Annotated in this window: 56 protein-coding genes (2 of these 56 only partly in view); 35 read left to right on the top strand and 21 right to left on the bottom strand. The window is 69.6% G+C overall.

Annotated elements, in window-relative coordinates:
• Together corA and ACTJKK_RS10970 are read left to right on the top strand one after the other, a co-directional pair.
• Positions 1–858, top strand: partial view of a magnesium/cobalt transporter CorA gene (gene corA, locus ACTJKK_RS10975; protein ID WP_247633280.1) — the 3' portion only. The gene continues 144 nt to the left of window position 1, outside the view; the window shows 858 of its 1,002 coding nt (coding positions 145–1,002); the start codon falls outside the window, past its left edge; the stop codon is at positions 856–858.
• A 138-nt stretch (positions 859–996) separates the two neighbouring features.
• Positions 997–1,725, top strand: a complete 729-nt coding sequence (locus ACTJKK_RS10970) for an SGNH/GDSL hydrolase family protein (RefSeq protein ID WP_440748003.1) — start codon at positions 997–999, stop codon at positions 1,723–1,725.
• A gap of 97 nt (positions 1,726–1,822) precedes the next feature.
• On the opposite strand, the gene ACTJKK_RS10965 is transcribed toward ACTJKK_RS10970, so the two are convergent.
• Positions 1,823–2,353 carry a cytochrome C5 gene (locus tag ACTJKK_RS10965; protein ID WP_336641294.1) on the bottom strand — a complete coding sequence of 177 codons (531 nt, stop codon included), beginning with the start codon at positions 2,351–2,353 and terminating at the stop codon, positions 1,823–1,825.
• A 51-nt stretch (positions 2,354–2,404) separates the two neighbouring features.
• Here ACTJKK_RS10965 and ACTJKK_RS10960 point away from each other — a divergent pair, with 51 nt between their 5' ends.
• The 3 genes from ACTJKK_RS10960 (at position 2,405) to ACTJKK_RS10950 (ending at position 6,557) form a co-directional block, all read left to right on the top strand.
• Positions 2,405–4,558, top strand: coding sequence for an alpha-galactosidase (locus ACTJKK_RS10960; RefSeq protein WP_440748002.1), 2,154 nt, complete (start codon positions 2,405–2,407; stop codon positions 4,556–4,558).
• 93 nt (positions 4,559–4,651) lie between these two features.
• The gene (locus ACTJKK_RS10955) at positions 4,652–5,659 is read left to right on the top strand and encodes an NADP-dependent oxidoreductase (RefSeq protein ID WP_440748001.1); all 1,008 of its coding nucleotides are present in this window, start codon (positions 4,652–4,654) and stop codon (positions 5,657–5,659) included.
• A gap of 43 nt (positions 5,660–5,702) precedes the next feature.
• Complete coding sequence (locus ACTJKK_RS10950; RefSeq protein ID WP_440748000.1) at positions 5,703–6,557, top strand: alpha/beta fold hydrolase; 855 nt, start codon at positions 5,703–5,705, stop codon at positions 6,555–6,557.
• Between the two features lie 62 nt (positions 6,558–6,619).
• On the opposite strand, the gene ACTJKK_RS10945 is transcribed toward ACTJKK_RS10950, so the two are convergent.
• Complete coding sequence (locus ACTJKK_RS10945) at positions 6,620–7,330, bottom strand: SDR family oxidoreductase (protein WP_247623886.1); 711 nt, start codon at positions 7,328–7,330, stop codon at positions 6,620–6,622.
• 109 nt (positions 7,331–7,439) lie between these two features.
• On the opposite strand from ACTJKK_RS10945, the gene ACTJKK_RS10940 reads away from it, so the two are divergent.
• A complete protein-coding gene (locus ACTJKK_RS10940) occupies positions 7,440–8,039 on the top strand; it encodes a TetR/AcrR family transcriptional regulator (RefSeq protein ID WP_440747999.1) in 600 nt (199 codons plus the stop codon).
• Between the two features lie 48 nt (positions 8,040–8,087).
• On the opposite strand, the gene ACTJKK_RS10935 is transcribed toward ACTJKK_RS10940, so the two are convergent.
• Positions 8,088–10,061 carry a DUF7507 domain-containing protein gene (locus ACTJKK_RS10935; RefSeq protein ID WP_440747998.1) on the bottom strand — a complete coding sequence of 658 codons (1,974 nt, stop codon included), beginning with the start codon at positions 10,059–10,061 and terminating at the stop codon, positions 8,088–8,090.
• Between the two features lie 188 nt (positions 10,062–10,249).
• Between ACTJKK_RS10935 and ACTJKK_RS10930 the strand changes: the two genes are divergently transcribed.
• The 5 genes from ACTJKK_RS10930 to ACTJKK_RS10910 all read left to right on the top strand — a co-directional run bounded on the left by ACTJKK_RS10930 (position 10,250) and on the right by ACTJKK_RS10910 (position 13,569).
• A complete protein-coding gene (locus ACTJKK_RS10930; protein ID WP_440747997.1) occupies positions 10,250–10,627 on the top strand; it encodes a PadR family transcriptional regulator in 378 nt (125 codons plus the stop codon).
• 1 nt (position 10,628) lies between these two features.
• Entirely contained in the window at positions 10,629–11,000 is a 372-nt protein-coding gene (locus tag ACTJKK_RS10925) for a DUF1048 domain-containing protein (protein WP_247623894.1), read from the top strand.
• Entirely contained in the window at positions 10,997–11,818 is an 822-nt protein-coding gene (locus tag ACTJKK_RS10920) for an ABC transporter ATP-binding protein (RefSeq protein WP_440747996.1), read from the top strand. The genes ACTJKK_RS10925 and ACTJKK_RS10920 overlap by 4 nt, the downstream gene beginning before the upstream one ends.
• On the top strand, positions 11,815–12,582 hold the full coding sequence (locus tag ACTJKK_RS10915; protein ID WP_440747995.1) for an ABC transporter permease: 768 nt from the start codon (positions 11,815–11,817) through the stop codon (positions 12,580–12,582). Before ACTJKK_RS10920 ends, ACTJKK_RS10915 begins: the two co-directional genes overlap by 4 nt.
• Before the next feature lie 552 nt (positions 12,583–13,134).
• Entirely contained in the window at positions 13,135–13,569 is a 435-nt protein-coding gene (locus tag ACTJKK_RS10910) for a PoNe immunity protein domain-containing protein (RefSeq protein WP_440747994.1), read from the top strand.
• Positions 13,570–13,694: 125 nt separating this feature from the next.
• Here ACTJKK_RS10910 and ACTJKK_RS10905 read toward each other — a convergent pair whose 3' ends face one another.
• The 5 genes from ACTJKK_RS10905 to ACTJKK_RS10885 all read right to left on the bottom strand — a co-directional run bounded on the left by ACTJKK_RS10905 (position 13,695) and on the right by ACTJKK_RS10885 (position 20,050).
• A complete protein-coding gene (locus ACTJKK_RS10905) occupies positions 13,695–14,612 on the bottom strand; it encodes a glycine betaine ABC transporter substrate-binding protein (protein ID WP_440747993.1) in 918 nt (305 codons plus the stop codon).
• A 70-nt stretch (positions 14,613–14,682) separates the two neighbouring features.
• Positions 14,683–15,678 carry an ABC transporter permease gene (locus tag ACTJKK_RS10900; RefSeq protein WP_440748135.1) on the bottom strand — a complete coding sequence of 332 codons (996 nt, stop codon included), beginning with the start codon at positions 15,676–15,678 and terminating at the stop codon, positions 14,683–14,685.
• Complete coding sequence (locus ACTJKK_RS10895; RefSeq protein WP_247957360.1) at positions 15,675–17,003, bottom strand: quaternary amine ABC transporter ATP-binding protein; 1,329 nt, start codon at positions 17,001–17,003, stop codon at positions 15,675–15,677. Before ACTJKK_RS10895 ends, ACTJKK_RS10900 begins: the two co-directional genes overlap by 4 nt.
• Before the next feature lie 409 nt (positions 17,004–17,412).
• Positions 17,413–18,630, bottom strand: a complete 1,218-nt coding sequence (locus ACTJKK_RS10890; RefSeq protein ID WP_440747992.1) for a class I SAM-dependent methyltransferase — start codon at positions 18,628–18,630, stop codon at positions 17,413–17,415.
• Positions 18,631–18,775: 145 nt separating this feature from the next.
• The gene (locus ACTJKK_RS10885) at positions 18,776–20,050 is read right to left on the bottom strand and encodes an alanine racemase (protein WP_440747991.1); all 1,275 of its coding nucleotides are present in this window, start codon (positions 20,048–20,050) and stop codon (positions 18,776–18,778) included.
• Positions 20,051–20,174: 124 nt separating this feature from the next.
• Between ACTJKK_RS10885 and ACTJKK_RS10880 the strand changes: the two genes are divergently transcribed.
• The 3 genes from ACTJKK_RS10880 to ACTJKK_RS10870 are packed head-to-tail and all read left to right on the top strand — an operon-like array spanning position 20,175 to position 22,152.
• A complete protein-coding gene (locus ACTJKK_RS10880; RefSeq protein ID WP_247623901.1) occupies positions 20,175–20,567 on the top strand; it encodes a GntR family transcriptional regulator in 393 nt (130 codons plus the stop codon).
• Complete coding sequence (locus ACTJKK_RS10875; RefSeq protein ID WP_440747990.1) at positions 20,564–21,466, top strand: ABC transporter ATP-binding protein; 903 nt, start codon at positions 20,564–20,566, stop codon at positions 21,464–21,466. The genes ACTJKK_RS10880 and ACTJKK_RS10875 overlap by 4 nt, the downstream gene beginning before the upstream one ends.
• Entirely contained in the window at positions 21,466–22,152 is a 687-nt protein-coding gene (locus ACTJKK_RS10870; RefSeq protein ID WP_247957357.1) for a hypothetical protein, read from the top strand. The genes ACTJKK_RS10875 and ACTJKK_RS10870 overlap by 1 nt, the downstream gene beginning before the upstream one ends.
• 82 nt (positions 22,153–22,234) lie before the next feature.
• On the opposite strand, the gene ACTJKK_RS10865 is transcribed toward ACTJKK_RS10870, so the two are convergent.
• Complete coding sequence (locus tag ACTJKK_RS10865) at positions 22,235–22,816, bottom strand: ArsR/SmtB family transcription factor (protein WP_440747989.1); 582 nt, start codon at positions 22,814–22,816, stop codon at positions 22,235–22,237.
• Positions 22,817–22,890: 74 nt separating this feature from the next.
• Here ACTJKK_RS10865 and ACTJKK_RS10860 point away from each other — a divergent pair, with 74 nt between their 5' ends.
• Positions 22,891–24,213 (top strand): MFS transporter, encoded by a 1,323-nt coding sequence (locus ACTJKK_RS10860; RefSeq protein ID WP_440747988.1) that lies wholly within the window; start codon positions 22,891–22,893, stop codon positions 24,211–24,213.
• Positions 24,214–24,347: 134 nt separating this feature from the next.
• Here ACTJKK_RS10860 and ACTJKK_RS10855 read toward each other — a convergent pair whose 3' ends face one another.
• On the bottom strand, positions 24,348–24,566 hold the full coding sequence (locus tag ACTJKK_RS10855; protein WP_247623906.1) for an SCO4848 family membrane protein: 219 nt from the start codon (positions 24,564–24,566) through the stop codon (positions 24,348–24,350).
• A 123-nt stretch (positions 24,567–24,689) separates the two neighbouring features.
• Between ACTJKK_RS10855 and ACTJKK_RS10850 the strand changes: the two genes are divergently transcribed.
• The 5 genes from ACTJKK_RS10850 (at position 24,690) to ACTJKK_RS10830 (ending at position 30,965) form a co-directional block, all read left to right on the top strand.
• Positions 24,690–25,310, top strand: coding sequence for an RNA polymerase sigma factor (locus ACTJKK_RS10850; RefSeq protein WP_440747987.1), 621 nt, complete (start codon positions 24,690–24,692; stop codon positions 25,308–25,310).
• Positions 25,307–25,777 carry a hypothetical protein gene (locus ACTJKK_RS10845; protein ID WP_440747986.1) on the top strand — a complete coding sequence of 157 codons (471 nt, stop codon included), beginning with the start codon at positions 25,307–25,309 and terminating at the stop codon, positions 25,775–25,777. The genes ACTJKK_RS10850 and ACTJKK_RS10845 overlap by 4 nt, the downstream gene beginning before the upstream one ends.
• A gap of 147 nt (positions 25,778–25,924) precedes the next feature.
• Positions 25,925–27,481, top strand: a complete 1,557-nt coding sequence (locus ACTJKK_RS10840) for a S8 family peptidase (protein ID WP_440747985.1) — start codon at positions 25,925–25,927, stop codon at positions 27,479–27,481.
• Positions 27,482–27,631: 150 nt separating this feature from the next.
• Entirely contained in the window at positions 27,632–30,100 is a 2,469-nt protein-coding gene (locus tag ACTJKK_RS10835) for a CHAT domain-containing protein (RefSeq protein ID WP_440747984.1), read from the top strand.
• Between the two features lie 271 nt (positions 30,101–30,371).
• Positions 30,372–30,965 carry a short chain dehydrogenase gene (locus ACTJKK_RS10830; protein ID WP_440747983.1) on the top strand — a complete coding sequence of 198 codons (594 nt, stop codon included), beginning with the start codon at positions 30,372–30,374 and terminating at the stop codon, positions 30,963–30,965.
• A 45-nt stretch (positions 30,966–31,010) separates the two neighbouring features.
• Here the strand turns inward: ACTJKK_RS10830 and ACTJKK_RS10825 are convergent, their stop codons facing one another.
• Positions 31,011–31,310 (bottom strand): chorismate mutase, encoded by a 300-nt coding sequence (locus ACTJKK_RS10825; protein ID WP_247623912.1) that lies wholly within the window; start codon positions 31,308–31,310, stop codon positions 31,011–31,013.
• A gap of 64 nt (positions 31,311–31,374) precedes the next feature.
• On the opposite strand from ACTJKK_RS10825, the gene ACTJKK_RS10820 reads away from it, so the two are divergent.
• Entirely contained in the window at positions 31,375–32,637 is a 1,263-nt protein-coding gene (locus ACTJKK_RS10820) for an AI-2E family transporter (RefSeq protein ID WP_440747982.1), read from the top strand.
• 145 nt (positions 32,638–32,782) lie between these two features.
• On the opposite strand, the gene ACTJKK_RS10815 is transcribed toward ACTJKK_RS10820, so the two are convergent.
• The 8 genes from ACTJKK_RS10815 to ACTJKK_RS10780 form a co-directional block, all read right to left on the bottom strand.
• On the bottom strand, positions 32,783–33,703 hold the full coding sequence (locus ACTJKK_RS10815; protein WP_440747981.1) for an ABC transporter substrate-binding protein: 921 nt from the start codon (positions 33,701–33,703) through the stop codon (positions 32,783–32,785).
• Positions 33,704–33,776: 73 nt separating this feature from the next.
• Positions 33,777–34,550 carry an ABC transporter permease gene (locus tag ACTJKK_RS10810; protein WP_440747980.1) on the bottom strand — a complete coding sequence of 258 codons (774 nt, stop codon included), beginning with the start codon at positions 34,548–34,550 and terminating at the stop codon, positions 33,777–33,779.
• Positions 34,547–35,227: an ABC transporter permease gene (locus ACTJKK_RS10805; protein WP_247633312.1), complete on the bottom strand. Its 681-nt coding sequence runs from the start codon at positions 35,225–35,227 to the stop codon at positions 34,547–34,549. Before ACTJKK_RS10805 ends, ACTJKK_RS10810 begins: the two co-directional genes overlap by 4 nt.
• Positions 35,224–36,111, bottom strand: a complete 888-nt coding sequence (locus tag ACTJKK_RS10800) for an ABC transporter ATP-binding protein (RefSeq protein WP_247633313.1) — start codon at positions 36,109–36,111, stop codon at positions 35,224–35,226. The genes ACTJKK_RS10805 and ACTJKK_RS10800 overlap by 4 nt, the downstream gene beginning before the upstream one ends.
• A gap of 93 nt (positions 36,112–36,204) precedes the next feature.
• Positions 36,205–36,507 (bottom strand): DUF427 domain-containing protein, encoded by a 303-nt coding sequence (locus tag ACTJKK_RS10795; protein WP_336641318.1) that lies wholly within the window; start codon positions 36,505–36,507, stop codon positions 36,205–36,207.
• A 190-nt stretch (positions 36,508–36,697) separates the two neighbouring features.
• Positions 36,698–38,131, bottom strand: a complete 1,434-nt coding sequence (locus ACTJKK_RS10790; protein ID WP_440747979.1) for a dihydrolipoyl dehydrogenase family protein — start codon at positions 38,129–38,131, stop codon at positions 36,698–36,700.
• A gap of 325 nt (positions 38,132–38,456) precedes the next feature.
• On the bottom strand, positions 38,457–39,560 hold the full coding sequence (locus ACTJKK_RS10785; RefSeq protein ID WP_440747978.1) for a lactonase family protein: 1,104 nt from the start codon (positions 39,558–39,560) through the stop codon (positions 38,457–38,459).
• Positions 39,561–39,564: 4 nt separating this feature from the next.
• Complete coding sequence (locus tag ACTJKK_RS10780; RefSeq protein ID WP_247623921.1) at positions 39,565–40,851, bottom strand: adenylosuccinate synthase; 1,287 nt, start codon at positions 40,849–40,851, stop codon at positions 39,565–39,567.
• On the opposite strand from ACTJKK_RS10780, the gene ACTJKK_RS10775 reads away from it, so the two are divergent.
• Together ACTJKK_RS10775 and ACTJKK_RS10770 are read left to right on the top strand one after the other, a co-directional pair.
• A complete protein-coding gene (locus ACTJKK_RS10775; protein WP_440747977.1) occupies positions 40,850–41,014 on the top strand; it encodes a hypothetical protein in 165 nt (54 codons plus the stop codon). The two genes, ACTJKK_RS10780 and ACTJKK_RS10775, sit on opposite strands and share 2 nt — an antisense overlap.
• Positions 41,015–41,026: 12 nt before the next feature.
• Positions 41,027–41,956 carry a DMT family transporter gene (locus tag ACTJKK_RS10770; protein ID WP_440747976.1) on the top strand — a complete coding sequence of 310 codons (930 nt, stop codon included), beginning with the start codon at positions 41,027–41,029 and terminating at the stop codon, positions 41,954–41,956.
• Here the strand turns inward: ACTJKK_RS10770 and ACTJKK_RS10765 are convergent, their stop codons facing one another.
• On the bottom strand, positions 41,957–43,210 hold the full coding sequence (locus ACTJKK_RS10765; protein WP_440747975.1) for a hypothetical protein: 1,254 nt from the start codon (positions 43,208–43,210) through the stop codon (positions 41,957–41,959).
• 304 nt (positions 43,211–43,514) lie between these two features.
• Here ACTJKK_RS10765 and ACTJKK_RS10760 point away from each other — a divergent pair, with 304 nt between their 5' ends.
• The 9 genes from ACTJKK_RS10760 (at position 43,515) to ACTJKK_RS10720 (ending at position 51,676) form a co-directional block, all read left to right on the top strand.
• Positions 43,515–44,204, top strand: a complete 690-nt coding sequence (locus tag ACTJKK_RS10760; RefSeq protein ID WP_440747974.1) for a Pr6Pr family membrane protein — start codon at positions 43,515–43,517, stop codon at positions 44,202–44,204.
• Positions 44,205–44,331: 127 nt separating this feature from the next.
• A complete protein-coding gene (locus tag ACTJKK_RS10755; RefSeq protein WP_440747973.1) occupies positions 44,332–45,024 on the top strand; it encodes a Pr6Pr family membrane protein in 693 nt (230 codons plus the stop codon).
• A gap of 125 nt (positions 45,025–45,149) precedes the next feature.
• The gene (locus tag ACTJKK_RS10750; RefSeq protein WP_440747972.1) at positions 45,150–46,328 is read left to right on the top strand and encodes an AAA family ATPase; all 1,179 of its coding nucleotides are present in this window, start codon (positions 45,150–45,152) and stop codon (positions 46,326–46,328) included.
• Positions 46,329–46,376: 48 nt separating this feature from the next.
• Complete coding sequence (locus tag ACTJKK_RS10745; RefSeq protein WP_440747971.1) at positions 46,377–47,285, top strand: DUF58 domain-containing protein; 909 nt, start codon at positions 46,377–46,379, stop codon at positions 47,283–47,285.
• The gene (locus ACTJKK_RS10740; RefSeq protein WP_440747970.1) at positions 47,272–47,760 is read left to right on the top strand and encodes a hypothetical protein; all 489 of its coding nucleotides are present in this window, start codon (positions 47,272–47,274) and stop codon (positions 47,758–47,760) included. The genes ACTJKK_RS10745 and ACTJKK_RS10740 overlap by 14 nt, the downstream gene beginning before the upstream one ends.
• Positions 47,751–48,737, top strand: coding sequence for a VWA domain-containing protein (locus tag ACTJKK_RS10735; protein WP_440747969.1), 987 nt, complete (start codon positions 47,751–47,753; stop codon positions 48,735–48,737). Before ACTJKK_RS10740 ends, ACTJKK_RS10735 begins: the two co-directional genes overlap by 10 nt.
• Positions 48,734–49,825, top strand: a complete 1,092-nt coding sequence (locus ACTJKK_RS10730) for a vWA domain-containing protein (protein WP_440747968.1) — start codon at positions 48,734–48,736, stop codon at positions 49,823–49,825. The genes ACTJKK_RS10735 and ACTJKK_RS10730 overlap by 4 nt, the downstream gene beginning before the upstream one ends.
• Positions 49,818–50,573: a hypothetical protein gene (locus ACTJKK_RS10725; protein ID WP_440747967.1), complete on the top strand. Its 756-nt coding sequence runs from the start codon at positions 49,818–49,820 to the stop codon at positions 50,571–50,573. Before ACTJKK_RS10730 ends, ACTJKK_RS10725 begins: the two co-directional genes overlap by 8 nt.
• Positions 50,573–51,676, top strand: coding sequence for a DUF4064 domain-containing protein (locus tag ACTJKK_RS10720; RefSeq protein ID WP_440747966.1), 1,104 nt, complete (start codon positions 50,573–50,575; stop codon positions 51,674–51,676). The genes ACTJKK_RS10725 and ACTJKK_RS10720 overlap by 1 nt, the downstream gene beginning before the upstream one ends.
• A gap of 170 nt (positions 51,677–51,846) precedes the next feature.
• Here ACTJKK_RS10720 and ACTJKK_RS10715 read toward each other — a convergent pair whose 3' ends face one another.
• Positions 51,847–52,554, bottom strand: a complete 708-nt coding sequence (locus tag ACTJKK_RS10715; RefSeq protein ID WP_440747965.1) for a ZIP family metal transporter — start codon at positions 52,552–52,554, stop codon at positions 51,847–51,849.
• A gap of 275 nt (positions 52,555–52,829) precedes the next feature.
• On the opposite strand from ACTJKK_RS10715, the gene argG reads away from it, so the two are divergent.
• The 3 genes from argG to ACTJKK_RS10700 all read left to right on the top strand — a co-directional run.
• A complete protein-coding gene (gene argG, locus ACTJKK_RS10710) occupies positions 52,830–54,263 on the top strand; it encodes an argininosuccinate synthase (protein ID WP_247633329.1) in 1,434 nt (477 codons plus the stop codon).
• Positions 54,264–54,409: 146 nt separating this feature from the next.
• Positions 54,410–55,036: a TetR/AcrR family transcriptional regulator gene (locus ACTJKK_RS10705; RefSeq protein ID WP_247633330.1), complete on the top strand. Its 627-nt coding sequence runs from the start codon at positions 54,410–54,412 to the stop codon at positions 55,034–55,036.
• On the top strand, positions 55,033–55,265 hold the beginning of the coding sequence (locus ACTJKK_RS10700; protein WP_440747964.1) for a hypothetical protein. Its footprint extends 637 nt past the window's final position; only the first 233 of its 870 coding nucleotides appear in the window; it begins with the start codon at positions 55,033–55,035; its stop codon lies off the right edge, out of view. The genes ACTJKK_RS10705 and ACTJKK_RS10700 overlap by 4 nt, the downstream gene beginning before the upstream one ends.

The following is a 55,265-nucleotide window of genomic DNA, read 5'->3' as shown; positions in this document are numbered from 1 at the left end:
TCGGTCGCGCGCGAGTTCGATCTGCATCCGCTCGCCGTCGAAGACGCGCTCTCGGGCCACCAGCGCTCCAAGGTCGAGCGCTACGGCGACACGCTCTTCGCGGTGCTGCGGCCGGCGCGCTACCGCGACGAGCAGGAGTCCGTCGAGTTCGGCGAGCTGCACCTGTTCGTCGGCCCCGACTTCGTGGTGACGATCCGGCACGCCGAGTCGCCGAACCTCGCGGCCGTGCGGCGGCGGATGGAGGCGCACCCCGAGCTGCTCGCGATGGGACCCGAAGCCGTGCTCTACGCGATCCTCGACGAGGTCGTCGACGAGTACGAGCCGATCGTCGCGGGTCTCGAGAACGACATCGACGAGATCGAGGACCAGCTCTTCGGCGACAGCGACGACGACGCGCTCTCCCGGCGCATCTACGAGCTCTCGCGCGAGGTCATCAACTTCCAGCGGGCGGTGCACCCGCTCACCGGCATGCTCGAGTGGCTGCGCCGAGGGTCCGACAAGTACCGCATCGACGAGGAACTGCAGCGGTCGCTGCGCGACGTGCTCGACCACACGATCCGCGTGAACGAGCGGGTCGACTCGTTCCGCGCGATCCTCGAGAACGCGCTGCGCGTGCACTCCGCTCTCGTCGCCCGTCGTCAGACCGACACGAGCATCGCGCAGAACGACGAGATCAAGAAGATCTCCTCGTGGGCGGCGATCATCTTCGCCCCCACCCTCGTCGGCACCGTCTACGGCATGAACTTCGAGGTCATGCCCGAGCTGCACTGGGCGTTCGGCTACCCGCTCGCTCTCGGTGCGATGGCGGCGTTCGCGATCGGTCTCTTCGGGATCTTCAAGTACAAGCGCTGGCTCTGAGCGCGGCGCCGCGCGCCCCGGGAGGAGAACTCGGCTTCCGCAGGAGGCATCCGCTCTTTCGATCCTGCCGAGCGTGAGATCTCCTCCCGTTGCGTGGCCGCATGCACGACGTCGGATGCTGTGGATAGGGTCGGAGGCGTGTCCGACACCACCGCCCCCACCGCTGCATCCGATCTCGCCCGCCTCGCCGACCTGCTCGCGGGCGGCGACCCGCTGACCTGGGTGATCACCGGAGACTCGATCACCCACGGCCTCGTCTTCACGCAGGGCGGCCGCAGCTACGCCGAGCACCTGCACGAACTCGTTCGCGGTGAGCTCGAGCGGGTGCGCGACATCGTCGTGAACTCGGCGATCAGCGGGCACCGGATCGTCGACATCCTCGGAGACTTCGAGCGCCGGGTGTCGTCGTGGCGGCCCGACGTCGTGACGCTGATGATCGGCACGAACGATCTCTCGACCGGTGGACCGCAGCCGGTCGTCTCACCCGAGGAGTACGCCGCCTCGCTGCGCGAGTTCGTCGCACGGGTGCGGGCGCTCGGCGCGATCGCGGTACTGCAGACCCCGCCGCCGATCGACGTCGCCAACGCTCCGGAGCGCGCCCGCGTCGCCGAATTCGCGGATGCCGTGCGGCAGGTCGCCGCGAGCGAGGACGTCGTCCTCGTGGATCAGTACGCCCGGCTCATCGAGCTCGGCGCCGGCGGAATCCCGTGGGGCCTGATGGGCGACCCGTTCCACCCGAACGCGGCGGGGCACGCCGCCCTCGCGCTCGAGATCGCGACGGTGCTCGGCATCCGCCCGAAGCCGGAGCGCTCACGCACGCTGCCGCTGCTCGAGGCGCAGGTCGGCGCGGCGCGCATCTACAGTTGAGCGGTCGCGCGGGGCGGCCCTTCGACAGGCTCAGGGACGCCGTGGGGCGGAAGAAACCGGGTCGCTGAGCCTGTCGAAGCGTCCCGCGGCAAGAGCCTCAGGCGTCGTCGCGGCTGATGTGGTCGAGCAGCGCGTCGCCCGAGGCGAAGGAGATCGTCTCGACCCCGTCGTCTTCGGCGACCTCGACGCCGTCGACCTCGAGTTCCTCGTCGAGCTGCACGAGGATGCGCGAGTCGGGGAACTGCCGCGGGGCGTCGAACGACACGAGCACGGCATCCGCGAAGACGACGACCGACGCGGCCTCCATGTCGTCGCGCAGGTCGATGCGCTCGCTGACCTCGGACTCGCCGACGGCCTCCTCGATGTCGGACGCGGCCTCGTCGACGATCGCGCGCCAGCGCTTCTCGGTGATCGACAGGATGCGCTCGACTCCCGCGACCAGCTCCTCGACGTCGGCCTCGGCATCCGCATCGCCGTCTTCGATCTCGGGGTCGATGTTGACGGTGACGTCGGTGCCGGCGGCCTCGAGGTGGGCGCGGCCGTGCACGATGCCGTCCTCGGCGACCGGTTCGTCGAGGTGGCCGCTCTCGATGACGGCGGCCAGGAGTTCGTCGAGTGCAGTGGTCATGTTCCCATCCTTGCCGACAACTCCTCGCTCCGGTCTGGCTATGATTAATTCATGTCGTCAAGTAACCCCGTTCCGGACAGCGCCGTTCCGGAAGCCACGCACCTGCGCAACGGAGGCGTGAGCCTCGTCGTCACGACCGACCTGTTCGGCGCCCCGACCATCGCGCACTGGGGTGCACCGCTGACGGATGCCGACATCCCCGGCCTCCTCGCGACCGCCACCCCGGCCGTGATGAACAGCTCTCTCGACGTGGCCCGCTCGTTCTCGATCGCGCCCGGCCGCGCGCACGGATGGTCCGGCACTCCGGCGATCGAGGCGACCGCAGCGGACGCCGTGATCGACGGGTTCGCGCGGACGCGGACGGTGCAGACGGATGCCGCGAGCGCGAGCTTCGTGCTGGTGGATGCCCGCGCCACCGTCGAGGCGACGTTCACGTTCGCGCTCGACGAGGCCGGTGTGCTGCACTCCTCCGTGGTCCTCGAGAACATCGGCGCCGAGCATCCGGTCGACGTCGCCGCCGTGCGCTCGCTGCTGCCGCTGCCCGCCCGCGCCGCCGAGGTCGTCGACTTCACGGGCCGCTGGACGAACGAGAAGGTGTCGCAGCGCGCGGCGATCCACGACGGCACCTGGCTGCGATCGTCGCGTCGCGGACGCCCCGGCCACGACTCCTCGTTCCTGACCCTGACCGGCACCGAGGGCTTCCGCTTCCGCTCGGGCGAGGTCTGGGCCGCGCACCTCGCGTGGGGCGGCAACCAGGAGATGCTGGTCGAGCGTCTGCCCGAGGGCGCCGGAGCCCACCGCTCGGTGCTCGGCGGCGGCGAACTCGTCGATGCGGGCGAGGTGCGCCTGCAGCCCGGCGAGACGTACGGCTCGCCCGAGCTGCTCTCGACCTGGAGCGACGAGGGGATCGACGGCGTGACCGCCCGGTTCCACGCGTCGATCCGGTCGCGCCCGAGCCACCCGAAGACCCCACGGCCGCTGCTGCTCAACACGTGGGAGGCGGTGTACTTCGACCACGACCTCGACACCCTCACCGCGCTCGCGACGACCGCCGCCGAGCTGGGCGTGGAGCGCTTCGTGCTCGACGACGGCTGGTTCCGCGGACGCCGAGACGACCATGCGGGCCTCGGCGACTGGTTCATCGACGACGACGTGTGGCCCGAGGGGCTCGCACCGCTCTCGGCGCGCGTGCACGACCTCGGCCTCGAGTTCGGCCTGTGGTTCGAGCCCGAGATGGTGAACCCCGACTCCGACCTGGCGCGACAGCATCCGGACTGGCTGCTCGGCGAGAACCCGCTGCTCGCCTCGCGCCACCAGTTCGTGCTCGATTTCTCGCGCGACGACGTCGTCGACTACATCGTCGAGCGGCTCGACGACGTGATCACGCGCGCCCGCGTGGACTTCGTCAAGTGGGACCACAACCGCGACCTGCACGCCTCGCTCGACGCGCGCGGCCGCCGCCGCGTGCACGCCCACACGCTCGGGGTGTACCGCGTGCTCGACGAGATCCGCCGCCGGCATCCGCGTCTCGAGATCGAATCGTGCGCCTCGGGCGGCGGGCGCACCGACCTCGGCACCCTCGCCCGCGCTGACCGCATCTGGGCCTCGGACTGCAACGACCCGATCGAGCGCCAGAGCATCCAGCGCGGCACGCAGACGCTGCTGCCGCCCGAGCTGATCGGCGCGCACGTCGGCCCGACGGTCTCGCACACCACCGGTCGGCACGCGTCGTTCGCATTCCGCGCCGCGACCGCCCTGTTCGGTCACGCCGGCCTCGAGTGGGACCTGACGACGGCATCCGATGACGACCGCGCCGCGATCGCGGCCTGGACCGCCCTGTACCGCGAGCTGCGGGGACTGCTGCACTCGGGCGTCACGGTGCGCGGCGACGACGTCGACCCCGGCAGCCTGCTGCACGGCGTCGTGAGCGCCGACCGCGAGGAGGCCGTGTTCGCGTGGGTGCGCACCGAGACAAGCGCGACCGCGCAGTCGCCGCGCGTACCGATCCCGGGCCTCGACCCCGCGGCGACGTACCGCGTGCGGGTGCGCGACGAGATCGGCGGGGCGCACCGCCACCAGGTCGCCGACCCGGCGTGGCTCGCGGCATCCGACCTCACCGTCACGGGCGCGGTGCTCGCGCAGGGCCTCCCCCTGCCGGTGCTGAACCCCGGCAACGCACTGCTCCTGCACTTCACGGCCGTCTGACCCGCGGCATCCGGGCGATCTCGGATGCATCCGCGTTGACAAGGAAACTGAGTTGACTCATAATTGAGTCAACTCGACCTTGGGAGACGCTACATGCGCGCGTTCGCGTTCGACACCTACTCACAGCCGCTGCACGAAGTCGCAGCGCCCGAGCCCGAACTCGGCGTGCGCGACGTGCTCGTGCGCGTCGAGGCGGCCGGCGTCAACCAGTTGGACGAGAAGATCCGCGCGGGCGAGTTCAAAGCGATCCTGCCCTCCCCGCTGCCCCTCGTCCTCGGCCACGACGTCGCTGGCACCGTGCTGCGCGTCGGGTCGGAGGTCACGGGATTCGCCGCGGGCGACCGCGTGTTCGCCCGCCCCCGCGACCAGCGGATCGGGACGTTCGCCGAGCGCATCGCGATCGATCAGGCCGACCTCGCCCCCGCGCCCGCGTCGATCAGCATCGTCGAGGCCGCATCACTGCCGCTCGTGGCGCTGACGGCATGGCAGGCACTCGTCGAGAGGGCGAACGTGCAGGCCGGTCAGAAGGTGCTCATTCACGCCGGCGCCGGCGGAGTCGGCTCGATCGCGATCCAGCTCGCGAAGCATCTCGGCGCGCACGTGGCCACCACGGCATCCGTGAAGAATGCGGACTTCGTGCGCGAACTCGGGGCCGACGTGGTGATCGACTACCGTACCCAGGACTTCGAGGAAGAACTCTCGGGTTACGACCTCGTACTCGACAGCCTCGGCGGTGAGAACCTCGAGAAGTCGCTGCGCGTCCTGCGCCCCGGCGGAAAGGCGATCGGGATCGCGGGGCCTCCCGACCCCGCCTTCGCTCGCGCGGCGGGACTCAACCCCCTGCTCCGCCTCGCGATCGCGGCGCTGAGCCGCAAGGTCCGCGCGCGGGCGAAGAAGCTCGGCGTCGGCTACGAGTTCCTGTGGATGAGGGCCGACGGCTCGCAGCTGCGAGAGATCGCCGCGCTCGTCGACAGCGGCAGCATCCGCCCCGTCGTGGGCGCGACGTTCCCGTTCGACGAGACCCCGCAGGCCCTGACCGCACTCACGCGCGGTGGCCTGCGCGGCAAGGTCGTCATCACGGGCGCGGGTGCGGTCGCCTGACCCGCCCTCGCACCATCCAGAACGGACGAAGAGGAACTCGATCATGACCGAAGACACCCCACCCATCACCTCCTACGCGCAGGCTCCGACCCGATCGATCACGGTCGGCGGCAAGAAGTTCGCGTACCGCGAGCTGGGCCCCGCAGAAGATGTACCGGTCGTCTTCTTCGCGCATCTCGCCGCGACCCTCGACAACTGGGATCCGCGCATCGTCGACGCCATCGCCGAGACTCGGCACGTCATCACGTTCGACCAGCAGGGCGTCGGCGCGTCAGGCGGCACCGTGCCGCCCACGCTCGAGGAAGCTGCAGACGATGCGTATGCGTTCATCCGCCGGCTCGGCTACGACACCGTCGACGTCTTCGGGTTCTCGATGGGCGGAATGATCGCCCAGGACCTGGTCGTCGCGCATCCCGAACTCGTGCGCAAGCTCGTGCTCACCGGCACGGGACCGCGGGGCGGAAAAGACATGGACAAGGTCGTGGGTGTGACGTACTGGGACATCTTCCGGTCGGTCCTCACCCGATCCGACCCCAAGGAGTTCCTCTTCTTCAACCGCGACGCGGTCGGCAAGCGGGCGGGCAAGGCGTTCGTCGAGCGTCTCGAGGAACGCGCGATCGACCGGGATGCGCCCATCGGAAACAAGGCGTTCAGCACGCAGCTCAGGGCGATCCAGCGCTTCGGCCGCTCCGCCCCGTCGGACCTGTCGGTGATCACGCAACCGACGCTCATCGCCAACGGCGACAACGACCGCATGGTGCCGTCGATCCTCTCCGAGGATCTGCACCGGCGCATCGCGGGGTCGGAGCTGATCATCTATCCGAACTCCGGGCACGGCGGCATCTTCCAGTACTGGGAGAAGTTCGCCCCGGTCGCCGCGAGGTTCCTCGCCGCCTGACGGCCTTCGGCATGCGAAAGAGGGCGCCACCGCTCGGTGGCGCCCTCTTTGCCGTGGAAGGCTCAGCCCTGCGCGAGCTGCGGGTAGACCACCTCGAGCGGAGCCGAGAGTCCGGCCTTGGCCTGCACCGAGGTCTGGTCGGCGAGAACCTCGTACCCGCCGGCCTCGAGCGTGTCGAAGATCTGGGTGACGAGGTCGGCAGGGTCGAGCTTCGGGCTGGTGGCGTGCGCCGCCATCGCGGTGTCGACGTACCCGACGTGCACGCCGACGACCTGCACCCCGGCGGGCTGCAGCTCGAGCCGCAGCGAGTTCGTGGCCGACCAGAGGGCCGCCTTCGTCGCCGAGTAGATGCCGGCGACGGCGTACCACGACAGGGCCGAGTGGATATCGATGATGGCGGTCTCCCCGCCGTGGGCCGAGAGCAGCGGGGCGAAGGCCCGAGCGAGGAACAGCGGTCCGAGGAAGTTCGTCTCGACGTTGTGGCGGATCTCCTCGTCGGTGTGGGTGAGGATGCCGGGGGTGGGCGTCGAGGCACCGGCGTTGTTCACGAGCACGGTGACGTCGGATGCCGCGGCGACGACGGCCGCGATCGACGCCGGGTCCGTGACGTCGAGAGTGAGCGGAACGACGCGCGGGTCCGCCCACTCGCGGGGCTGGCGGGCGGTCGCGTAGACCTTCGCGGCGCCCCGGGCGAGTGCCTGCTCGACGAGATGCGTTCCGATGCCTCCGTTCGCTCCGGTGACGAGGACGACGGCGTGGGTGAGGGAGGTCATGAGGACTTCTTTCGGCTCGTGGAACAATGATTCCTGTCGCTCGTGACCCGCACTGTCGCGACTACACTCATAACTGAGCCTGGTCAGAATCTATTCCGAGGGGAGTCTCGTGCCCGCAGAGAGCGCACCCGTCGGAAGACGCGAACGGAACAAGCAGCAGAAGCTCGAGCGCATCGTGGCCGCGGCCGCCGAGCTCTTCTCCGAGCGCGGAGTCGACGAGGTGACGACGCAGCAGATCGCCGATGCGGCGGACATCGGCACCGGCACACTGTTCCTGTACGCCAAGACCAAGGGCGAGCTCCTGCTGCTCGTGCAGAACTCGCACTACGCCGACGCGCTCGAGCGCGGCCGCGCGGCTTCCGCCGATGCCCGCACGCCCCTCGACGGCGTGATGGCGCTGGCGACGCCCATCATCGAGTGCAATCGGGTGCAGGTCGAGAACGGACGCACCTACCTGCGGGAGATGGTCTTCGGCGACCCGACCGAACCGCATCACGCCGCGGCGCTCGCCATCGTCGGGGAGACCGAGCAGGCTCTCGCCGGGACCCTCTCCCGCCTCGCAAGCATCTCCGCCGCCGAGGCCTCGGCCCTGGCGCGGGTGGTCTCGTCGATCATGTTCCTCACCATGTCGTCCAGCGATGCCGAGGTCGACGTCACGCAGATCGTCGAGGGCGTTCGCGGGCAGATCTCGGCGATCCTGCCCCGCTGACCCCGCCCCGGACCCGAAGGTCCGAGGCGCTCAGGTGTCGCGCGCGGATCAGCTCCGGAGCGCGCGACGGAAGGCCAGCACGGATGCTCCCACGAGGAGCAGGATCGCGCCCACGCCGCCGACGAGCCACGGGGCGTCGCCGCCGGTGATGGCGAGGGTCGCGCCGGTCTGCGCGACGGGTGCATCCGGCGTCTCGGGCAGCTCCGGCGCCGCCACGACCGAGAGCGAAGCCGAGTCGCTCCCGGCGATGGGCTCGCCGTGCGGGTCGGTCGCCGTGCCGCTCGCGCCGTTGGTGACGGTGCCGATGTCGGCGACCGCCGCCTCGTACTCGACCGTGCAGGTGAGCGTCTCACCGGGAGCGAGCGTGACCGGTGCGGTCTTGTCGCAGGTCAGCTCGTCGAGCGGTGTCGCGCCCGTGAAGTCGACGTCCGAGAGCGCCACGTCCGACAGCGTCAGGGTGCCCGCGTTCGTGGCGGTCAGCGTGTACAGCACGGTGTCGCCGACGGCCGCAGTCGGGCTGTCGACCGTCTTCACGACGTCGAGCAGTCCGGTGCCCGGGGTGTCGAGCAGCGCGGTCGAGGAGTTCGCGTCGACGGTCACCGAAGTGCCGACGACGCCGGCCGACGCGGTCGCCTCGTTCGAGACCAGTCCCTCATCGATGTCGGCCTGGGTCACGACGTACGGGGCATGGCATGTGGTCGACTCGCCGACCGCGAGCGTGGTGACCGGGCAGACGATGTCGCCCAGCTCGCCCGTTCCCGTGAACGTCGTCTCATCGATCACGAGGTTCTCGACGGGCAGTGCGCCGTCGTTGGTGACGGCGAAGTCGTAGACGACCGTGTCGCCGACGGATGCCGTGGCGGGCGACACCGACTTGACGAGGCCGAGCGACGCCTGCTTGGCGGTGTTCGTCACGACGCAGTCGACCGAGTCGCCCGCGGCGAGCGTGAGCTGCTGCGCCGGATCGGTGCCGGTCGGGAGCACGGTGGTGCTGCCCTCGGTGTTGTTGGTGCACGTCCACGCCGCGTCGTAGTAGTCCAGCGGGCTCGGCGCTCCGGCGGTGACCGCCTCGGAGAGCGTGAACGCACCGCTCGGGATCACGGTGGTCGTGGGGGTGGCGGCGGTGTCATCGGCGCCGGTGGTGGCGGTCGCGAGAGCGACGCCCTCCGGCGAGGTGACCTGCACGTCGAACGAGTCGAGCGGGTCGACGCGACTGTCGACACTCTTCTCGAGCGTGAGGGTGGAGGTGCGGATGCCGAAGGCGAGCGCTTCGCGCTCACCGGCCGAGTTCAGGTAGAGCGTGCCGGAGATCGAGGTGGCCGACGGAGCGGCGAGGATGGAGCCAAGGGCGCCGGGAGTCCCCGCGGACGCGGGCTGGCATTGCGCGGCGTGCGTTCCGTCTCCCGGGAGCGGCATGGTGCACCCACCGCCCGTGGTTGCGACGGGCATGCTGTCGATCATCGTGAGCGGCTGATCCGAATCCCAGAAGATCCGCTCACCGAAGTTCCCGACGAAGGCATCCGGAGTCTCGGGGGCGGCCGTGACGAGGTCGTAGCCGGTCACCGGCACGCCCCCCAGCGAGACCTCGACGTCGACGATGTTGATCTGCACGGAGCCGAACGAGGCGCCGCGGTTGGCGTAGAGGTAGGGCAGGCCCGGGATGCCGTCGTAGTAGTCCCCGTTGCCCATCGGGAAGAACGGGTCGGTCGACGGTCGCGCCTCGACGCCGCGCGGCTGCCACCCCATGCCCGTGGGCCGCTGGGTGACCGTGTAGGCGATGTCGTACTCGCCGAGCGTGGTCTCGAACCGCTGCCCCTCAGCGGTCAGGCCGATGGACTGGTCGTACCCGGCGAAATCGAACCAGCAGATCGAGTCGGTGAACTTGCCGCCGGTGCCCTCTTCCGCGTAACCGCATGTGGCATCGATGGGCGCCGCGGTCGCCGGTGCGGCCGCCACCCCCGTGAGCAGCAGCGATACCAGCGTCGCCGCACCGGCCAGCGCCGATATCTTCGTGAACTTCATTTCTCCCCCTGGAGTTGTGACGGGAAGCGGCGCCCCATCGACGCCTTCCCGTTGATCAACAACGAGGCAGGGACCGGTGTCTGACGATGTGTCCGGTATTCAGTGTTGCTAAGTACCGGTACCTAGTGTTACTTTGTACCGGTACCCAGCATCACTGAGTACCGACGGATGAGAGGGAGGCGAACCCGATGGGCAAGCAGATGACCGAGATGCTCAAGGGCACCCTGGAGGGCATCGTGCTGGCGCTCCTCGCCGAGCAGCCGGCTTACGGATACGACATCACCGCACGCCTGCGCGAGCACGGCTTCACCGACACCGCCGAGGGCACCGTGTACGCGCTGCTGGTGCGGATCGAGCAGCGCGGGCTCGTCGACGTCGAGAAGGTGCCCAGCGAGAAGGGGCCGCCCCGCAAGGTGTACACGCTCAACGCGCAGGGCACCCACGAGCTGGCGGAGTTCTGGAAGACCTGGAACCTGCTCGCGCGACGGATCGACGGCCTGAACCCCGCGATCACGAACACCCCGAACGACACGAACGACACCCACAACACGAAAGAGGAGAACTGACATGGCTGCGAAGTGGATCGAAGCGCTCACCGGATCGCTCGAGCAGAAGAAGCAGTACCGCGACGCGAAGAAGCGGATCGACGCCCTCCCCGAGCCCTACCGCTCGGTGGCGAACGCCCAGCACCGCTACTCGATGTACTACGGCGGCATCACCGACGGCGACACCCTGGTGCAGATCTTCCTCGGCCTCGCCGACCTGTGGGAGCGGGCCGCGATCGACGGCACCCCGATCTCGGCGATCGTGGGCGACGACCCCGTCGAGTTCGCCGAAACCTACGCCGAGTCGTACGGCGGAGTGCAGTGGATCGACAAGGAGCGGGCGCGCCTGATCAAGGCCGTCGACGAAGCGAGAGACGAGGAGAAGGAGTCATGACCGTAGCGATCACCGTCACCGGCATCGAGAAGTCCTATAAGGACCTCCACGTGCTGAAGGGCGTCGACTTCGAGGTCGAGGCGGGGTCGATCTTCGCCCTGCTCGGCTCGAACGGCGCCGGCAAGACGACCATGGTGCGCATCCTCTCGACGCTGCTGACGGCGGATGCCGGCACGGCGACCGTGCGCGGACACGACGTCGCGAGCGACCCGCTGAAGGTGCGCGAGACGATCAGCCTGACCGGCCAGTTCGCCGCCGTCGACGAGATCCTCACGGGGCGCGAGAACCTCGTGCTCGTCGCGAAGCTGCGGCATCTGCCCGGCGCGGGACAGATCGCCGACGATCTGCTCGCCCGCTTCCGGTTGACGGATGCCGGTGGCCGGAAGGTCGGCACCTACTCCGGCGGCATGCGCCGCCGCCTCGACATCGCGATGAGCCTCATCGGCGACCCCGCAATCATCTACCTCGACGAGCCCACCACGGGCCTCGACCCCGAGGCCCGGCTCGAGGTGTGGCAGGTCGTGAAGGAGCTCGCGCACACCGGCACCACCGTGCTGCTCACCACCCAGTACCTCGACGAGGCCGAGCAGCTCGCCGATCGCATCGCGATCCTGCACGAAGGCCGCATCATCGCGAACGGCACGCTCGCAGAACTGAAGGCACTGCTGCCTCCCGCGAAGGTCGAGTACGTCGAGAAGCAGCCGACGCTCGAGGAGATCTTCCTCTCGCTGGTCGGCCCTCCGACACACAAAGGCTGGGTCGCTGAGCCTGCCGAAGCGTCCCCGCCCGAAGCATCCACGAAGGAGGACCGTTCATGAGCACGCACTTCGTCGCCGACACGGCGACCCTCACCGGCCGGTCGATGCGGCACATCTTCCGCAGCGCCGACACCATCATCACCACGGCGGTCACCCCGATCGCCCTGATGCTCCTGTTCGTGTACGTCTTCGGCGGGGCTCTGCGTCAGAGCACCGGCCAGGAGAACTACGTGAACTATCTGCTCCCCGGCATCCTGCTCATCGCGATCGCGTCGGGCATCGCCTACACGGCGTTCCGTCTCTTCACCGACCTGCAGAGCGGCATCTTCGAGCGCTTCCACTCCATGCCGATCGCCCGATCGAGCGTGCTGTGGGCGCACGTGCTCACCTCGCTGGTCGCGAACGCCATCACCCTGGCGATCATCTTCGGCGTCGGGTTCCTGATGGGCTTCCGCACCGGAGCCGGCGCCGGGGCGTGGTTCGCGGTCATCGGCATCCTGCTGCTGTTCACCCTCGCGCTCACCTGGCTGGCGATCATCGCCGGGCTCAGCGCCAAGACGGTCGACGGGGCGAGCGCGTTCTCGTACCCGCTGATCTTCCTGCCGTTCATCAGCTCGGCCTTCGTACCGACCGACACGATGCCCGGGCCCGTGCGCTGGTTCGCCGAGAACCAGCCGGTCACGTCGATCGTGAACACGATCCAGGCGCTGTTCGCCGGCGAGCCCGTGGGCTCCGAGATCTGGGTCGCCCTCGCCTGGTGCGTCGGCATCCTGATCGTCGCCTACGCCTTCGCGATGCTCGCCTACCGCCGCAAGGTGCGGTGACCCGAGGGTTGCTCAGGGACCGGTCTGCGAAGGCCGGTCCCTGAGCGAGCGCAGCGAGACGAAGGGCCTCCGCCGTTCATAACTCCTCAGAGTCGCACCCAATTCGGACCGGTACCCCCGATCGCATCCGAATTCTCCGCAGTTCTCCGGAGTTACGAACGGCCGGCCTCCAAGACCTCGCTTATGCTCGGGGCCGGATGGGACGTGAGAGGAGTAGATGTGCCCAGCGATCTCGACGACGGACGGTTCCGCGACCCGCGAGCAGAGCCCGAGCCTCTGCGGCGTTACCTCACAGCCGTGCTCGAAGACATCCCCTGGAACGAAGAACGGTTCATGAAGCGCGGGCAACCGAACGCTTTGGCGCTACGAGACCTTTCGCGGGCGCACTTCGACGCGTTCTCCCTCTCGTACTCGCTCGGGGAGCCGACTGCTCGGCTGAAACATCATCTCGACCGGGCGGTCGACGCGCATGTCGATTACGACATCCTCTCATCGCAACAGCGTCCGGCGTCGGGTCAAGAACCGCGAACACTGGTCGAAGCGCCCACCTGGATGATCGAAACCGCCGAACTCCTCGGCGCCGTCATCCTCCTCGGCACAGCGGAGCATCGCTCTCGCATCGCGGATACGCTGCCGCTCCTCGGCCCCGACACCGCGCTCGAATACCTCGCCGGACGGCATCCGACCCTCGACGGCATCGAGGTGACCCTCTCGCACCCCCGCCCTTACGACCGCCTCATCGCCGCCGTTCAGGCACCGCCCGAGGCGCGGCCGAAGCTCGTCGGGCAGTTCGTGCAGCACTGGTACAACGGAACACGCAAACGACAGGGCTGGGGCGAGCACCTCCGCCAGCAGAAGCGCGGGGCGCCGATCCAGTACCCCGGATACTGGTGCTTCTCCGGCGCCGCTCTGACCAAGCTCCTCGAGCTCGACGACTCCAGCTATCGCGACAACGAGTACTACCCGGAGGCCTTCCTCCCCCGCTGACTCTGCACCCGTCATCGTTCCGGCGGAGAAAACACCGATGGGCGGAGGATTCGAGAAGAATCCTCCGCCCATCGGCGAGAAATCCGCCCATCGCGTTGCAGCGCGGGGCGCGCGACTGCGTCAGATCAGCTGACGACCCAGTCGAAGTCCGCGCCGTGCTCCTCGAGCCACGCGTCGACCGCTTCGGCTTCCTTGCCCTCGCCGTACTCGTTCACGACGAGGTCCTCGAGCGAACCGTACTGGGCGTCGTCGAGCTTGATCTGCTCGATCAGCTCCGCGGCCTCGGGGAACTCCTCGGCGAAGCCCTTCGTCCCCAGGAAGTGCAGGGCCTCGGGGTCGCCCATGGCACCCTTCGGGTCTTCGAGGTCCTTCACGGGGAAGGCGTCGTTGGCCCAGAACGGACGCCACAGCGTCACGACGATGTCCTCCTGCTTGTCGGTCGCCGACTTCAGCTCGGTGAGCATCGCGGCGGTCGACGAGGTGACGAGCTCGTACTCGCTGTCGAGGCCGTACTCGGGCAGCATCGACTGGGTCTGCGCGGTGAGACCGGCACCCGGCTCGATGCCGTAGATCTTGCCATCGAGCTCCGCGCCCTTGCCGACGAGGTCCTCGATCGAGTTCAGCTCGGAGTACTCCGGAACCGCGATCGTGAGCTTGGCGTTGTCGTAGTACGCGCCGAGGTCTTCGATGTCGTCGCCGTAGGTGTCCATGTAGGACTTGTGGGTGAGCTCGGGCCAGGCCGACGGGTAGATGTCGACGTCGCCCTGCGCGAGGCCGGTGTACAGCGGGCCGGCCTCGGTGAGCGTCTTCATCTCGACCGTGTAGCCGATCTTCTCGAGCTGGTCCTGCAGCAGGTACGCGGTGCTGAGACCGTCGGTCCACGACGGCAGGAATCCGAGCGTGATCGTGCCCTTGTCGCCCGAGCCGGCGTCGCCGCTGTCGGAGCCGCCTCCGGTGCCGCCCATGCCGTCGCCGCTGCAACCGGCGAGCGTCAGGGATGCTGCGGCGCCGATCGCCGCGATGGTCAGGAGCTTCTTCTTCATGTGTATCTCTCTCGTCACGTATGGATGTGTGCTGTGTTGCGGGTACTGCAGTGGTGCTTCGGAGGGAAAGTCAGGCGGTGGTGATCGGAGCCCGGCGCGGGGAAGCGACCTCGCGCTCGGCCCGAGTCGAGGCGTCGGCCGAGTCGCCGGAGCCCGCCGACGGCGTCGAACCGGATGCCGCCGGCTCACGCTTGCCGGCACGCCGACGCGCGAGCAGGCCGAGCAGCGACGACGGGTTCTCCCCCAGCGTGCCCAGCGCCGCGGTCACGCGGTCGAGGAAGACGGCGATGAGCACGACGCCCAGACCCGCCTCGACGCCCTTGGCGATGTTGATGGTCGAGATCGCTTCGACGACGAGCTTTCCGAGGCCGTCGGCGCCCGCCATACCGGCGATGACCGCCATCGACAGGGCGAGCATGATGACCTGGTTGACGCCGGCGAGGATGGTCGGCATCGCGAGCGGCAGCTGGATGCCGCGCAGGATCTGCCCCGGCTTGGCGCCGAACGCCTGCCCGGCCTCGACCGTCTCGGAGTCGACGCCGCGGATGCCGAGCTCGGTCAGTCGCACGCCCGGGGGCAGTGCGAAGATCACGGTCGCGACGAGGCCCGGCACGACGCCGATGCTGAAGAACACGATCGCGGGGATCAGGTAGACGAAGGCGGGCATCGTCTGCATGAAGTCGAGCACCGGCTTGAGGATCGCACGCACGGTGGCGTTGCGGGCCGACCAGATGCCGAGCGGGATCGCGATGACGACGGCGATCACGGCGGCGACGAGCACCAGCGCGAGCGTCTGCATCGCGGGCACCCAGAGGTTCATCGCGACGATCAGACCGAACGACACGACCGTGCCGATCGCGAGCTGCCACGAACGCACCAGCCACGCGATGAGCGCGGCGATCACGATGATGACGATGAAGTGCGGGCTGAGCAGCGCGCGCGTCAGACCGTCGACGAGGAACGAGACGACGAACGAGATCGCACCGAGGAAACCGTCGAGGTTGTCCTTGATCCAGTCGACACCGGCAGCGACCCACGTACCGAGGGGAATGCGGAAGTCCATCAGCGCACCTCCTCACTCGTGGGGGCGTCCCCGTAGACCTGGGTCCCTGAGCCTGTCGAAGGGTCCGCCGTCCACCCGTCGTCGAGCACGGCGTCGATCTCGGCCTGCGGCATCGGCAGCAGGGGCAGCGTGAGCTCACCCGTCGCACCGGGGCCGGGGCCGAGGGCTGCGAGCAGGGTCACGCGCGGGATGACACCGGCGAGTCGGCCGGCGGCATCCGTCACCGCGAGGGGCAGCGGCGACTCGACCGCGGGCACGAACAGATTCATGAGCACCTCGTCCTCGCTCACGCTCTGCGGCACGGGCTTGATGATGTCGCGCAGGGTCGAGGTGCCCTTGCGCACGAGCTTGACGGCATCCCGGTCGGTCACGATGCCGACGAGCTGGCGGTCGCGGCCGACGACGTAGGTCGCCGACATGTAGGCGTCGCGCATCTGGCGCAGCGCGGTGCGCGGGCCGGCTCCCTCGGCGACGACGGGGCGCGGACGCTCCATCACGTTGCCGGCGGTGAGCACGCGGGCACGGTCGACGTCCTGCACGAACTGCTCGACGTAGTCGTTGGCCGGGTCGGTGAGGATGTCTTCCGGCGTACCGATCTGCACGATGCGTCCGTCGCGCATGACCGCGATCCGATCGCCGAGGAACATCGCCTCGTTGAGGTCGTGCGTGATGAACACGATCGTCTTGTGCAGCTTCTGCTGCAGTTCGAGCAGCTGCTCCTGCATCTCGCGGCGGATGAGCGGGTCGAGGGCGCTGAACGCCTCGTCCATCAGCAGGATGTCGCTGTCGGCGGCGAGCGCGCGGGCGATGCCGACGCGCTGCTGCATTCCGCCCGAGAGCTCGGACGGCAGCTTCTCGCCCTGGCCCTCGAGGCCCACGAGCGACAGGATCTCCTCGGCCTTCGCGAGGCGCTCGGCCTTGGCGACGCCCTTGAGCTCGAGCGGGTAGGCGACGTTCGCGGCGACCGTGCGGTGCGGCAGCAGGGCGAAGTGCTGGAAGACCATCGACACGCGGTCGCGGCGGATCTCGCGCAGACGCGACGCCGGGATGCCGGTGATCGGATCGCCGTTCACCGTGACGGATCCGTCGGTGGCGGGGTGCAGGCCGTTGAGCATGCGGATGATAGTGGACTTGCCGGAGCCGGAGAGCCCCATGATGACGAAGATCTCACCGCGGTTGACGGTGAAGCTGGCGTCGATGACGGCGGCGGTTCCTGCCTCGGCGACCTGCGTTCGGCTCTCGCCCGCCTTCAGCCGGCGGACGGCCTGGTTCGGATTCTTCCCGAACACCTTGAAAAGATTGCGCGCTTCTAGAACGGTTTCGGACACGTTTCCCCTGCGGCTCGCCTTCGGGTGGCTGAGCCTGCTTCGGTTACGCCCGGGTGATGCTCTCGAGGCCGTTCGACATGTCTGCTGTGGCGGCACGGACGGCGGATTTCGGATCCACCGCGATAGAGCAACGACCGTACGTCCACGCCTCTTCGCAGCACAGCTCATCGAAAGAAGGACGTGGTCGCGGACTGGTCTTCGGGCCGTCAGGCCCACAGACCAACGTAACGAAATGGCCGGTCAGGGGCAAATCCGGTCTATCGGCATACTCATAGAATCGCGTGCTGACCGGGGAATTGCTCGGGCATCTAGCGAATCTCGAGCGGGCGTGCCGCGAGCGTTTCTCGTGCCCCCTGAGGGGTCGAGACACGCCGCGCGGCGGCATCCGATCGCGGCGTGTTTTGACCCCTCAGCGCGGACGACGGATGCTGCGCGTCACCGTGAACTTCGGCGTGCGGTGCAGCTGCTCGGTCGGGCCGACCAGACGGGTCAGCTCGGCCCGGTATCCGAGTGACGAATTGAACACCGTGAAGAGCTCTCCGCCGGGTCGGAGCACACGAGCGGATGCCTCGAACAGGCGCGTCGCCGCGCCCGTGTGCACGCTCGCCCCGAGGTGGAACGGCGGGTTGAGCAGCACGACGTCGACGGATGCCGTCGGCACCTCGGAGGCCGCATCGTCGTGGGTCACCGTGACCCGGTCGGCGACGCCGTTCGCGACGACGGTCGCACGGGCGGAGGCGACGGCTGCGGCCGAGCGATCGGTCGCGATCACGCGGGCATCCGGGTGCGCCCGGGCGTACGAGACGGCGAGGGCTCCGGTGCCGCAGCCCAGGTCGAGGACCTGAGCGCCCTTCGTCGGTTCCTGAGCGCCCTTCGTCTCGTCGCTGCGCTCCTCGCTCAGGGACCGAGAAACCTCCGGTTCCTGAGCGAGCGAAGCGAGACGAAGGGCCCCACCCCGCAGCACGTCGAGCAGCACCCGCGTCCCGATGTCGAGCTTCGCTCCGGCGAACGCCCCGCCGTGCGCGACGAGCGTCAACCCGTCATGCGTGGCCGTCACCGGGAAAGGTGGCGCGACCGGCACTTCCTTCGGCTCCGACGCGATGATGAGTCGCGACTTCCGCTCGGCGCGCTGCGCCTGCACGGTGCCGAAGCTGCGCCCGAGCACCTCGTTCTGCGCGATGGTCATGTGCTTCACGCGCCCGCCGGCGACGAGCAGCGCATCGGGGGCGGCCCCGCGGGCCACGGCATCCGCGATCTCCTCGAGCTCGGCGAGCGCCTTCGGCAGCTGCAGCAGCACCAGTCGCGCGCCGTCGAGCAGCGACCTGTCGAGTTCGTGCGCGACGAAGCCGTCGATCCCCAGGTCGGCGGCGTTGCGGTCGAGCGCACGGCGACCGGTCGCCAGATCCTGGTGCACGCGGATGCCGCGCAGCCCGGCATCCGTCAGCGCGAGCGTGATCGCCCCGTACTCGTCGCCGATGACCGCGATCTCCGGGCCCGCGACACCGCGCTCCGCGACGAGCGCGAGCGCACGCTCGGTCAGGAGCAGATCGGTCGCGTCGTGCGCCTGCAGGTTCTCGGCCTCGACATCGGGCCAGCGACGCAGGCGGCTGTAGGGGAACTCCGGCACCTGTTCACTGTACGCGGGGCCCTCCGTCTCGTCGCTGCGCTCCTCGCTCAGGAACCGGGGTCCGGGACGCTTCGACAGGCTCAGCGACCCAGGGTTCAGGAGCTGGGTCCCTGAGCTTGTCGAAGGGCCCACCACGAGAGAGCCCTCAGAAGAACGTGCGCACGAGCTCCACGACGCGATCCGACTCGGCCGACTCGACGACGGGCAGGAAGTGCCACTTGTCGAACGCGGTGCACGGGTGCGAGAGGCCGAGGGCGACGACGTCGCCGATCGCGACGTCCGCCCCGCGCAGGAACGTGTGCTGGTCGTTCATCGCGGTGATGGATGCCCCGGCGAGCGGCGCGAGCGCCTCACCGAGATCTCCGGCGACCCCGTGCACGACGGGCAGCCCCTCGTCGAAGGGGAAGTCGCGCTTGCCGCCGTCGAGCAGGGCGAGCGCGGGCTCGGGGTGGGAGACGACCCGCGCGTAGCCGCGCATCGCCGGGCGGAACACCCCGCCCGCTTCCGTGCCGGGGAACGTCGCGTCGAGAGGCGAGATGCCGCGGTAGAAGCCGTCGTCGTGCACGATGTACGCGCCCGAACGCAGCGTGAACCGCGTGCGGGAGTCGCGGGCGATCGCGGGCGCGTAGACCTCGGCGACCAGGTCGAAATAGGCGCTGCCGCCCGCCGTGACGAACACGTCGCCCTCGTCGTAGAGGTCGCCGAGGGCCTCGTGCACGACGAGCTGGTCGGCCAGGTAGGCGCGGACGGCGGCGAGCGCGGCATCCGATCGGTCGTGCCCGAGGGCACCCTCGTAGCCGCCGACGCCGGCGAGGCGGAGCACATCGGATGCCGCGATCCGACGCCCGATCTCGATCGCCGCCTCGACGCTCCGGGCGCCGGTGCGCCCGCCCTCGGCTCCCAGTTCGACGCAGACGTCGACCCGACGCGGCACACCCGTCTCGCGCAGGGTGCGCTCCATCGCGTCGACGGTCTCGAGGGAGTCGGCCCAGCTCACGAAGCGGAAGTCGGGGTCGGCGAGTTCGCCCGCGAGCCACCGCAGCGAGCGCGCATCGACGACGGCGTTCGCGAGCATGACGCTGTCGAGGCCGAAGGTGCGGGCGGTGCGCACCTGGCCCATGGTCGCGAGGGTGATGCCGGGGCATCCGATGTCGAGCTGACGCTGCCAGAGCGCGGGGGCCATGGTCGTCTTGCCGTGGGGCATGAGCTGCAGGCCTCGGGCGGAGGTCCAGTCGGCCATCACCGAGAGGTTGTGGCGCATCGCGGCGTCGTCGAGCGCGATGATCGGCGTCCAGAACTCCGACAGCCGGGGCCCGGTCGCGAGGAACTCGTCGACGGTCAGCCCGATCGCTCGCTCAGGGATTCCCTTGTCGCGTGCGGTGAGGCGCTCGTCGCCCCACCCGTCCTGAAGCCGTGCCATGGGGTGTCCTTCGCGTGGGGTTCGTCGGGGGTCCTTACGAATCTACGCGACCGAGGTGTTGACAACACTCCCGGTTAAGGGGTTAGTTAGTCATGTAAGTAACCCCCTAACCCGTGGAGGACGCGTGATCGAAGAAGGCAAGCCCCTCTTCCTCCAGATCGCCGAGCAGATCGAGGACTCGATCGTCGACGGTTCGCTGGCCGAGGAGGCCCAGGCGCCCTCGACCAACGAGCTCGCCGCGTTCTACCGCATCAACCCCGCCACCGCAGCGAAAGGAGTCGCGATGCTCACCGACAAGGGCGTCATCTACAAGCGCCGCGGGATCGGCATGTTCGTCGCCGACGGTGCCCGCGAGCGCCTCCTCGGCGAGCGCCGAGCCGCCTTCGCCGACCGGTACATCGATCCGCTGATCACCGAGGCCCGCACCCTGGGTCTCGACGCCGACGACCTCGCCGCGCTGCTCGCCGAGCGCGCGGCACGAACCTCCACCGCACGAGAAGGGAAGACCCCCGCATGACCACCGTCATCGAGGTGCAGAACCTCACCAAGCGCTATAAGGACACCCGGGCTCTCGACGACGTGTCGCTCTCGCTCGAGGGCGGCCACATCTACGGCCTCCTCGGTCGCAACGGCGCCGGCAAGACGACGCTCATGTCGATCCTCACCGCCCAGAACTTCGAGACCTCGGGCTCGGTGCGGGTGTTCGGCGAGCACCCGTACGAGAACTCCCGCGTGCTCAGCCGCATCTGCTTCGTGCGCGAGAGTCAGAAGTACCCCGACGACGCCTACCCGCGGCACGCCTTCACGGCCGCCCGCCTGTTCTTCCCGAACTGGGACCAGGCCCTCGCCGACGAACTCATCGCCGAGTTCCAGCTGCCCATGAAGCAGACGATCAAGAAGCTCTCGCGCGGCCAGCTCTCGGCGGTCGGAGTCATCATCGGGCTCGCCTCGCGCGCCGAGCTGACGTTCTTCGACGAGCCCTACCTGGGGCTCGACGCCGTCGCCCGGCAGATCTTCTACGACCGTCTCATCGAGGACTACGCCGAACACCCGCGCACCATCGTCCTGTCGTCGCACCTGATCGACGAGGTGTCGAACCTCATCGAGAAGGTCATCGTGATCGACCAGGGACGCATCCTCCTCAACGACGACACGGATGCCGTGCGCGACCGTGCCGTGACCGTCGTCGGCGACGCCGCCGCCGTCGACTCCTGGGTCGGCGACCGGGAAGTCCTCCACCGCGAGTCGCTCGGACGCGTGGCATCCGTCACCGTGCTCGGCGCCCTCTCTCCCGCCGAGCGCGCCGAGGTCTCCGGACTCGGACTCGACCTCGCGCCCGTCTCTCTCCAGCAGTTGATCGTCCGACTCACCCAGAAGGCCGAGAACCCCTCGGCCGTGAAGGAAGGGGCACTCTGATGCGACGCACGCTCAACGTCGTCCGCCTGCAGCTCATCAACCGGCAGACCTTCGTCTGGGTGCCGCTGATCATCCTCGGATCCGCCGTCGTGATCTCGGTGCTCATCTACGCGATGATCCCGACTTCGGGCCCCAAGTACGGCGGAGGCGGGCAGGCTCCGCTCTGGTACTTCTTCGCGCTCGGCCTGTCGTCCATGACGCTCACGTTCCCGTTCTCCCAGGCGATGAGCGTCACGCGCCGGGAGTTCTTCGTCGGAACTCTCCTCACCGCGGTTCTCGGCAGCACCTTCCTCGGGATCATCTTCCTGATCGGTGGTGCGATCGAGACCCTCACCGACGGCTACGGCATCAACGGCTACGTGTTCTACCTTCCGTGGCTCTGGGAGGCCGGCCCGCTCGGAGCGTTCACGGTCTACTTCGCGTTGGCCCTGCTCCTCTTCGTGATCGGCTTCACCGGAGCGACGATCTACAAGAGCTGGGGACCGACGGTGCTCACCGTGGTGGGCGTGGGCCTCGCGCTCGTGCTCATCGGCCTGGCCTTCCTGGCCACTCGGCTCGAGCTCTGGGGGGAGGTCGGCGCCGCGTTCCTCGACGCCGGCGCGCTCGGCATCGCACTGTGGGGACTGCTCGCGGCCGCGATCCTCGCCGCGATCTCGTTCCTGGCCTTCCGCCGCGCGAAGCCGTAGCGCCGTTCGTCTCGTCGCTGCGCTCCTCGCTCAGGGACCGGGTTGTCGGTTCCTGAGCGAGCGCAGCGAGACGAAGGGTCGATCAGATCGTGTCGTCGGCGCCGATCACGTCGATCTGCCAGTGGCGACCGGCGGGGTCGGCGTCGTCGTGCGCCTTCTGCGCCTCGTCGAGCACGCCGTTCACACGGATCATGGCCTTCTCGAACTCGGCCTCGGTGAGCCGGATCGTGCGCTGCGAGAAGGTCGCGTGCACCTCGGCCGTGCGCCCGGCAACATACTCGGGCGTCCACGCGATCACGCGGCGGAACAGGTCCTGATGCTCTTCGGCGATGGCCGAGATCACGGCGGTTCCGAGAGTCTCGTCGACGACGGGGTTCTCGGGGCCGCCGACGTTGAGCGCCCCCTTGCGGCTCGTCCACACGCGGTCGCGGCGGTCGCGCGCGTGTTCGGGCGCCTCGACGATGAGTCCGGCATCCGCCAGTGCCCGCAGGTGGAAGCTGACGCTGTTGGCCGGCACCTCGAGCTCGGCGGCGATGTCGGCGGCGCGCAGGTGCTCATGACGCGAGAACAGGCGCAGGATGCGGCGGCGCAGCGGATTCGCGAACGCCTTGAGCATCGCCGAGGTCATCCACTCGGCATCCGCCGCGGTTTCGTCGTCAGCCATGCACCGAGTCTATCCGCACCCGAATTTGCGCAATAGTAGTTGCGCAATTGTTCTTGCGGATCTACCATCGAGCCATGACCACCGCGACCGCCCCGCACCGCCTGTGGCGGAACACCCGCTATCTCACCTGGCTCGTGAGCGACACGAGCAAGGGTCTCGCCGCCGCACTGTCAGGCTTCGCGATCCCCCTCCTCGCCCTCATCGTCACCGACGACCCCGCACAGGCCGGCATCATCGCGGGGGCCGGACTCGTCGCCCGCCTGCTCACGACCCTGGTCGGCGGGGTGCTCGCCGATCGCCACCGCCGCGTCGTGCTGATGCTCGTCGGCTCACTGCTCGGTATCGCGCTCGCCACGGCGTTCACCCTGCTCGCGGCGAGCGAGGCGCTCACCTTCAGCGCACTGTTCGCGATCAATCTGCTGCTCGCGGCACGCAGCGGGCTCTTCGACGTGGCCGGCGAGAGCGCGCTGAAAGAGATCGTCCCCGACGACGCCATGGGCCGCGCGCAGGCCGCCAACCAGGGGCGGGATGCCGCGCTGCAGCTCGCGGGCGGACCGCTCGGCGGCGTGCTGCTCGGCGTCGGCGGGTGGCTGGTCGGCCTCGTCATGACGCTCTGCCATCTGATCGCCGCGGGCACCGCGTGGGTGCTCGCGCGGGGCGGCTCGCGCACGACGCGCGAGAACGGAGACGAACGGACGGATGCTCGGCACGTCGCGGTCGGACACGCCGCGGATGCCGCGGGCGGTCCAGGTTCTCGCAGCGGAGTCCGTGAAATGGGCGAGGCGTTCCGCTGGTTGTTCTCCCGCCCGGATCTCGGCGGAGTGCTCGCGATCACCACGATCGTGAACCTCGGTTTCAACGCCGCGATCACCACGACCATCTACGCGCTGCAGCAGGCCGGGCACTCCGAACTGCTGATCGGCGCCCTGAGCGCCGGCGTCGGGGCCGTGATGCTGGTCGGAGCCGTGATCGCCCCGCTGCTGGTTCCACGCATCGGCGCCGGCATCCTGACCATCACCGCCCTGTCGGTGGTCGCGGTCGCCACCGTCGCGCTGTCATGGATGGTCGAACCGTGGGCGATCATCGCCGTGCTCGGCGCGGCGGTGCTGCTCGTGCCCGCCCTCAACGCCGGGATGATGGGCTACTTCATGGTCGCGACCCCGAGCCGCCTGCTGGGGCGCGCGAACAGCGCCGCCGGGGTGCTGGGCATGGGGGCGATGCCGCTCGGACCGCTGATCGCCGGATTCGGGCTCGCCTGGATCGGCCGTCAGAGCACGATCCTGGTGTGCGCGGCGCTCTGCGCGGTCGCGGTCGCGCTGGCGATCGGCAACCGCGCACTGCGCGCCCTGCCGATCGAGGCGCGGTGGGCCGAGCACGCCCGCCGCTACGAGGCCTGAGCCCTCGGCATCCGCCGGCGCCTCGAAACCCACCGGAACCGTCGAGACCCACCCCTATCGACGTCGCGGACGATGGGTCTCGGCGCGATCGATGGGCCTCGACGAACGGATGCCCGAATTCCTCGGCGCCCGACTTACAGCGCGCCCGTGAGCGCGGCGATGCCGGCGAGCAGTGAGAGCAGGGCGAGGGTCAGCGCGATCGAGATCAGCACGATGTGCACGATCAGGAACTTCGTGGCCTTGCCGTTCGCGTCCTTGGCGCGGGGGTCCTTCGCGACCCGGCGGAGGAACTGCGGCCACGCGATCGCGTTGAAGGCGGCGTTGAGGAAGAGGATGACGGCGAGAAGGGTCACCCGTCCACCGTATCGGCCCGGCAGGGCGGCATCCGCTCCCCGGATTCCTGGACTCCGACCAATCACGTCATGTATCAGAAACCTCTTGCCGTGCTCCTGGTAGGTGTGCTCACAATGTCTTTCATGATCGACGGTGCTCCCGGCACCGCGCTCGATCCTGCGTCGGACGACGGTCCCCCTCGCTGGCAGCATGCGGCGAACCTGTTCGACGCATGGCGCGAGGGCGACGGTCGCGCGATGGACGGGCTCGTCCGCTTGATGACGCCCGTGCTGTGGCATGTCGTCCGGGCGTATGGACTCGAGCGCTCACTCGCCGAAGACGTGGTGCAGACCACATGGATGCGTTTGGTGCGCGGTCACGCGGCGATCTCCGATGCGCAGGCTGTCTCGGCCTGGCTCACGACGACCGCCCGTCGCGAGGCCTGGCGCGTGGGCAAGGCCCACGGACGCGTCGACACGACGGATGCCGACGACCTCGACGCCCTTCTGCCGGTGCAGGACTCGGCCGAGGAGCGGGCAGCGATCGCGGATGAGCGGCAGCGACTCTGGAACGCCGTGCGTCGACTGGCCGAACGGTGCCAGCGCTTGCTGCGGGTGGTCGCGTTCGAGGACCGCCCGGACTACGCCCGCCTCGCCCAGGATCTCGCGATGCCGGTGGGGAGCATCGGCCCGACCCGGCAGCGGTGCCTGGCGAAACTGCGCTCGCTTCTCGACACGGCCCCGCGGACGGAGGGGATCGCATGAGCACCCACGATGACGCCCTGTTCGCCGAGCTGCGGGCGATGTGGCGCGATGCCGACCCGGTGCCCGACACCCTCGTCGATCGGATGATCGCGGCCGTCGCCGCGGACGGACTGAACCAGGAGTACGCGCTGCTCACGCTCATCGAGGACCGGCTCGGCGCGGTCCGCGGAGACACGGATGCCCTGACGTTGCAGTTCAGCGACGGCACGACGAGCATCCTGCTGCACGTCACGGCGAGCGCGGGCGGCCTGCGCCGCGTCGACGGGTGGGTCGACACGGCGGCCGCCGAGATCGTGCTCGCGCAGGGCGAGGAGGGCTCGGCGGCCGAGAAGATCCGCACGACCGCACCCGCCGAGACCGGACGGTTCGTGTTCGACGAGGTCCCCGCGGGCATGACCACGGTGCGCCTGACCACCACGGTCGGCGGTGAGGCGCGCACTCTCGCGACGCCGCGCTTCGAACTCTGACCGCCGTGACGCCGTGACCGCTGTATCGCCGTAATCGCTGTACCGCTGTAGATCGCTGTAACCGCTGTGAGCTGTGGCGGTGCCCGCCGACCCGACGGGCACCGGGGATGGAACGCGGGGAAGGACCCGCGCAGGAAGGGATGACGCATGGAGCAGCCGAGAGGGTGGAGTTGGCAGGACCGGGCGGAGGGATCGATCAGGCGCGGCACGGCGCTGGATCCGAGTGTGGAGCCGGTCGACGGCATCCGCGCGTTCCCCACCGCGTACCTGCCCACGCGCCTGCTGATCACGCAGGACCTCGAGAACGGGGAGGAGTACGACCGCGAGCTGCGCACGCTGCGCGATGCGGCCGACTCCTTCGGATGGACGCTCGAGATCGAGGCATCCGATCGTGAGAACGCCGGCGAGCTGCTGCCCGGCGTCCCCGGCTTCCTCCGCGCGCGCCTGACCTCCCCCGAAGAGCCGACCGGCGGCGAATCCCCGGTCGCTCCGGATGCCTGGCGCGTGCTGCAGCGCGCCCGCCGCATGTCGCGCTCGACCATGCCGCGCACGAGCCTCGAGCACGTGCTCTCGATCGATCCGGTCGGCCTCAATCCGTTCAGCCGCACGAACCCGTTCAGCCGCACCAACCCGTTCAGCCGCACGAACCCCGTGCGCGGGGCCGGCGCGGGCGGCAGCGACGACTACCTCGAGCCGGGTCGCGGCGCGCGGCAGCCGGTGAGCTGGCTGGGCCCTGCGCCCCGGCGCGGACCCGACCCGACGACGGGCCGGCGCCCCGTGGTGGCGGTGCTCGACACCGGCTGCGGGGTGCACGACTGGCTGCCCGATGACATCGTCACCCGGCACGTCGAGCTCGACGGGGTGCCGATCGGCCTGACCGACGACGCGGATCCCGAGCGCTACCCCGACCTCTACGGGCAGCTCGACGGTGAGATCGACGCGGTCGCCGGGCACGGCACGTTCATCGCGGGCATCGTGCGGCAGACCGCTCCGGATGCCGACATCCTCTCGGTGCGCGTCGCCGGCGCGCTCGGGGTGATCGACGAGAGCGACCTGCTGACGACGCTCGCGCAGGTGATCGAGCTGCTGCGGAGGTATCGCGAGGACCCGAAGACGGGGCATCCGATCGACGTGCTCAACCTGTCGCTCGGGTACTACCACGAGACCCCGGAGGACGGTCTCTACAGCCGCACCCTCTACGCGCTGCTCGCCAAGGCGCGGGAGCTCGGCTGCGTGGTGGTGTGCTCGGCCGGCAACGATGCGATCGACCGCCCATCGTTCCCCGCGTCGCTGTGGGCGTGGCCGGGGGCCGACAACGGCATCGCCCGCGATCGCTGGGCGCCGCTCGTCTCGGTCGGGGCGCTCAACCCCTCGGCCCGGTCGGTGGCGCTGTTCTCGAACGTCGGACCGTGGGTGCGGCTGTACGCCCCGGGGGCCGCGGTCGTCAGCACGTCGCCGGCGTTCGTGGGCGGTCAGCAGGCGATGACGCGGGCCGACATCGACGGGCTGCGGCGCGAGACGATCGATCCCGACGACTACCGCGGCGGCTTCGCGGTGTGGAGCGGCACGTCGTTCGCGGCACCGTACGTCGCGGGCCGGATCGCCGCGCTCCTGGGCGAGGTCTCGGTGGCGGATGTCGACGCGGATGCCGTCGACGCCGCCGTGACCTCGGTGGTCGCCGACCTCCCCTCGCCGGTCGACTGACCACTTCCCCCCTCGCCGAGCCACCCCTTTGCGGTCGAGCCACCCCTGTCCGAGCGGTACGCACAGGGGTGGGTCGCGCGGAAGGGGGTGGCTCGGCACTCCGTGGACCAGGACTTCCCCCCGGGTGTCGCGACCCGGCATTCTGGGGGGATGCCCCTGTCCGCGAGCGAACTGCACCGGCGCGGGGTCGAAGCGGCCAACGCCCGACGGTTCGCGGCGGCCCGTCGCGCCCTCGACGACGCCGCGGCCCGCACCGACGACGCCGACCTGCGGGCACGGATCGACGGCACCCGGGCGTACGTGCAGGCGCAGACCGGGCATCCGTCCGAGGCCGAGCAGCTGTGCCGCGAGGCGCTCGATCGCGCGGGGCTCAGCGACGCGACCGTCGCACTGCTGAGCGGGCAGCTCGGCACGCTGCTCATGCACGGCGGCACCCTCGCCGAGGCCGAGGTCATGCTCAGCCGCGCAATCGACGCACTCGGGGCGACCGGCGACGAGAGCACCGAGCTCGCGAACTGCCTCATGAACCGTTCGATGGTGCGGATGCAGCGGCACGAGCTCGCGGCATCGACCGATGACCTGCACCGGGCCGTCGCGGTCTACGAGGCGAACGGCGACGAGGAGCCTCTCGCCGAGGCCCGCCACAACCTCGGCTACGCGGCGCTGCTCGGTGGCGACCTGGTGACCGCGCTGTCGCTCATGACCGCCTCGCGCCCGGTGTTCGCGGCGACCAGCGACCTCGCGACCGCGATCAGCGACCTCGACCGCGCCGAGGTGCTGCGCGATGCCGGGCTGACGACCGAAGCCGAGACCCTCCTCGCCCGGGTGGCGGGGCAGTTCGGGGCGCAGCGGATGCCGCAGGCCCGGGGCGAGGCGGAGTTCCACCTGTCGCGTTCCCTGATGCGGCACGACCCGGTGGCGGCCGAGCGCATGGCACGCACGGCGGCCCGCCGCTTCGCCGCCCTCGGCAGTGCGGGCTGGGCGGCGCGCGCCGACGCCGTGCGCCTCGAGTCGCGGCTGCGCACCCGCCCCTCGGGCCGCAGTGCGCGCATCGACGACGACATCGAGCGCACGGCATCCGCTCTCGCGCACGGCGGCTTCCGCACCGAGGCGACCGCCCTGCGCCTCGACGCACGCCGCGACGGCAGCGGACGGATGCCGCGCGTCGATGCGAGCGCCCCCACACCGCTGCGGCTGAGGGCGCACGAGGTGCGCGCCGCCCGGGCGGCGGCGGGCGGTCGCCACACGGCGGCCCTGCGCGCGGCGACCGAGGGACTCGACCTGCTCACCTCGTGGCAGCAGTCGTTCGGCGCGCTCGACCTGCAGGCGTCCGTCGCGATGCACGGCACTGATCTGATGTTCGCGGGCCTCCGGGCGGCGGCGCGCACGCGCGACCCCGCCGTGCTGTTCGAGTGGGCGGAGCGCGCCCGTCACCTCAGCCACCAGGTCGCGCCGGTGCGTCCGCCGGTCGACGACGCACAGGCATCCGATCTCGCCGAGCTGCGGATGCTGCGCGCCGACCTCGCCGGTGCCGACTGGACGACCGACGCCCGCGTGCGCGTGCTGCGCGACCGGGTGCGCGAGCGGCAGTGGGCGGCGACCGGTGCCGGGGAGACCCGCGGGCGCCTCGATCTCCCCGGCGCCCGCGCGCACCTCGACCCCGGCACGGCGCTGCTCGCGTACCTCTACACGGGCGATGAACTGCTGTGCGTGGCGACGACGGCATCCGGAGCATCGGTCGTCGACCTGTCGTGGCCGCGCTTGCGCGCCGCGATGGACGGGCTCCGCGCCGACCTCGACGTCGCCGCCCTCACCCGGGGTGGCCCCCTGTCCGCGCTGATCGAGCGCTCGCTGGCCGTGCGCCTGCAGACCCTCGACGACGAGCTCCTCACCCCCGTGCGCGCCGCGGTGAACCCGGCGGATGCGCAGCGCATCGTCATCACCCTGCCCGGCGTACTGGCCGGTGTGCCGTGGGCGATGCTGCCCGGCATGCACGGCGTGCCCTTCACGGTCGCGACCTCGGCGTCGCGCTGGGCCGAGGTGCGCACCCGCCGAGCGACGGGCCGTCGCCCGGAACGCATCGGCTTCGCCACCGGTCCGCGCGTGCCCCGCGCCGCAGAAGAGGTGCAACGGGCACGCGCGGCCTGGGCGACGACGGATGCCGCGACCCCCACGCTCCTCGGAGGCGAGGCGACGGTGTCGGCCGTGACCGAGCTGGCCGGGGCATCCGATCTGCTGCACATCGCCGCGCACGGGCGGCACTCCGCCGACAACCCCCTGTTCTCGGGCTTCGAGCTCGCCGACGGCACGCTGTTCGGCTACGACGTCGATCTGATCCCCACGGCGCCCGAGACGGTCATCCTCTCGGCGTGCGAGCTGGGCCGATCGGCGGTGCGCTGGGGCGAGGAGGCGCTCGGCATGACACGGGTGTGGCTGCATGCCGGCACCCGCTGCGTGATCGCCGCTCCCGTCACCGTGCCCGACGACGTCGCGTGCGAGTTGCTCGCCACGGTGCACGGGCACCTCGCCGACGGCATGGACCCCGCGCCCGCCCTCGCCGTCGCCGCGCAGGAGACCGGGCATCGGGCGCCGTTCCAGTGCCACGGCGCCGGGTTCTGAGGTTTTTCGAGTTTTTCTCGACGCGATGTATCACGAGGGGCGCGAGGCGCTCCTGTTCTTCGGAAGGTGTCGAACGCGGGAGGCTCCGAGCACCGGAGTCGGGAGGACGCGGTCGAGGGGGGTTCATCCGTGCACTGGGGAGTGCGGGAGGGCGACGACCGGCACCGACTGCTCAGAGATCACCGCGGCTCGGCTCCGTGATGGCCTCGGAAGGGTCCGGCGGACGGGGAACGCCGGGCCCTTCGTCCGTCTGCAGTGAAAGACTGGGGTCATGAAGATCGTCGTCATCGGAGCATCCGGAAGCATCGGCCGCGTCGTCTCGGACACCCTCGAATCCCGCGGGCACGAGGTGATCCGCGCGTCGCGCACCGGCGAGGTGCGCGTCGATCTGGCGGATGCCGCGTCGATCGCCACCCTGTTCGTCGAGGTGACCGACATCGACGCCGTGGTCGTGGCGGCGGGCTCCGTGCCGTTCAAGCACCTCACCGAACTCGACCGTGACGACTACACGACGGCGTTCCTCGGCAAGACGCTCCCGCAGATCGAGGTCGTGCGTCAGGCGATCACGCACCTGCGCGACGGGGGATCGGTCACGCTCACCAGCGGCGTGCTGTCGCGCGACCCGATCGCCACCGGCGCGGCGGCCGCGATGGCTAACGGCGCGCTCGAGTCGTTCGTGATCACGGCGGCCGCCGAGGCGCCCCGCGGCATCCGCATCAACGCGGTCTCGCCCGACGTGCTCGAGAACTCCCCCGGCTATCACCGGCTGTTCGCCGGTCATCGCCCGGTCGGCGACGACGAGATCGGTCGCGCCTACACCCTCGCGGTGGAGGGCCTCGAGACGGGTCGGACGATCACGGTCTGACCGACGGGTTGGGCGACGGCCTGGCGGGCGGTCGGGCCGGCTCGGTCAGCGTGACTCGGCTGCCGCGGTGTGGTGACGGATGACCTCGGCCACCACGAAGTTGAACCACTTCTCGGCGAACTCGGGGTCGAGGTGCGCCTCCTCGGCGAGCGCGCGCAGGCGGGCGACCTGCTGCTCCTCGCGGCCGGGGTCGGAGGCGGGCATGTCGTACTCGGCCTTGAGGTGACCGACCTGCTGAGTCGCCCGGAAGCGCTCGGCGAGCATGAAGATCAGCGCGGCGTCGATGTTGTCGATGCTGGCACGCAGGCGCAGCAGTTCGGCCTTCGGATCCTGTGGCGCGGTCATGCCTCCACTCTAGAGCGCGAGCGAACGCCGGTGATCGGATGCCGTGCACCGCTATCGTGAGCACATGAGCAACGAGAAGCCGCCGGCATCCGCGCCCTCCGACGACGCTGCGTCGGCGGACGAGCACTCGCCGGCCGCGGACTCTGCGGCCGCTCCGTCGGCGTCGGCGTCGGCGTCGGCGTCGGCGTCGGCTCCGTCTGCGGCATCGGAGCCGGACTCGACGACGTTGCACCCGCAGCGGGCCGTCGTGATCGAGCCGATGACGCCGAGCCGCTCGTTCTGGACGCGCATCGACCGCCCCTTCGTCTTCGGCTTCCTGGTGACCCTCGGCGGTCTCGGCGCACTCGTGCTCGGGCTCGCGGTCACGAGCCTGTCGACCGTGCTCATCTACATCGCTCTCGCTCTCTTCGCCGCCCTCGGGCTCGACCCGTCGGTGCGCTTCCTCGAGCGCCGCGGGCTCTCCCGGGCGATCTCGGTCGTGATCGTGATCCTCTCGCTGATCGTCGTCGTGGCGCTGATCCTCTGGATGGTGCTGCCGATCGTGATCGAGCAGATCGCGAGCTTCGTGCGATCGGTCCCCGGGATGATCGCCGACTTCCAGCGCAGCGATCTCTACGCCACGCTCGACGACCAGTTCGGCGACCAGTTCCAGGGCCTCGTGGCCGACGTGCAGAAGTTCCTCACCGACCCCGGCAACATCGCCAGCATCGGCGGCGGCGCACTGCAGGTCGGAGCATCCATCGCCTCCGGGATCTCGGGTGTGATCGTGGTGCTCGTGCTCACCCTGTACTTCGTGGCGACTCTGCCCGGGATGAAGCAGAGCATGCTGCGCCTGATCCCCGCCCGTGACCGCGCCCGCGCCGGCGACATCACCGACCAGATCACCGATTCGGTCGGTGGATACGTGATGGGCATGGTGGTGCTCGCGTTCTTCAATGCGATCCTCGCACTGCTGCTCTACACGTTCCTCGGACTGCCGTTCCCGCCGCTCATGGCGACCGTCGCGTTCTGCATCACGCTGATCCCCCTCGTCGGATCGGTGATGTTCTGGATCATCGGCACGGGCCTCGCGCTCTTCACCGACCCGCTCGGCGCGTTGATCTTCGCGGCGATCTACCTCGTCTACATGCAGATCGAGGCGTACGTCATCACTCCGCGCGTCATGAACAAGGCGATCGCGATCCCCGGCTCGCTCGTGGTGATCGGCGCCCTCGCGGGGGGCACGCTGCTCGGTCTGCTCGGGGCTCTCGTGGCGGTGCCGGTGGCGGCATCCATCCTCATCATCATCAAGCAGGTCTGGGTGCCGAGGCAGGACGCCCGGGTGTAGCGGAGGCGGATCCTCCGTCGGAGCCCGTCTCTCGCTCGCCCCTCGCGCGTCCCCCTCTCGGAGCCGCGTCGAAACCCACCACCGGCACACGCAGAAGTGCCCGGACCCATCGGGCCCGGGCACTTCCGGTGATGCGGTCAGGAGGTCAGATCAGACCCTGGTCCTCGAGCCACTTCTTGGCGATGTCCTTCGACGACTGCTGGTCGACCGTGCTGAGCACGTTCAGCGACACGAGCTCCTTGGCGGTGAGCTTGGCGCTGACCTCGTTGAGCACGTCGGAGACCTCGTCGGCGATGTCGCTCGACACGATCGGCACGACGTTCGACGAGATGATCAGGTTCTCGGGGTCCTCGAGGGCCACGATGTCTTCGGTCTCGAAGGCGGGGTCGGCGGTGTAGATGTCGGCGACCTGGATCTCGCCGGCGAGCAGCGACTCGAGCGTGCTCGGGCCGGTGGCCGAGAACTGCAGGTCGACGCCGTAGACCTCCTTGGCCGCGGACGGGCTGTACGGGCGCTGCTCGAACTCGGGAGCCGCACCGATGGTGACGGGCGACGGGGCCTTCGACAGGTCGGCGATCGAGGTGATGCCGTACTCGTCGGCGAAGCTCTTGAGCACCGTGTACGTGTCCTGGTCGGATGCCTCGGCGAAGTCGAGAGCCGTCAGGCTGTCGGGCAGGGCGTCCTGCAGGGCGGCGTAGACGTCGTCGGGGCTGGTGACATCGATCTCGTCGTCCGACAGGTACTCGAGCAGGCTGCCCGTGTACTCGGGGAAGACGTTGATCGCGCCGGACTCGACCTCGGGCATGTACGCGTCGCGCTGACCGATGTTGAGCTTCGTCTCGACGTCGAAACCGGCGTTCGAGAGGGCCTGGGCGTAGATCTCGGCGATGATCTCGTTCGAGTAATACGCCTGCGAGCCGACGACGATGGTGTCGCCACTGCCGGAACCGGCGCTGTCGGACGGCTCGTCGAGCGGGTTGCTTCCGCCGCAGGCCGACAGGGTGAGCGCGGCCGCGGCCACCAGGCCGACGGCCAGGACGGAGCGCTTGCCTCGTGCTGTGAACATGGACTTCCTCTTCTCTGGAAACTGCTGGGACTTCGAGTGCTGTGGATTCAGGTGGATGACGCCGGGCGAATGCTCAGGCGGTGGCGGGTGCGGGTTCGGAGGTAGTGGCGGATGCCGTGGCCGAGCCGGAGCGAGAAGCCGCGGTCCGGCTCGATCGCTTGCCGTCGGCGCGCGGCCCACCGCCACGGAGCCCGGCGGGAACCGCGGCGCGCTGGGCGGTGGCGAGGAGCAGATCGACGATCAGGGCGAGCACGGCGACGATGATCGCGCCCGCGAGCACCTGGTCGAACCGGCGCAGCGGGATGCCCTGGATGATCGGCCACCCAAGACCGCCGAGGTTCACATAGGCGGCGATCGTGACGGTCGCGATGACCTGCAGGAGCGCCGAGCGGATGCCGCCGACCAGCAGCGGCAGGCCGAGGGGCACCTCGACCTTCCAGAACACCTGCCAGCCGGTCATGCCCATCGCCTTGGCGGCGTCGAGCGTGCGCCGATCAATCGCTTCGAGGCCGGTGTACGCACCGGCGAGCAGCGAGGGGATCGCGAGGAGCACGAAGGTGATGATCGCGGCCTCGGGGATGCGGAGCACCCCGAGCAGGAGCACCAGCAGCACCATGAGTCCGAACGAGGGGATGGCGCGGGCCGCGCCCGAGACGGCGACCGCCACCTCGCGGCCGCGGCCCGTGTGCCCGATCAGCCACCCGATCGGGATCGCGATCGCCGCGGCGATCAGCACCGAGATCGCGGTGAGGGCGAGGTGCTCGCCGAGCAGCTTGGGCAGCGCGTAGGTGCCGGTCCACTGCGCGGGGGCGAAGATCCAGGCGAAGGCTTCGACGAAGAGGTTCATGCGGGAGCCCCCACGGCGATCGCGCGGCTCGCGGTGGCCTTCGAGGCCGCCCGGGTCCACGGCATGAGCGCGCGGCCGACCAGCAGCAGGATCAGGTCGATCACGAGTGCGATGACGACGACCGCGATCACCCCGGCGAAGACCTCGGCGATGATGCGCCGTTCGAGGCCGTTCGTGAAGAGGTAGCCGAGGTTCGTGACGCCGATCAGGATGCCGACGGTGGCGAGCGAGATCGTGCTGACCGCGGTCACTCGGAGTCCGGCGAGGATCACGGGGCCGGCGAGCGGGAACTCGACCGCCCAGAAACGGCGGAAGGGCGCGAACCCGGTAGCCGTCGCCGCCTGGCGCACATCGTCGTCGACCGAGTCGAGGCCGTCGGATACGGCGCGCACGAGGATCGCGATCGCGTAGATCGTCAGGGCGATCACGAGGTTCGTCTCGCTGATCGCCGAGTAGCCGAGCGTGGCGGGCAGCAGGATCAGCAGCGCGAGCGAGGGGATCGTGTACAGCAGACCCGTCAGAACGATGATCGGGCCGCGTACGAGTCGGTACCGCCAGGCCACCCAGCCGAGGGGCAGCGAGAGGACGAACCCGAGCACGATCGGCACGATGCTCTGCCGCAGGTGCACCGCGGTGAGCTCGAGGATCAGCCCGAAGTTGTTGACGACCCAGTTCACGGCTGACCACCCTGCACGGCGCCGAGGGCAGCGGCATCCGGCCCCGCCAGCGGACCGTCGACGTGCTCGGTCTCAGCGACGAGCGCGCCCTGGGTGCGCCCCTCGGAGTCGACGACCACGGTGCCCTGCGGCGTCTGCTTGAGGTGCAGCGCGCGGCGCCCGCGGTCCGCGCCGATGAACGAGGCGACGAAGTCGTCGGCCGGGTTCTCGATGATCTCGCTCGGCGAGCCCACCTGCACGACCCGCGCGCCCTTGTCGAGGATGACGACCTGGTCGCCGAGCAGGAATGCCTCGTCGATGTCGTGCGTGACGAACACGACCGTCTTGTCGAGCTCGTGCTGCAGCCGCAGGGTCTCCTGCTGCAGGTCTGCGCGCACGATCGGGTCGACGGCGCCGAACGGTTCGTCCATGAGCAGGATGTTCGGGTCGGCGGCGAGACCGCGGGCCACACCCACGCGCTGCTGCTGACCGCCCGAGAGCTGGCTGGGGTAGCGCTCGGCGAGCTTCTGGTCGAGACCGACCGTGTCGAGCAGCTCACGGGAGCGCGCGTACGCGTCGGACTTCTTCACGCCGTTCAGACGCAGCACGGTCGAGACGTTGTCGATCACCGTGAAGTGCGGCATCAGTCCCGAGTTCTGCATGACGTAGCCGATGCGACGGCGCAGCTGCACCGGGTCGCCGCCGAGCACGCTCTCGCCGTCGATCTCGACGTCGCCCGAGGTCGGCTCGACCATGCGGTTGATCATGCGCAGCAGCGTCGTCTTGCCGCAGCCCGACGAGCCCACGAACACCGTCGTCTTGCGCGACGGCAGCACCAGGCTGAAGTCGTTCACGGCCACGGTGCCGTCGGGGAACTGCTTCGTGACGTTGCGGAATTCGATCATGGGTGGTCTCCCGTCGGGGGATCGATGCAGGGCGCGACGATGGCGGGCATGTGTGCGGCGGGTTCTACGACGACGAGCGGATGCCGTCGCCGGTCAGGCCGAGACCTCGACGCTCGGGTCGAACGCGACGTAGCCCGAGAAGTCGCCGCCGACGCGCTCGAAAGCGGTCGGGTACGGCGTCGGGTACGACCACGCGAGGTCTTTGTGCAGCTCTCCGTCGACCTCGACGGAGAAGTACTGCGCCGCACCCTTCCAGGGGCACGTGTAGGGCGTCGGGCTCTCGACGAGCGCGCCCGGCGTGATCGACGCCGGCGGGAAGTACCAGTTGCCCTCGATGCGGAAGAGGTCGGCTTCGTCGGCCTCGGCGATCACGGTTCCTGCGAGTACAGCCTTCATGGTTCTGCCTCCTGGGATGTGGGTTAGAGCGTATAAGAGGTCGCCGACATTGCGGCGGGGGTTGTGCGCACGGCCGTCAATGTGAGAAATAAAGCGCGCAGCGAAGCATCCGCCGTCACTCCCTGTTCGGAGCGTCGGCCGATTCGGATCGGATGCCGCAGCGCCTCCGTCGACGCCCCGGCCCGGCGGCTCACGCCGAGGCCCGCCCGTAGCCCTCGAGCAGGCGCAGCCAGACCTCGCTCACCGTCGGATACGAGGGCACGGCGTGCCACAGGCGCTTGATCGGCACCTCGCCGACGACCGCGATCGTCGCGGCCTGCACCAGTTCGGCGACCTCCGGGCCGACGAACGTCGCACCGAGCACGACGTCGCGCGTGGTGTCGACGACGAGCCGGGCCTGCCCCTCGAACCCGTCCTCGTAGAGGCTCGCCCCGGCCACCCAGCCCAGGTCGTAGTCGACGACCTTCACCTCGTGGCCCGCATCGCGTGCGGCCTTCTCGGTGAGCCCGACCGACCCCACCTCGGGGATCGAGAAGGTCACCTGCGGAACCGCGGCGTGGTCTGCGGTGGCGGCGTGGCGACCCCAGTCGTCGGCATCCACCGGCTCGTCCTTCGCCCGGGCGGCGATCACATCGCCCGCCGCGCGCGCCTGGTACTTGCCCTGGTGCGTGAGCAGCACCCGACCGTTGACGTCTCCCACCGCGTACAGCCAGTCCGAACCGGGCACCCGCAGGGTGTCGTCGACCTCGATCCACGTGCCGGGCTCGAGGCCCGCCGTCTCGAGGCCGATGTCGCCGCTGCGCGGCGAACGCCCCGTCGCCACGAGCACCTCGCTCGCGGTGATCTCGCTGTCGTCGTCGAGGGTGATCGTGACGCCGGCGTCGTCGCGCCGCACGGCCGACGTGCCCGTGTTCAGCCGCACGTCGACGCCGAGCTCGCGCAGCCCCGCCGCGACGCGCTCGCCCGCGAACGGCTCCATGCCGCCCAGCAGGTCGCTGCGCGCGATGAGGGTGACCGTCGATCCGAGCGCGGCGTAGGCCGTCGCCATCTCGACCGCGACCACACCGCCGCCGATCACGGCCAGCGAATCCGGAAGCTCCTCGGCGCTCGTGGCCTCGCGGCTCGTCCACGGAGAAGCCTCGCGCAGGCCGGGGATCGGCGGCACGACGGCATCCGAACCCGTGCTGATCGCGACCGCGTGGCGGGCATGCAGCACGCGCGTGCCGCCGTCGGCATCGGTCACCGTGACCTCGCGCTCGCCCGTCAGGCGCCCGTGCCCGCGGGCCAGATCGATGTGCGCCGACTCGAGCCACTTCACCTGGCCGTCATCCGACCAGTTGCTCGTGAAGGAATCGCGGCGCGCGAAGACCGCACGCACGTCGAGAGCACCGGTCACCGCCTCTTTCGCGCCGGCGACGTGCTGGGCCGCGCGCAGCGCCTGGGCCGAGCGCAGCAGCGCCTTCGACGGCATGCACGCCCAGTACGAGCACTCCCCGCCGACCAGCTCGCTCTCGACGATGATCGCCGTGAGACCTCCCTGCACCGCGCGGTCCGCGACGTTCTCGCCGACCGGTCCTCCGCCCAGCACGATCAGGTCGTACTCGTTCGTCTTGTCTGCAGTCATCGCTTCGCACCTCTCCGCGCAACAGTCTCGCTGAACAGCAACGTCGTGTCACGGGGTGGTTGTTCCCCGACGCGCCAGGTACGGTTCGCGCCGCGCGGGGTTCACAACTCCGGAGAAACCGGGCCGCGCCGGCGCTGGGGGTGCGAAACCCGCCAGATCGGGACCGATTCTCCGGAGTTGTGCACCGCTTCTCCGGCCGAGGGCGTACCCAACTCAGGAAGAACCGAAACAGAACCGCCCGAAACAAGCCGGATCCGGCGAAATCCGAGCGTTCTTCCTGAGTTGGGTACACACGCCGAGCCGGACCGAAGCCCCGGCGCCCGGGTCAGCGCACCGGCAGGATGTGCGTCGGCGTCGCGGCGGGGGCCTGGTGGCGGATGCCGAGGGGCGCGCCCGTGCGCTCGTCGAGGTCGATCAGGCTGATCGAGTCGGACCGCTGCCCGGCGACCACGAGCTTGCCCTCGAACACCAGGTGATGGCGCGGCCAGTCGACGCCGGAATCGGCGAGCGCGATGGATTCGAGGCGCTCACCTCCGCCGAGCACGCGCAGCGCCGCGATCGTGTTGCTGCCGCGCAGGGCCGTGTACAGGAAGGCGCCGTCGCGGGTGCGGGCGAGCTCGGCGGGGAAGTCGACGCCGACCTCGGCGATGGGACTCGACAGGGTCGACGACACGACGGCCCACGCCCCGCTCGGGGTCTCGGCGAGGGTGAACACCTCGCACGAGTACTCCGTGACGATGTGCAGGTGCCCGCTCGGGTGCACCACCATGTGACGCGGACCGACGCCGAGCGGCAGGATCACCTTGTGGTCGAGGCGCAGCCCGGTTCCCGACAGCCGCCAGAAGCGCACGAGGTCGAAGCCGAGGTCGGTCGTGACGATGCGCCCGTCGGGCAGGAACGCCGCCGAGTGGGCGTGCGAGACGCGGTCGGGCAGACCGTAGGGATCGGATGCCGCCGCACCCACGCCCGGTTCCTCGCGCACCGCGTCGGGGTCTTCGTCCTCGCCGAACAGTGCCGCGCGCAGCGCCGCCGCGGCATCCGCCTTCGCCGGCACGATGCGCCCGTCGGGCGCGAGGCCGAATCGCACGACCCGACCGTCGCCGTAGCAGCTGGCGATCAGCGTCGCGCCGTCGCGCGAGACGGCCAGGTGGCACACGGCATCTCCCGTCGGCACCGGGCCGCCGAGCGGGGCGAGCGATCCCTCGCCCGAGCGCACGAAGGCCTGCACCGCGCCCTCGTGCTCGAGCGCCGCGTAGACGACGTCGAGCGACGGATGCTGCGCCAACCACGACGGCGAGGATGCCGTCGCCGCGAGGTCGCGGTAGCCGAGCGTCGTGGCTTCGCGGCCGTCGTCTCCGGCGAGGAATCCGATCCCCTCGGCGGAGCCGTCCATCTCGGGGCCGTAGCCCCCGAGCCAGAAACGGGTCACGGGGTCAGTCGACGAGGTCGTGGCGCACGACCACCTGGTCGCGCTCCGGGCCCACGCCGATGACCGAGATGCGCGTGTTGCTCATCTTCTCGAGCGCGAGCACGTAGTCCTGCGCGTTCTTCGGCAGGTCGTCGAAGGTGCGGGCGACCGAGATGTCTTCGCTCCAGCCGGGGAAGTACTCGAGGATCGGCGTCGCGTGGTGGAAGTCGGTCTGGTTGACCGGCACCTCGTCGAAGCGCTCGCCGTCGACGTCGTAGGCGACGCACACGGGGATCTGCTCGAGTCCGGTGAGGATGTCGAGCTTGGTGAGCACGAGGTCGGTGATGCCGTTGACGCGCGTGGCGTAGCGGGTGATCGGGGCGTCGTACCAGCCGACGCGGCGCGGACGGCCGGTGGTGGTGCCGAACTCGAAGCCGCGCGAGCGCAGCCATTCGCCCTGCTCGTCGAAGAGCTCGGTCGGGAACGGACCCGATCCGACGCGGGTCGTGTACGCCTTGACGATGCCGACGATGCGGTCGAGCGCACCGGGACCGACGCCCGAACCGGTGGCCGCGCCACCCGCAGTCGCCGACGACGACGTGACGAACGGGTAGGTGCCGTGGTCGACATCGAGCATGGTGGCCTGGCCGCCCTCGAACACGACGACCTCGCCGCGGTCGAGCGCCTCGGCCAGCAGATAGCCGGTGTCGGCGACCAGCGGGCGCAGACGCTCGGCGTACGAGAGCAGGTCTTCGACGATCTCGTCGACCGTGATGGCGCGGCGGTTGAAGATCTTCACCAGCAGGTGGTTCTTCTGATCGAGCGCACCCTCGACCTTCTGGCGCAGGATGTTCTCGTCGAACAGGTCTTGCACGCGGATGCCGACGCGGTTGATCTTGTCGGCGTAGGCCGGTCCGATGCCGCGGCCGGTGGTGCCGATCATGCGCTTGCCGAGGAAGCGCTCGGTGACCTTGTCGAGCGTGCGGTGGTACTGGGTGATGATGTGCGCGTTGGCGCTCACCTTCAGGCGCGACACGTCGATGCCGCGGGCGCCGAGCGCCTCGAGCTCGTGGAAGAGCACCTCGAGGTCGACGACGACGCCGTTGCCGATGACCGGCGTGACGCCGGGGGAGAGGATGCCGGAGGGCAGCAGGTGCAGGGCGTACTTCTCGTTGCCCACCACGACGGTGTGCCCGGCGTTGTTGCCGCCGTTGAACTTCACGACCCAGTCGGTGCGGTCACCGAGCAGATCGGTGGCCTTGCCCTTTCCTTCGTCGCCCCACTGCACGCCGACGATAACGATTCCTGGCATGGGTGTCCCCCTTGCTTTCGCCGGGTTTGCACCGGCTGATGAGCTGGCCCTTGTCGGGCTCCCCCATCCTATCGAAGGGGCCGACATCGCCTTCGGCGAGGTCCTGGCGGGAAACGTGCGGATGCTGTCGCTCCCGCGCATCGCGGATGTCGGAGACCCCTGACACCATCGGAGGATGTCGAAGACCGCTCCCCTCACCGGCGACCTGCCGGGCACGAAGCCCCGGCAGGGACCGCTCGTGCTGATCGCCGCCCTCGTGACGGTCGTGCTCTGGGCGTCGGCGTTCATCGGCATCCGCGGTGCGGGTCCGCACTTCGACCCCGGGGCGCTCGCACTGCTGCGCATGGCGGTCGGCAGTCTCGTTCTCGCGGTCATCGCGGTGCGCCACGGCATCCGTCTGCCCGCTCGGCGGCACTGGTGGCTGGTCGCGGTGTGGGGCGTCGGGTGGTTCTGCGTCTACAACCTGGCGCTCAACGCCGCCGAGCGCACGCTCGACGCGGGCACGGCGGCCATGGTGGTGAACCTCGCACCGTTGATGGTCGTGGTGTTCAGCGGACTCTTCCTGCGCGAGGGGTTCCCGAAGCCGCTGATCATCGGCGCGCCGATCGCGTTCCTCGGCGTCGTGCTGATCGGCATGAACTCACAGGCGGCCGAGGGAGAGGGCCCCGATCTCACGGGACTGCTGCTCGCGCTGCTCGCCGCGGTCATGTACGCGGGGTGCACGCTGCTGCAGAAGCATCTGCTGAGCGCCGGGTCCGATGCGACCACGCTCACCTGGCTCGGCGCGATGGCCGGCACCGTCGCACTGCTGCCGTGGACGGGCAGCCTGATCGGCGCGCTGCAGAGCGCTCCCCTCGGCTCGACCCTTTGGGTCGTCTACCTCGGCATCTTCCCCACGGCGATCGCCTTCACGACGTGGGCCTACGTGCTGCAGCGCAGCACCGCGGGGCAGACCTCCGCCACGACCTACGTCGTGCCCGCGGTCGCGATCCTGATGTCGTGGGCGATCCTCGGCGAGGTGCCGACCCCGCTGATGTTCCTCGGCGGCGCGCTCTGCCTGCTGGGTGTGCTCGTGACGCGGTTGAGGTGGGGGCGGCGGGGCTGACTAGCGACGTCTGCTCTGCTCCTTCTGCGCGCGGTCGAAGTTCTCCCTCATGCGAGCGTAGCGAGCTTCGATGCGCAGCGCTTGAGGTGACCCCGCGGCGGGATAACGAAGCGACTCGGGCATGAGTGACGCTCCCCGAATGCATCGTTCGTCATCGTCCGGATCGACGATGCCCGCTAGCTCGGTTGGAATCCACGGGCCATCACTGAGCTGCCGAAGTTCGGCCGCGGGAGCAGGATGGTCTGTCCATCGATGGAGCAGACCGTGCAGCGCATCCTTCACCAGAGTGGAATCCACGTGTGGTCGAACCAGTTCCGCATACTCCCGACCGAACCAAGTCATCCAGTGCGGCTCGAGAGATAGTCCGCTCCACTGCCCCTTGGGCAGGAATGGCAGATAGCCCCCAACATAGCGACTGCGGGTGACCGAGGCGGACGCAAAGAAGGCTTCCGAACGCTCAGCAAGAACGACGAGGAAGCGTTCGATGGCGTCGATCGCTCCCGCCTTCTCCAGCCTCGAGATTTCGAAAGTCAGCCTGACCGATTGAACACGCACCGAGAGCTCATTGGTCCAGTGGCTGATCGAGCCGTGCAAGATCACCTTTCCTGCCAGAAGAAGCTTGCTGCTCTCGCACTCTTCGCGATAGAGACGATCGAAGAGCGCATCATCGTCGCGCGGGATCCGGCCCTGCATCGGTTCGTGAGTGCCGTATCGCGACGGCACCGCCAGAGGGAAAAATTCGCGCGCCGTGCGCAGATAGATCGCGGCAAGATCCTTCGTGTCGTCGAGCAGGCGATACCACTTCATGTGCAGATACAGAGTCTGCGGCGGCTCCGCTTCCGGCGCGACCTCGACCTCCACCTCCGTCGGCTCCCACGTCTGCGGATCCCACACGGCCCCGTCGATCCGCGCCACCAACCGCTCCGCGAACGCCATGGCCGCATCGGCATCCGCCCCGTCCACCGTCGCCGAGAACCCCTCCGGCCCCTCCGACACGTCGTACGTGATGCTCAGGCTGTAGAGCACCGTCGCACCCTCGCCCTCGGCCCACCCTTCCGGCAGGTCCTCCGGCTCGACCTGCATGGGCCCGTCGATGGTGAAGAAATGCGCGCCCGACTTCTTCCACACGACGGCGCCCAGGGCATCCGCCCTCTTGTCGACCTGCGCCTTCAGCGCGCGGTCCGCCGACACCACCTTCACCAGATCGCGCGTCGACAGCGCGACCTTGCCATACACCTCCAGGTCGTACGACACCGGAACCCCCTCGCTCACCCCGACACGGGCTGATCTTCCCCGACACAGACGCGTCAAGAATGCCCCAGTTCCGGCGCGAGCAGAACCCCCACACCGCACCCCGAAACAACCCCTCACCAGGCGTATCGATATACCGATCGCCACAGCGAATCCGCCCGAATCCGGCGCCCCACTTAGCGATATTCCGACAAGCCCGCGTCCAGAGTGGGAAACCGCCCTGAGATGCCGAAGTTCGCCCGTTTCACGGCTACGGTGTCCGACGGTTCGACCGCCAGAGTGTCGAGCACGGAACGTCGGAGGAACGATGAAAACTGTGTGGCCCTACGTGCGGATCGTCGCCGCCCTGCTCGCGCTCGCGGCACTCGCGCGGCAGCTCACACGCGAGATCGCGACCGCCCAGGCGGCGACGACCGAATGGGGACGCGACATCCCCACCGCAGTCTCGAACTTCTTCAGTTTCTTCACCACGCTCTCCGGTCTCATCGCGGCCGTCGTCCTGCTGATCGCCGCCGGGTGGATGCTGCGCACCCGCCGCAGCGACGACACGGAACCCCGCTGGCTCGCCGTGCTGCTCGCCTACGCGAGCACCTACATGATCACGACCGGCATCGTCTACAACCTGCTGCTGCGCAACATCCCCTCGCACAGCGCGACCGAGGCGTGGACGAGCGAGACGCTGCACGTCGTGCTCCCGATCGTGATGCTGCTCGACGTTCTCTTCGCACCGCGCCGCCGCTCACTCGGTTGGGGCACCGCGCTCCTCGCCGTGGTCTTCCCGCTCGCGTGGGGCGGCTACACACTGGTTCGCGGGCCGTTCATCACCGACCCGTTCACCGCCACGCCCTACTGGTACCCGTACCCGTTCCTCAACCCGAACACCTCGAGCTGGGCCTCGGTGGGCATGTACGTCGCCGCCATCGCGGCCGCGATCGTCGTCATCTCGCTCATCGTCGTCGGGATCGGGCGCCTCCGCGGCGCGCGAAAGCGTCATTAGGTCGCGCCGTTCGACTGCATCAGGCCGCTCCACGACGGTACGGGCCCGAGCCGACCGTGGCGCCTGAGCTGGCGCCTACTCCACACTGATGTCATCGGCCTTCTACCGATACATTGGCGGCGGAGGCATGATGACGACTTGGTGGCCCTACCTGCGGATCGCCGCAGCCCTTCTCGGCGCGGCGGCGCTCGTGCGGCAGATCACGGTGTCGATCACGAACGCGCATTCATCGACCACCGAGTGGGGTTCGCACGTGCCGACCGTCGTGGCGAACTTCTTCAGCTTCTTCACCGTGCTGTCGAACATCGGCGCGGTGGTCTCCCTGACGATCGCCGCGATCTGGATGATCCGCACGCGACGCGACGACACCCCCGAACCCCGCTGGTTAGCCACGCTGCTCGTCTGCACCAGCACCTACATGATCGTCACGGGCGTGGTGTACAACCTGCTCCTCCGGTACATCAACCTCGACGGCGTCTCGGAGGTGTGGACCAACGAGACGCTGCACGTGATCGTGCCGCTCGTCATGCTTCTCGATGTGCTCTTCGCGCCGCGTCGGCGCGCACTGCCGTGGAGCGCGGCCCTCGTCGCCGTGATCTTCCCGCTGGTGTGGACCGTCTACACGATGGTGCGAGCGAACTTCATCACGGGCCCGATCACCGGGAACCCGTGGTGGTATCCCTATCCGTTCCTCGACCCGCACGGTCCCGGCGGATGGGGCTCGGTCGTCGTCTACATCATCGGGATCGCGATCGGCATCGTCGCCGTCGCCGCCGGTGTGGTCTGGGTGGGTCGTCGCCGCGGCATCCGCGTTCCCTGATCCGACGGTCGCTCGGCCGATGGGGACTCCTCCCCATCGGCTCCGAGCCGGTGCGTCGGTGGATGCGGTTACCCTGGTGCGGGGGAAGGACGCGATGTTTCCCCGCGTGATCGAGGAGACTGCAGATGAACGAGCCGTACGCGCCGGACCCGTCGACGAATTCGGCCCCTCCGCCCCCGCCCGCGCCTCCCGCACCGGCGCCGGCACTGCGCAGCGAACTGCGTGACGCGCCCCCGACGTTCCCGGCATCCGCTCCCGCCGCACCTGCACAGGCCCCGGCATCCGCCCCGGCTCCGAAAGCGGATGCCGCGCCCAGGACGGCCCCGTCCGACGCGGAGATCTCGCGGGCGAGCGACGTGCTGAAGGTCGTCTCCGACGCCTACTCCGCGAAGATGGTGGGCCAGGAGCGCCTGCGCATGAGCCTGCTCATCTCGCTTATCGCCGGCGGCCACATCCTGCTCGAGAGCGTGCCCGGCCTCGCCAAGACGACCGCCGCGAGCACCCTCGCCGACACCGTCAAGGCGCGGTTCAAGCGCATCCAGTGCACGCCCGACCTGCTGCCGAGCGACATCACGGGCAACCAGATCTACGACGCGGCGACCGGCTCGTTCCGCACCGTGCTCGGCCCCGTGCACGCCAACTTCGTGCTGCTCGACGAGATCAACCGCTCGAGCGCCAAGACCCAGAGCGCCATGCTCGAGGCGATGCAGGAGCACCAGACCACGATCGGCGGTGAGGTGCACCACCTGCCGAAGCCCTTCCTCGTGATCGCGACGCAGAACCCGATCGAGCAGGAGGGCACCTACGAGCTGCCCGAGGCGCAGATGGACCGCTTCCTGCTCAAGGAGATCGTCGAGTACCCGAGCCCCGCCGAGGAGTTCGAGATCCTCGGCCGCATCGACTCCGGTGTGCTCGACCCCGACCGGCACGTCTCGAGCGCGATCTCGCTCGACGACGTCCACATGCTGCAGGACGTCGCGAGCCGCATCTACGTCGACCCCGCGATCCGCAACTACATCGTGTCGATCGCCTACGTCACGCGTAACCCCGCACCGTACATCGGCGACGACCGCGCCCGGTTCATCAAGTACGGCGCGAGCCCCCGCGCGAGCATCGCTTTCCTGCAGGCGTCGCGCGCCCTCGCCCTGCTCAAGGGTCGCTCGCACGTGCTGCCCGAAGACATCCGCGAGCTGCGCCACCTCGTGCTGCGCCACCGCGTGCTGCTGACGTTCGAGGCCGACGCCGAGGGCATCCGCAGCGAGGAGATCATCGACCAGATCTTCGCCGCCGTCCCCACCCCCTGACCCGGTCGCCGAGCCCGGAACAGTCGCCCCGCACCGGAACAGAAGCCCATGCCCAGTCTGATCACGCAGGTGAAGAGCAAGCTCTTCCTGCACTCGTCGCGCAAGTCGATGCACGCGCTCGACGGTGCGCACGCGTCGCTGCTGCGCGGGCGCAGCCTGGACTTCGAAGACCTGCGCAAGTACGAGTACGGCGACCAGGTGCGCGACATCGACTGGCGCGCGACCGCCCGCCTGGGCACGCCCCTGGTCAAGCGATCGCGGGCGATGCGCATGCAGACGGTGCTGTTCGTCGTCGACACCGGGCGCTCGATGACGGCCCTCGCGGCCGACGAACGCCCGAAGAAGGACCTTGCGATCATGGCGGCCGGTGCTCTCGGCATCCTGACCCTGCGCCACGGCGACGACTTCACCACGGTGTACGGCGATGCCTCGCGCGCGCGTCGTCTGCCCCCCGGTCGCAGCGAGGGCGCGCTCGAGCACGCCCTGCGCACGATCAGCCGGACGACCGACGAGAGCACGGTTCCCAACGACCGCGACGGCCTGCTCTCGTACGTCACCCGCACGGTGTCGCGGCGCATGATCGTCGTCGTCATCACCGACGAGGCGCCCATCACGAGCGAGACCGAGCGGATGCTGCGCCGGCTGCGCGTGCAGCACGACCTGCTGTGGCTCACCCTCCGCGACGCGGATCCGGTGCTCGATCACGCGACCGGGCGCATCCGCAGCGACGTCGACAGCAGCTGGGACGTGCCGGACTTCGTGCAGGGCGATGCGGCGATCGTGCGCCAGCTCACCGCGCAGGCGCAGGCCGAGGAGGCGCACCTCGCCGAGACCCTGAAGCGCCTCGAGATCGGCCACGCCGTGCTCGAGGGTCAGGAGTCGGCCGTCCCGCAGTTGCTGCGGCTGCTCCACGGGGCGCTCAGCCGATCCGGCGGGAGGTCGAATGCCCGGGTCTGATGAGCTCTACCCGCCGGCGCAGTACGGCTGGGGCTGGGTGCTGCTCGCGTTCGGCATCCTCGCCCTGCTGATCGTGGGCGCGTGGCTCGTGGTCGCCCTCACGAAGCAGCGCCGCCCCGCCGACCGTCTCGGCATCGAGCAGCCGCAGCTGCTCACGGGCGACGTGCTCAGCCAGTTGCGCGTGGAGTACCTCGACCGCGTGCAGCAGATCGAGACCGACTACCGCGAGAAGCGGCTCTCGCCCCGCAACGCCAACCTCGAGCTGAGCCGCGTGGTGCGCACCTTCGTCAACGAGTACAGCGGCCTCGAGGCCCCGGTGCTCGCCCTCGACGACCTCGTCTCCCGCGGAGTGCACCCCGCCCTGATCGACGCGATGCGCCGGCACTACTATCCGAGCATCTTCCGCCAGGGCCCGCCGATCGATCCTCTCGCCGGCGCCGAGGCGGCGCGGACGGTGGTGCGCTCATGGCACTAGCGAACGGCTGGCTCATCATCGTCGCGGCCGCGGTCGTGATCGTCGCCCTCGGCATCGGTCTCGCGCTGGGACTGCGCAGCCGCGGTCAGTCCGCGGGAACCGACCGCGCCCGCATCGCCCGCGCGGAGCGTCTGCGCGCGCTGCCCGCGTTCCGCGAAGCGCTCTCCCGACGGATCATCGCCCTGAGCGGCATCCTGCTCCTGGGGGCGCTCACGGTCATCACGGCCGGTATCGTGGCCGCCCGGCCGATGTCGTCGCAGACGATCCAGCCCGTCAACACGAGCCGCGACATCATGCTCTGCCTCGACGTCTCGGGATCGATGTCGGAGGTCGACGTCGAGGTGCTGACGGTGTTCGAAGAGCTGCTCGACGGCTTCGAGGGCGAGCGCATCGGGCTGACGATCTTCAACAGCTCGCCGGTGCAGATCTTCCCGCTCACCGACGACTACGACTTCATCCGCACGCACCTCGAGAGCATGCGCGAGAGCTTCGACTACGTCGATCAGATCCCCGAGCACTGGGTCGGCACGCTCAACGGCAACGGCGCCTCGCTGATCGGCGACGGGCTCGCCGCCTGCGCGATGGGCTTCGACCACCCCGACGACGAGCGCTCGCGCTCGGTGATCTTCGCGACCGACAACGAGATCAACGGCGCGTCGATCGTGACGCTCGAAGAGGCCGCGAACTACGCCGCGTCGAACGGCGTGCGCGTGTTCGCGTTGAACCCCGTCGAGGGCAAGGACGCGGATGTGAGCGCCGAACTCGCCGCGGCGGCCGAAGCGACCGGCGGTCAGGCCTACGGGCTGCGCGACACCACGACCGTGGGCGACATCGTCGAGCAGGTGCGCGAGCAGGATGCGACCGAGCTCCGCGGCGAGGCGCAGGTGGTGTGGACCGACGCCCCCGATCTGTGGATCGTGGTCGTCTCGATCGCGCTGCTGTCGTTCGTGGTGCTGCTGTGGAGGGTGCGACTGTGATCTTCCAACCCGCCATCAACGTCTTCCTGCTCCTGCTGCTGTTCGCCCCGATCGCCGCGCTCGTGGTGTGGGTGCTCGTGCGCGCGCCGAAGGACGCGGGGCGCTCGACCGCCCAGACGCGCAACCACCGTCTGCTCTGGGCGCTGCGGTTGGCCGCGGTGCTCGCCTGCTTCGTCATGCTGCTGCGCCCCGGCATCCCCGGCGGTGCCACGCAGACCCTGGCGACCGACACCGACATCGTGCTGGTGGTCGACACGACCGCGAGCATCGTCGCCGAGGACTGGGCCGACGGAGAGCCGCGCCTCGACGGCGTGCGCGCCGACGTGCGCACGATCATCGCCGAGTACCCGGGCGCGCGCTTCGCGCTGCTCACCTTCGACGCCGCCGCCGAACTGCGGATGCCGTTGACCACCGACACCACGGCACTGGTCGGGTCTCTCGACGTGCTGCGCCCCGAGGTCACGAGCCAGTCGCGCGGAAGCTCGATCGGCATCGCCGCGACCCTGCTCGAGCAGACGCTCGCGTCGGCGGCCGAGTCGTCGCCCGACCGCTCGCGCATGGTGTTCTACTTCGGCGACGGCGAGCAGACCGTGTCGTCGGACCCCGAGTCGTTCGCCGCGAGCGCGCCCTACACCGACGCCGGCGCGGTGTTCGGGTACGGCACCGCCGAGGGCGGGCCCATGCGCATCACCAGCGGCGGCGTCGACGGAACGGATGCCGGGTACATCCAGTACCAGGGCTCCGATGCGCTGTCGGTCGTCGACGAGCAGAACCTGCAGGCGCTGGCCGCCGAACTCGGGGTCGAGTACGAGCACCGCACGGCCGACACCGAGCCGCAGCTGCCCGAGGCGCCGACGACCACCACGAACTACGCCGAATCGGGCGAGGTCGGCAACGTGACCGAGCTGTACTGGATCGCGGCGCTCGTGCTCATCGTGCTGCTCGGGATCGAACTGGCGCGCGCGGCCATGCTGATCGCCCGCCTGCGCGGCCTCCGCACCCCGAAGATCGACTCCGCCGGCCCGGAAACCGGGTCGCTGAGCCTGTCGAAGCGCCCTTCCCGCAGAAAGGGGGCGCCTGATGAGTGACCCGCAGGCCGCGGCCGCACAGCTGCTCGCCTCGAATCGTCGGCGCCGCAGCATCCGTCGATGGATCGCGATCGGTTCGCTGCCCCTCGTGCTGGTGTCGCTGTTCTTCGTGGGCAAGATCCTCAGCATGTACGCGTTCGCGCACCAGGCGATCAGCGCCTACGTCGTCGACGACTACGCGGGCTCCGAGGCGGCGGCCGAGGGCCAGGAGTTCCTCAACTGGTTCGAGCCGTACAAGGCCCCCTTCAACGTCGGCACCGCGCTCGCGGGCGCCGAGGAACTGCCCGAGGCGCGCACGAAGCTCGAAGAGGCCCTCGACCTGGCGACGGGCCTGGAGGTCTGCGCCGTGCGCGTCAACCTCTCGCTCGTGATCGAGCGGATGGGCGATGCGGCCCGCGAGGGCGGCGACGGCGCCGGTGCGGCCCAGCTGTACGCCGAGGCGCTGACGATCGTCGTCGAGACGCCCGAGGAGTGCAACAGCGAAGAGGCCGAGAACCAGTCGTCCGATCCGGATCGCGACATGGGCGAGAGTCTCGACGACTCCGAGGAGCGGCTGAAGGAGAAGCAGCAGCAGGAGCAGGAGCAGCAGCCCGACCCGCAGGAGGGCGAGGAGGAGCAGGAGCAGCCGCAGCAGCCCGACGAGCAGAAGCTCGACGACCTCAAGGACAAGCTCGACCAGGGCACGCAGGAGCGCGACCAGCAGCAGGGCGGCGACGAGCCCGGCTCGGGAACGGACAGGCCATGGTGATGGATCACGAGAGCCAGCGCGCCCGCTACCTCGCGGGCGCCGAAGGTGCGCCACCCGTTCCGCCGCCCGGCGGCTACCGGGGTGCGCGCCGCGGCACCGGACCGCAGGAGGCACCGGCGTTCCCGACGTTCGTGTCGGTGGCCGACGGCGACGACGAGCGCCGGTCGGCGAACGCGATCGGATGGATCGCCCTGCTCGCCAGCATCCTGTTCGCCATCGTGCTGCTGGGTACGATGCTCGCCGGCGGCACCGACCTGCTCTACGGCGTCACGATGCTCGCCCTGCAGCTCGTGCTCGTCGCGGTCATCATCGCGGCGATCGCCACGAAACGGGGGCGGATGCTCGGCGCTATCGCCCTCGTCATCGCGGTGCTGTTCAACGTCGCCACCGTCGGCGGACTCAGCGCCCTGCAATCCTCGGCCAGCGGCAACTACGACGGATCGAAGTCCGACGAGCAGAAGCACGCCGAGGCCTACCCCGGCATCAAGGGCACCGACAACCAGGACGTGCTGAACCAGCAGTCGCTCGAGGAGGTGCGCAACGAGTCCGACAGCCTCTTCGCCGACGTGCGCCAGCGCCTCAGCGACGAGTTCGGCTACACCTGGACGCAGTTCACCGACGAAGACCTGCGGCCCGAGCGCAACGGCTACGGCGGGGAGTCGATGCTCTACGAGTACGGTTCGGCGGGCTGGGCGACCAACGAACCCATCCAGGACTACGCGCGCAAGCAGCAGGTCATGGCCGTGATCGATCAGGTCGTGCAGGAGCACGGGATGTACGGCCTGTACGCCTTCAACGACCCGACCGGATCGGGCATCGACCCGACGATGATCGAGAAGCTCTACGGCAGCGACGACCCGCGCACCCAGCACACGTGGGAGTCGTACACCGAGAACTACCCCGATCCGCTGCGCTTCTACGCGACGATCTACGACCTGTCGAACGACGCGGACGGCGGATTCAGAACCGAGCGCGAGGCGCAGAACGCGCGCACCGGCGAGCCGGTCGAGGGACTGCAGCTGTTCGTGATCGCGAGCGCCGTGCTCAGTGACGACGACCGCGACGAGTTCGAGAAGAAGATCCAGGAGTACCCCGGATTCTGAGGCCCAGGGGGCCGCTGCCCCTCGCTGGGTCGCTGAGCCTCGCCTCACTGGGTCGCTGAGCCTCGCCTCACTGGGTCGCTGAGCCTGTCGAAGCGTCCCACCCCGGTGAGGGGTCACGACACGCCGCGACCGGATGCGGCGGCGCGGCGTGTCTTGACCCCTCGCGACCGCTACCCGGCGAGCGCGAGACCTGCGGCGAGCGCGAAGCCCAGAACGGTCGCGAGACCGGTCGACTCCTTGGCCTTGGACTGGGCCTCGGGCACCATCGAATCGACGAGCATCACGAGCAGCGCCCCGGCCGCGAAACCGCTGGCCGCGGTGCGGAACGCGTCGCCGGTGATGCTCGCGAGGCCGAAGCCCGCGACGGTCGCGGCGGCGCAGATCACGGCGACGCCGGCCCACAGCAGCATTACGCGCGAGCGCTTCATGCCGCCGTCGAGCAGGTCGGCGGCCGAGCCGATCGATTCGGGCAGGTTGGAGACGAGGATGGCGACGACGAGCGCGATGCTCACCGGTTCGCCGGACGCGAGGCCGATGCCGAGCACGAGCTGCTCGGGGATGCCGTCGAGCAGTGCACCGACGGCGAGTTGTCCGCCGCCCGCGTCGCCCTTCTTCTTCGCGGCGCGCGCGTCGAGGATCCGCGCGGCGACGTAGTAGCTGATCGCGCCGAGGGCGACGCCGATGACCAGGGGGAACGGGCCCCCGCGATCGAGGCCCTCCTCCCAGAGCTCGAAGGCGATCGAGGCCATGAGCGCGCCCGCACCGAAGCCGAGCACGATGCCCAGCCAGCGCGGCGGCCATTTCCGCAGCATCGCGAGCACGGCACCGATGAACAGCGGCGCCGCCGCGACCACGCCCCACAGCACTGCTGCGCCCATGAGCACCTCCGTGGCCCACTCTGGCACGACAGCGCGCCGACGGCATCCGCCTCTCCCGTGCGGAGGAGATCTCTCTCCCATACGGAGGAGATCTCTCGCTCCGCAGGACGGATTCGAGGATTCGCTCCTCCGTTGCGTGCGATCTCCTCCGCTGCGTGCGCCGGAGCCAGCAGCCGGAGCCGCCAGCCGGACGCCGGCAGCAGTCCGGAATGGTCCGCATCCGGATGCCGTCACGCATTCGGGAGCGACACGCCGCCCGCCGTAGACTGGAGGGTATGTCCAAGGTCCTCCAGTCCCTGCCCGTCGGCGAGCGCGTCGGCATCGCCTTCTCCGGAGGACTCGACACCTCCGTCGCCGTCGCGTGGATGCGCGAGAAGGGCGCCGTGCCTTACACGTACACCGGCGACCTCGGCCAGTACGACGAAGACGACATCGACTCGATCCCGGGCCGTGCGCTCGAGTACGGCGCCGAGGCCTCGCGCCTGGTCGACGCCAAGACCGCGCTGGTCGAAGAGGGCTTTGTGGCGCTCTCGTGCGGCGCGTTCCACATCCGCTCGGGCGGCAAGACCTACTTCAACACCACTCCCCTCGGACGCGCGGTGACCGGCACGATGCTGGTGCGCGCCATGAAGGAGGACGGCGTCGACATCTGGGGCGACGGCTCCACCTACAAGGGCAACGACATCGAGCGGTTCTACCGCTACGGCCTGCTCGCCAACCCGCGTCTGCGCGTCTACAAGCCGTGGCTCGACGCCGACTTCGTGACCGAGCTCGGGGGGCGCAAGGAGATGAGCGACTGGCTCGTCGCCCGCGACTTCCCGTACCGCGACTCGGCCGAGAAGGCCTATTCGACCGACGCCAACATCTGGGGCGCGACGCACGAGGCCAAGACCCTCGAGCACCTGAACGTCTCGCTCGAGACCGTCGACCCGATCATGGGCGTGAAGTTCTGGGACCCGTCGGTCGCGATCGACAGCGAAGACGTCACCGTCACGTTCGAGGCCGGCCGCCCGGTCGCGCTCAACGGCGTCGAGTTCTCCGACCCGGTCGCGCTCGTGCGCGAGGCGAACACGATCGGCGGACGCCACGGCCTCGGCATGAGCGACCAGATTGAGAACCGCATCATCGAGGCGAAGTCGCGCGGCATCTACGAGGCCCCCGGCATGGCCCTGCTGTTCATCGCCTACGAGCGCCTGGTCAACGGCATCCTGAACGAAGACACCCTCGCGACGTACCACGAGCAGGGCCGACGCCTCGGTCGCCTCATGTACGAGGGTCGCTGGCTCGAGCCGCAGTCGCTCATGCTGCGCGAGTCGATCCAGCGCTGGGTCGGCCTCACGATCTCCGGATCGGTGACGATCCGTCTGCGCCGCGGTGACGACTGGACCATCCTCGACACCGTCTCGCCGAACCTGTCGTACGGCCCCGAGAAGCTGTCGATGGAGCGCGTCGGCGATGCGGCCTTCGGCCCGGTCGACCGCATCGGCCAGCTCACCATGCGCAACCTCGACATCGCCGACTCGCGTGCCCGCCTCGAGCAGTACGCGGGCCTCGGCCTCGTCGGCGGCGCCACGGGCGAGCTCGTCGGTCGCGTGACCGCGGGCGAGTCGGGCGAGATCACCGGCGCGGTCGAAGAGGTCGACGAGAACCTCGCCGACGCGGTCGACACGGCTTCCGAGGGCGCGGCCTTCGACTCCGGCACCGACTGACCCTCACGGGTTTCGATCAGGGGGCGGATGCTGCGGCATCCGCCCCCTTTTCCGTGCGGCCTCGCGGAGTGCGTGGCACGAGCGGATGCTGTGAGTCCGTCGAGTTATCTTGCACACAACTGTGCACATTAAGTACACTCGAACCCATGACCACCCGCGCACCCCGCCGCGACGCCGTCGAGAACCGCGCCGGCATCCTCGACGCCGCCCGTTCCGCGCTCTCCGTCGACCCCTACGCCTCGGTCGACGTGATCGCACGCAGCGCCGGCCTCTCGCGCCGCACCCTCTACGGCCACTTCGACGACCGCGAAGCCCTCATCCGCGAGCTCATCTCGACCGGCGCCCAGCGCTTCAACGCCATCGCCGAATCCGTGGCCGACGCCGACGCCCGCCTCGCCCTCGCCCGCCTCACCGCACGCCTCTGGCACGAGGCCGCGCACGTGCAGGTCGCGGCCGCCCTCGCGCTCGACGAGGCGCACGTGCAGCACACGGCCGACGCGCTCGCCCCGCTGCGCCGCACGGTCGCCGCCCTGGTACGCCGCGGTCAGGACGACGGCAGCTTCCGCGGCGACCTCGCCGCCCCCACCCTCGCCCGCCTCATCGAGGAGATCGCGCGCACGGTCATCTCCCGCACGGATGCCGCGAGCACGGGCGCCGCGAACCTCGCCGTGCGCGCGGTGCTCAGCATCGCCGGGCTCTCGTGGCGCGAAGCCGACGAGCTGCTCGCCGCCCACCCCGACATCGTCACCGGCCCGACGGAGGCCCCCGCATGAGGATCACCCTGCACGACGTGAGCAAGGGCAAGAACGGCCAGGCCCTCCCGCCCACGACTCTCGAGTTCCACACCGGTGAGGTGCGGTACGCCCTCGCCGAGACCGAGCAGCGCCCGACCGTCCTCGGCCTGATCGCGAGCGGACGCATGCGCCCCGAGACCGGTCGCGTCACGATCGACGATTCCGAGAGCGCCAAGGAACTGCGCCGCCGGGTCGCCCTCGTCGACGC

It is taken from the genome of Microbacterium sp. 22179 (genome assembly GCF_052045715.1).
Classification (GTDB): Bacteria; Actinomycetota; Actinomycetes; order Actinomycetales; family Microbacteriaceae; genus Microbacterium; species Microbacterium galbinum.
Note: the sequence above shows the minus strand (reverse complement) of the source record. Positions and strands in the feature narration are given on the sequence as shown.

What these genes read in the sequence shown, in the direction of transcription:
- ACTJKK_RS10870 (WP_247957357.1), top strand. Translation starts at nt 21,466, where the DNA reads ATGCGACGCACGCTCAACGTCGTCCGCCTGCAGCTCATCAACCGGCAG.
- ACTJKK_RS10915 (WP_440747995.1), top strand. Translation starts at nt 11,815, where the DNA reads ATGAGCACGCACTTCGTCGCCGACACGGCGACCCTCACCGGCCGGTCG.
- ACTJKK_RS10740 (WP_440747970.1), top strand. Translation starts at nt 47,272, where the DNA reads ATGCCCGGGTCTGATGAGCTCTACCCGCCGGCGCAGTACGGCTGGGGC.
- ACTJKK_RS10920 (WP_440747996.1), top strand. Translation starts at nt 10,997, where the DNA reads ATGACCGTAGCGATCACCGTCACCGGCATCGAGAAGTCCTATAAGGAC.
- ACTJKK_RS10935 (WP_440747998.1), bottom strand. Translation starts at nt 10,061, where the DNA reads ATGAAGTTCACGAAGATATCGGCGCTGGCCGGTGCGGCGACGCTGGTA.
- ACTJKK_RS10965 (WP_336641294.1), bottom strand. Translation starts at nt 2,353, where the DNA reads ATGACCACTGCACTCGACGAACTCCTGGCCGCCGTCATCGAGAGCGGC.
- ACTJKK_RS10760 (WP_440747974.1), top strand. Translation starts at nt 43,515, where the DNA reads ATGAAAACTGTGTGGCCCTACGTGCGGATCGTCGCCGCCCTGCTCGCG.
- ACTJKK_RS10925 (WP_247623894.1), top strand. Translation starts at nt 10,629, where the DNA reads ATGGCTGCGAAGTGGATCGAAGCGCTCACCGGATCGCTCGAGCAGAAG.
- ACTJKK_RS10835 (WP_440747984.1), top strand. Translation starts at nt 27,632, where the DNA reads ATGCCCCTGTCCGCGAGCGAACTGCACCGGCGCGGGGTCGAAGCGGCC.
- ACTJKK_RS10800 (WP_247633313.1), bottom strand. Translation starts at nt 36,111, where the DNA reads ATGATCGAATTCCGCAACGTCACGAAGCAGTTCCCCGACGGCACCGTG.
- ACTJKK_RS10780 (WP_247623921.1), bottom strand. Translation starts at nt 40,851, where the DNA reads ATGCCAGGAATCGTTATCGTCGGCGTGCAGTGGGGCGACGAAGGAAAG.
- ACTJKK_RS10950 (WP_440748000.1), top strand. Translation starts at nt 5,703, where the DNA reads ATGACCGAAGACACCCCACCCATCACCTCCTACGCGCAGGCTCCGACC.
- ACTJKK_RS10775 (WP_440747977.1), top strand. Translation starts at nt 40,850, where the DNA reads ATGGGTGTCCCCCTTGCTTTCGCCGGGTTTGCACCGGCTGATGAGCTG.
- ACTJKK_RS10930 (WP_440747997.1), top strand. Translation starts at nt 10,250, where the DNA reads ATGGGCAAGCAGATGACCGAGATGCTCAAGGGCACCCTGGAGGGCATC.
- ACTJKK_RS10725 (WP_440747967.1), top strand. Translation starts at nt 49,818, where the DNA reads ATGAGTGACCCGCAGGCCGCGGCCGCACAGCTGCTCGCCTCGAATCGT.
- ACTJKK_RS10750 (WP_440747972.1), top strand. Translation starts at nt 45,150, where the DNA reads ATGAACGAGCCGTACGCGCCGGACCCGTCGACGAATTCGGCCCCTCCG.
- ACTJKK_RS10840 (WP_440747985.1), top strand. Translation starts at nt 25,925, where the DNA reads ATGGAGCAGCCGAGAGGGTGGAGTTGGCAGGACCGGGCGGAGGGATCG.
- ACTJKK_RS10960 (WP_440748002.1), top strand. Translation starts at nt 2,405, where the DNA reads ATGTCGTCAAGTAACCCCGTTCCGGACAGCGCCGTTCCGGAAGCCACG.
- ACTJKK_RS10745 (WP_440747971.1), top strand. Translation starts at nt 46,377, where the DNA reads ATGCCCAGTCTGATCACGCAGGTGAAGAGCAAGCTCTTCCTGCACTCG.
- ACTJKK_RS10720 (WP_440747966.1), top strand. Translation starts at nt 50,573, where the DNA reads ATGGATCACGAGAGCCAGCGCGCCCGCTACCTCGCGGGCGCCGAAGGT.
- ACTJKK_RS10715 (WP_440747965.1), bottom strand. Translation starts at nt 52,554, where the DNA reads ATGGGCGCAGCAGTGCTGTGGGGCGTGGTCGCGGCGGCGCCGCTGTTC.
- ACTJKK_RS10810 (WP_440747980.1), bottom strand. Translation starts at nt 34,550, where the DNA reads ATGAACCTCTTCGTCGAAGCCTTCGCCTGGATCTTCGCCCCCGCGCAG.
- ACTJKK_RS10845 (WP_440747986.1), top strand. Translation starts at nt 25,307, where the DNA reads ATGAGCACCCACGATGACGCCCTGTTCGCCGAGCTGCGGGCGATGTGG.
- ACTJKK_RS10795 (WP_336641318.1), bottom strand. Translation starts at nt 36,507, where the DNA reads ATGAAGGCTGTACTCGCAGGAACCGTGATCGCCGAGGCCGACGAAGCC.
- ACTJKK_RS10815 (WP_440747981.1), bottom strand. Translation starts at nt 33,703, where the DNA reads ATGTTCACAGCACGAGGCAAGCGCTCCGTCCTGGCCGTCGGCCTGGTG.
- ACTJKK_RS10910 (WP_440747994.1), top strand. Translation starts at nt 13,135, where the DNA reads ATGATCGAAACCGCCGAACTCCTCGGCGCCGTCATCCTCCTCGGCACA.
- ACTJKK_RS10865 (WP_440747989.1), bottom strand. Translation starts at nt 22,816, where the DNA reads ATGGCTGACGACGAAACCGCGGCGGATGCCGAGTGGATGACCTCGGCG.
- ACTJKK_RS10705 (WP_247633330.1), top strand. Translation starts at nt 54,410, where the DNA reads ATGACCACCCGCGCACCCCGCCGCGACGCCGTCGAGAACCGCGCCGGC.
- ACTJKK_RS10860 (WP_440747988.1), top strand. Translation starts at nt 22,891, where the DNA reads ATGACCACCGCGACCGCCCCGCACCGCCTGTGGCGGAACACCCGCTAT.
- argG (WP_247633329.1), top strand. Translation starts at nt 52,830, where the DNA reads ATGTCCAAGGTCCTCCAGTCCCTGCCCGTCGGCGAGCGCGTCGGCATC.
- ACTJKK_RS10755 (WP_440747973.1), top strand. Translation starts at nt 44,332, where the DNA reads ATGATGACGACTTGGTGGCCCTACCTGCGGATCGCCGCAGCCCTTCTC.
- ACTJKK_RS10850 (WP_440747987.1), top strand. Translation starts at nt 24,690, where the DNA reads ATGATCGACGGTGCTCCCGGCACCGCGCTCGATCCTGCGTCGGACGAC.
- ACTJKK_RS10735 (WP_440747969.1), top strand. Translation starts at nt 47,751, where the DNA reads ATGGCACTAGCGAACGGCTGGCTCATCATCGTCGCGGCCGCGGTCGTG.
- ACTJKK_RS10945 (WP_247623886.1), bottom strand. Translation starts at nt 7,330, where the DNA reads ATGACCTCCCTCACCCACGCCGTCGTCCTCGTCACCGGAGCGAACGGA.
- ACTJKK_RS10825 (WP_247623912.1), bottom strand. Translation starts at nt 31,310, where the DNA reads ATGACCGCGCCACAGGATCCGAAGGCCGAACTGCTGCGCCTGCGTGCC.
- ACTJKK_RS10830 (WP_440747983.1), top strand. Translation starts at nt 30,372, where the DNA reads ATGAAGATCGTCGTCATCGGAGCATCCGGAAGCATCGGCCGCGTCGTC.
- ACTJKK_RS10905 (WP_440747993.1), bottom strand. Translation starts at nt 14,612, where the DNA reads ATGAAGAAGAAGCTCCTGACCATCGCGGCGATCGGCGCCGCAGCATCC.
- ACTJKK_RS10790 (WP_440747979.1), bottom strand. Translation starts at nt 38,131, where the DNA reads ATGACTGCAGACAAGACGAACGAGTACGACCTGATCGTGCTGGGCGGA.
- ACTJKK_RS10875 (WP_440747990.1), top strand. Translation starts at nt 20,564, where the DNA reads ATGACCACCGTCATCGAGGTGCAGAACCTCACCAAGCGCTATAAGGAC.
- ACTJKK_RS10770 (WP_440747976.1), top strand. Translation starts at nt 41,027, where the DNA reads ATGTCGAAGACCGCTCCCCTCACCGGCGACCTGCCGGGCACGAAGCCC.
- ACTJKK_RS10955 (WP_440748001.1), top strand. Translation starts at nt 4,652, where the DNA reads ATGCGCGCGTTCGCGTTCGACACCTACTCACAGCCGCTGCACGAAGTC.
- ACTJKK_RS10820 (WP_440747982.1), top strand. Translation starts at nt 31,375, where the DNA reads ATGAGCAACGAGAAGCCGCCGGCATCCGCGCCCTCCGACGACGCTGCG.
- ACTJKK_RS10885 (WP_440747991.1), bottom strand. Translation starts at nt 20,050, where the DNA reads ATGGCACGGCTTCAGGACGGGTGGGGCGACGAGCGCCTCACCGCACGC.